Origin of the sequence: Halorubrum sp. Ea8, assembly GCF_002252925.1 — an archaeon.
GTDB lineage: Archaea > Halobacteriota > Halobacteria > Halobacteriales > Haloferacaceae > Halorubrum.
On the sequence record NZ_NHPF01000049.1, the window covers coordinates 1 to 44,148 of the forward strand.

Below are 44,148 nucleotides of genomic sequence, written 5' to 3' on the forward strand. Positions count from 1 at the left end.
TTTCACCGGAAACCCGGTGTGTCACTCCCTTCCTCGACGTGGTACCTCCGACTCGACCGAACCCACCAGTCGTCGATGTGACAACGCTCCCGAGACCGCGTCGTCGCGAACTCCTTCGAGTCCTCGTCGGTGAAGTCGAGAGGGCCGAGGGCTCGGCGACCAGAAGGANNGTCTCGTGGGCTCGGCGACCAGAAGGATCAACGACTAGAGCGCCCAGCAGTCAGAGCGCTCAGCGATCAGAACGCTCAACGGTCGGAGGAATCGGCGCCGTCCGCCCCTGCCGGCCCGGAAGCCCGAGTACCGAGGTCGGGGTGAAGCAGCGCGAGGTCGGGATCCATCCCACCGAGCGTCGATACCTCATAGGCGATGCGGTACGACTGGGTGAGAACCTGCACCGGCAACAGAAGCACGAGCAGGAGCGCAGACCCGGCGAGCACCGCGAGCCCGATTGCCGCCGCCCCGGCTGCGGTTCCAACCAGCGCGCCAAGTCCACCGAGAGCGACGGCCACGAGGAGGAGCACGAGGCCGGCGACCGTGGCCACGAGCGCGAAGGCGAACACGGCCGCGATCCCCGCGACGACCGAAAGCCCCAGCGAGACGACGAAGTGGACGAGAAGATAGACCACCAGTTCCGTCCACTCGGCGCGCAGCGTTGTCCAGAACCGACTCCATCCCCCGAGAACCCCGGTCTCCTCGACGATCATGGTCGGCACGACGAACTCGTAGGTGAAGCGAAGCGCGAGTACGGCGACTGCGACGAACGCGGCGCCGAGAACTCCCAGAACGACGGCCGTACCGACCGATAGCGACCCGAGCGTTCCGGCTACCGCGTCGACCGGCTCCCACCCGATCGGAGCGTCCCCAGCGACCGTAACGAACGCCGCGAGCGCGACGGGCGCCGCCGCTGCGATGCTCAGCGTCGCGGTAAACAGAAACAGCCCGATCGATTGGCGGAGCCGTGCGAGGAACGGCCGCCAGATCCGGACCTCGTTCGTGCGGATGGCGTCGTAGAAGACCAGCCGCAGTGACAGCGAGACGACCGAGACCGCGACGATCAGCAGGCCGATTCCGACCGCGACGACTGCGAGCGTCCCCGGATCGATCGACCCTACGGACCGCTCGATAGTCGCGGGGTTCGGACCGACGCCGCCGACGCCCGAATCCATCCCCCGAGGCGGCGCCACGTCGGTGTCGGAGACGAATGAAACCGGAACGTTCGCGCTCGCGCCGCTTCCGCCCATCAAGAGTACGAGGAGGGCGAGTTTCGCCCAGCGAACCAGGCTGAACGGGAACAGGAACCGACGCGTGGCGTCGACCGCGTCGTCGAGGGCGGCGACGGCGTGCCAACTCATGGCCGACAGTTCTCACGGATCGCTTATATAACGTGTTGCGAACCCTCGCCGAAGTGCCGCCGAAGCCCGGCCGGAACGCATGCGGAACGCCGCCGAGGCGTCGCCGACCACAGCCCTTTACGCCGGACGGTCCGAGGCTCCGAGTATGAAAGTCCGCGGCGAGCGAGAGTGCCAGGGGTGCGGCGCTCGGTGGTCGTACTACGAGACGGGAAGCGTCGAGTGCCCGGACTGCGGGAGCCTCCGAAGCGTCGGCGTCGACGACCGCACGGCCCACACTGACGCCCCCGCGTCCCTCGACCTCAGCCCACATCGTGCCCGGTTCGGAGACGCGAGCGGGACCCTGCCCGCGGAGGGGGTCGACGACCTCAAGTCGGACCTCCGCGAGTACGTCCGCAAGCGCGGGTTCGTTCGCGGCGGAGAGCTGCTCCCGCTCGACACCGTCTACCTCGCGGCCCGAGAGCTCCTGGAGGCGGTCGACTGCTACGACCGGCTCCGCGATCCGACCGACGCTGGCCGCGAGTACCTCCTCGATCTGCTGGCCGGAGCCGACGACGGCGACCGCCCCGCGACGGCGGACGTCCCCGAGCGACTGCGCGAGGCACGCGGGATGGCGGCGGCTCGCGCGGTCGACGAGTACCGGAGCGACCTCCTCGCGTTCCTCGACGAACTCGACGCCGATGGCGAAACGGACGACGCAGCCGTCGACGCCACCGAGGTCGAAACCGCCCCTGAGGTCGAAGCCGACTCCGAAATAATGAGCGACGAGGAAGCGCCCGCGCCGACGGTAACGGTCGCCGGCGACGACCCGCAGTCCCGGATCGCACCGGCCAGAGAGGTCCTCGGGCGCCTCCGCGACAGAGCGAAACGCGTCGAGGCGCTCAACGGCGACGTCCCCGCCGCGGACGCCGACGCGCTCGTCGACGCCGCCGACGCGCTCGGCGAGTACGTTCGGGTCGGGGACGCCGCGGCGCTCGAACGGGCTCGGTCGCAACTAGCCGACCGAGAGACCTGACGCGCCGAACAGAGAGACCCGACGCGCCGAACAGAGAGACCCGACACGCCGAACAGAGAGACCCGACGCGCCGAACAGAGAGACCCGACACGCCGAACAGAGAGATCCGACGCGCCGAACACGTCGAAATCACGCGTGATACTCGCGGGGGCACATTCAACCGCCGCCCCATCGACTGCCGCTTATGACGCGGTTCGACGTCCACGACCACCGCCACGCGCTGAAACAGCTCAAGGACACGGGATCGACGCGACTCTGGAAGAATCGAAAGGACGTCCCGTGCCCGGTCTGTGACGCCCCGTTCGACCGACTGTTCACGACGCGGGAGATCGGAACGACATTCCCCGAGAACGACGGCGCTCGATTCTGTCTGCTCCGCGACGACCACGCGATCCACCTCTTCCGGCACTGAGCCCTCCGTCTCTCCCGGTACCGGCCCCTCAGTCGCTCGCGACCGGGTCGACATCGGGTTCCGGCTCTTCGATGTAGCGTTCGGTCCACGTTCCTCGGGCGAACCAAGCGACCCCGATCACCGCGCCGAGGATGTTACCGAGTGCCATGCCGACCCAGACCCCCGTCTCGCCCCACCCGACGACGAAGACCAGGTAGCCCACGCTGGCGACGCGGCCGACCCAGAGCGTGAGGATCGAGATCACCATCGCGGTCTTCGTGTTACCGGCGCCGCGGAACGCGCCGAGGATCACCTGCGAGACGCCGATGAAGGCGAACTCGACCGAACGGATCCGAACGTACTCGCCGGCGTAGCCGACCGTCGCGGGCGCGTCCGGCACGTCGCCGAGGAAGGCGCCAACGATCGGTTCGGTGAACGCCACCGCGACGACCGCGACGAGGAACATCACGCCCGCACCGGTCCCGGCGGCGAGCTTGACCGACCGCGCGGCGCGATCAGCCCGGTCCGCACCGAGGTTCTGCCCCACCATCGTGTCGATCGCGCGCCCGAGCCCCATCGCGGGGAGGAACACGAGCGAGATGAGTCGGTTCCCGAGCCCGTAGGCCGCCACCACCGGCGGCGAGAACGTGACCACCATCGCCGTGAGGGTGATCATCGCGAGCGCGCTGGTCGTCTGCTCGACGCTGGAGGGGAGCCCGAGCCGGAAGATGTCGCGGATGAACCCCAGGTCGGGGACGAGGTGGCTCACCGTGACTGCGGGGCCCAGTCCGGTGCCGAACAGCAGCCAGATACCGATCGCGGTGGCGACTCCCCGAGAGAAGATCGTCGCTATCGCGGCTCCTTCGATCCCGTACCCGGTGAATCCGGTGGCCGCGAACAGCGTGGCCTCCAGCGCGACCGGGTCGACCGCGCCGACGGCCGGGGCCCCCGCGAGCCATTCGAACAGCGGGTTGTCCGCGAACCCGAAGATGAGAAATGGGTCGAGAAGGACGTTCAGGACCACGGAGACGAGCATCACCGCCATCGGCGTCCGGGTGTCGCCGTAGCCGCGCATCAGCGCGGAGAAGACGAAGAAGCCGAACATCAGCGGGATGCCGGCGAAGATGACTTCCATGTAGTCGGCCGCGAGGGGGATCACCGTCGCCGCCGTGGCGGGGTCGCTCGGGAGGAGCTCCAGGGCCGGGCGCGTGTAGAAGTACCCCGCGACCCCGATGAACACCGAGAGCACGGAGACCGTGAAGATCGTCTGTCCCGCGACCAGCCCCGCCGACCGGTCGCCGTCTGCTCCCGTGTACTGCGCCACGAGAATGGCGCCCGCGGTGGTGAACCCGCCGGCGACGGCGATAAGCAGGAATATCAGCGGGAACGCGAGGCTGATCGCCCCGACCGCCTCCGCGGAGAGCCGGCCGAGGTAGAGCGTGTCGACCACGTTGTACGTCACCTGCAGCAGCTGGATGACGACGATGGGCCACGCCAGTTGGAACAGCGGCCGCACCAAGCTCCCCCCCGTGATCGATTCCTTGGGGACGCGTTCGTCGCCGTCGCCGGGCCGGTCACCGCCGGGGCTATCACTGCCGCCGGGCCCGCCACCGTCAAGGCCGTCGCTGCCGCCAGAACCGTCGCCATCGGGGTCGTCGCCATTATGAGGGCCGTTTCCGTCGACCCCTGGAGGGGAATCCGGTCGGTCCTCGGAGGGCTCGTCGCTCACTGATTTATAAGTGAACGGCTCGGTCAATCAGGCTTCCGATTCCGGCGGTCCGCGTGGTGCAGTGGTCTCAGACGCCGTCGCCGCCCGTCGGCCGATCGCCTTCCGTGCTGTCGCTGACGGCTTTCTCACTGTCCGACCGGTCGTCTTCGAGGTCGTCGGCCGGGGAGTCGCCGTCAACTGTGCGGCCGCCCCGCGTGCCGTCGTCGACGGGGTTGTCACCCGCCCGCTCGCCGGCCGGGCGCCCGTCCTCCGGACCCCCCACCCGCGCGACGCCGGAGGTGTCGTCGAAGACGAGATGGCGGTGCGGGTACGCCATCTCGACGTCGGCGTCGGTGAGGCGCTCGCGAATCCGGGTGTTCACGTCCGACTGCACCTTCGCGAGCTTGTACGGCTTCTTCACCCAGTACCGGAGCCGGAGCAGGATCCCGTCGTCGCCGAACTCGTGGAGTCGGCAGTCCGGGCTGGCGACGTACCGCGCGACGCCGACGCGAATGTCCGGGCCGCCGTTGATGACGGCGTCGCAGTCTCGAGCCGCCCGCTCGATGAGCCGTCGAGCTTGTGGGATGTCGCTCTCGTAGGTGACGAGCACGTCGATGGACCGCCGCGTGCGCTCGTCCTCCGCCGAGAAGTTGGTCACGTCGCGCTCGCGCATCGCCCCGTTGGGAACGACGAGGAACGTGTTGTCGAGGGTGAATATCTTGGTGTACCGGATCGTGATGTCCTCGACGAACCCCGTGGTCCCGTTCTCCAGCTCGATCATGTCGCCGATCTCGAACGGCTGGTCCGCGAGGATGAACACGCCGTTGATGAAGTTCCCGACGAGCGGAGCGAGGATGATACCGATCACGGCCGAGAACACCGCCGTCCCGACGAGCAGGTCGGTGAACTGGAAGCCGGCCGCTCGGAGCCCGAACAACAGCGCGATGGCGATCGTCCCGACGCGGACACCGCGGACGATCGTCTGGGCGACGCTCTGTCTCGACACCCGCCGAGCCACCGGGCGGCCGATGAGCCGAACGAGGAACTTCGAGACGAGCACCCCCAGTCCGACCGAGAGGAGCACCAACGCCAGCCCCGAACCGGGGAGCGACGCCAAGCGGGAAACGACGTTCGTCACCGGGTCGAGGACCCGCCCCAGCATCGGACCGAGGAGCGTCCCCGATATCGACGCCGCGCCCGCGGGCTGTGCCATAGCAAGTCCGCCGTCGCCCACCGGAAAAAGGGTTTCTCCCTTCCTGCGGATTCGGGACGGCGTCGGAGAGACAAAGTCGGGACGGCGTCGGGGAGACAAAGTCGGGACAGTGTTCAGGAACTTGAGGTCGCGGACCGGGAAACCACTATCATCCCGCCGAGCGAACCCGGCACCATGTCCGAGACCCCGCCCGCGAACCCGTCGTTCAGCGTCGCGCACGATTCCGCGCCGAGCGACGTTCTCGTCGCCGGCTTCTCGTCGTTCGGCCTCGCCGGACTGACCGCCGTGGACTACCTCGTCAACGACCTCGACCTCGAGGAAACCGGACACGTCCGGATCGAGGGACTGCCGTCGATCACCCCGTTCGCGAAGGGGCGACCGCGCCATCCGATCCGACTGTACTCCGCGGACGACGTCGACGTCACCGTGCTCGTGGCCGAGCAGTTCGTTCCGCCCGCGCTCGGGAAACTACTCTCGACGGCGGTCCTCGACTGGACCGAGGGCGCCGGAGTCTCGGAGATCACGGTGTTGGCCGGGGTGCCGATCCCGCACGGTCCGGACGCTCACCGCACCTTCTACGTCGCGACGGACGACTACCGCGAGGCGCGCCTCGCGGACGAGACGGTCCCGCCGATGGAGGCGGGCTTCCTCGACGGGACGAACGCCTCGCTGCTCGAACGAGGGATGGACTCGTCGCTCGGCGTCGGCGTGCTCATCACGCCCGTCCACGCGCAGGCCCCGGACGTGGAGGCCACGGTGCGGCTCGTGGATACGGTGAACCAAACCTACGACCTCGGAGTCGACTCCGGGCCGCTGACCTCGTTCGCGGAGGAGGTCCGCAACCACTACGAGGGCCTCGCCGAGCGGATGGAAGAGCGCGAGCCGGAAGGAGGGTACGACCGGATGTACATGTAAATCGCCTCGGAGTCAAGTGGTTCGAGAGACTTTGTCTCTCGTCATCACGGAAATCTGCGATTTCCGTACGACCCCGAGGCTTTCGCGTGGACTCCCGTTCTATGCCTCAGCCGAGGCGGGGGGTATGTACTCCCCACTCACGTTCAGCGTCCCGCGATTCAAGCGCACATCTACGGGTGCGCCTCCATCGTCTGCATTTTGCCGACGACGGAGATACTGTAAACCGATGTTCTTCGAGGCGTTGTAGTCGGCATGGTTCTCGTACCCGCACTGCTGACACCTGAACGTCTCACCCGACCGATTGTCCGGGTGGGTAAACCCACATGTCGAACATCGCTTCGACGTATTGCGTGGGTCAACCTGTACGACTTCGACGCCGTGGTCTTTGGCTTTGTATTCGACGTACTCGGAGAGGCGTCGGAACGCCCAGATGTGTTGCCACGTCGCTTTCGAGACGTTCTCCCGAATGTGGGTTAACTCCTCGAACACGACGTGCGAACAATCGTGTTCGACGGCCTCCCCGATAAGCTCGTTCGCCACCGTATGGAGGTGTATCTCGAACCGTCCGTACTCTTTCTGTCCGACGCTCTCGACGTTCTCGTGGGCGTGTCGAGAACCGCACTGCTGTAGTGATGTACGGCGTTTCTCGTACTCCCGACGCCAGTGGTTGAACTCGTCTGCCGACCAGAATCTCCCCGTCGAAGCAACGGCGAGGTTGTTCACGCCTAAATCCACACCAAGGACTGTTCTGTGCTTGGACTCGGATTCGGGCGACTCCTCGTCTGCTTCGACTTTCCGCATTGAGGCGTGGAGATACCAGTCACCATCGCGATACTGCAAGTGCGCCATCCGAAACTCGAAATCCTCGTCGGAGACGTACTTGGTCGGCGGTGTCTCCGAGTCGTCGGGCAGGATGTAATCGCACTCGACGCGCCCGTCTACGGTCGAAAGAGAAACATGGTCGCGGTGGAACGTCGCACTTCGTTTGTCGTAGACTGCGCTGTCTGACGAGAAGTACGGTTGCGACGTGGTTTCGTCGCGTTTGAGGCGTTCGACGCCGCTTTTGACGGCCTCGACTGCTCTGCGAATCCCTTTCTGGACGAGGTTGGCGGTGAGGTCGGTTTCGTCGCGGAGTCGGTCGTAGAGGGCTTGTTCGGCTTTAGCTTTTGAGGTGACGTGGTATCCGTCGTCGCCGTGCCAGCACCATTCGCTGGCGGTGTTGGCGCAGTGTTTGAACTGCTCGACTGTCTCTCGAAGGGAGTCGCCAGTTCCTTCGGGAGTGTCCAGTTTGATGACGGCAGTACGACGGTATTCCACCGTGATTTCACACATGCGGCTGGTGTTATTTATATGTCTGGGAGTCGGGTTGCCATCGTACCGTGGTTTGTGTCATCGGTTGTCGACTTCCTCCCCGACCTCAAGGGTCGGGGCATCCGCCTTGTCATTCTGTGAAAGCGCCGGCCTCGTCGTCTCCGCCCCTGTCGACTTCGTCGTCTCGAAGGATCCCGCTCTGAAAACGCGTGCAACTCGACTCATAGTAAAAACCTATATCGGAGGGGCGTATCGTACTCGATATGACCGACGACCTCCGCGACACCCTCGACCACGTCGGGGACCGGTTCAACCTCGGCGAGTACGAGATCGACGCCTACCTCGCGGTGTTGGAGCACGGCGAACTGACGGCGAGCGACATCGCCGACCGGACGGACATCCCGCAGCCGCGCGTGTACGACACGGTCCGGAGCCTCTCGGACCGCGGGCTCGTGGAGCTCCGCGAGTCGCGTCCGATGAAGATCGTCGCCGTCGACCCGGAAGACGCGTTCGGCGACCTCCGGTCGTCGTTCGCGGAGATGGTCGACGAACTCGAGGCGAGGTACACCGCTCCGACCCGGGAGACCGAGGCCGTCTCCCTCGTGAAGTCGCGCTCGACGATACTCCGGTACCTGGAGGAGATAATCGCCGGCGCGGAGTTCGAGCTCGCCGTCTCGCTGACCCCCGGTCTGCTTCGCCGCTTCCGCGACGAACTCGCGGCGAAGGTGGCCGACGGCGTCAGCGTCGAACTCCTCGTCACTCCCGCCTCGAAGGCGCCGGACCCGGACGAGTTCGACTACCTCGAAGTGTCGACCATCGCACGGGCGCGACGCGGGATCACCACGCCCATCCTCGCGGTCGCCGACGGTGAGTACTCCGTTTACGCCACGCAGGACGCGCTCCGCGACGACCGCGAGCGCTACGGGGTCATCTTCAACCGCTCAGCGCTCGGGTTCCTCGTCTCCGGCTTCTTCGGTACCGTGCTGTGGACGACGGCGGAGACTCTCGCCACCGACGGCGCGGCGCGCCCGTTCCCGCGCCGCTACGCGTCGATCCGCCGCGCCGTCAAGGACGTCAGGGAGTTCGGCGGCGAGGGGTTCTACGCCACCGTCGAGGGACGCGACATCGAGACCGGCGAGGCGGTCACCGTCAGCGGCCGCGTCGTCGACCTCGCGTTCGAGGAGTCCGAGGAGGTCGCCTCGCTGGTCGTCGAGACGACGTCCGGACGCGTCGAAATCGGGGGACGGGTTGCGTCTCTCGAAGACGTGGAGGGGCAGGAGATCGTCATCGGTCGCGGCGAGCCGCCGGCGCTGTAGGGCGGGATTCCTTTTTAACTCTCAGTCCGCGCAGTCGGTCCGATTTATTAATGATCCCGACGCCCGATCCGTATGGAGTACACGACGCTCGGTGACACGGGAACGACCGTCAGCGAACTGGCGCTCGGCTGTATGAGCTTCGGGAGCGAGCACGAGTGGATGCTCGACGAGGAGGAGGGCCGCGAGCTCGTCGAGCGCGCGATCGAGCTCGGGGTCACGTTCTTCGACACCGCGAACGTCTACTCGACCGGCGAGAGCGAGGCGATCCTCGGCGACGTCCTCGCGGAGTACGACCGCGACCGGTTCGTCGTCGCGACGAAGGTGTACGGCGAGATGGACGAGTCGAACCCGAACTCGGGCGGGCTCTCGCGGAAGGCGATCGAACAGGAGCTACAGCACAGCCTCGACCGGCTCGGGATGGACACGATAGATCTGTATCAGATCCACCGCTGGGACGACGACACGCCGATCGAGGAGACGCTGGCGACGCTCGACGACGCCGTCCGGCGCGGCGACGTGCGGTACGTCGGCGCCTCCTCGATGTGGGCCCACCAGTTCGCCGAGGCGCTCCACACGAGCGAGCGCGAGGGGTACGAACGCTTCGCCACGATGCAGAACCTCTACAACCTCGCGTACCGCGAGGAGGAGCGCGAGATGGTTCCCCTCTGCGAGAGGGAGGGGATCGGCATGATCCCGTGGAGCCCGGTCGGCGCCGGCTACCTCGCGCGGCCCTTCGAGCGCGACGACGCCACGCTCCGCGGAGAGCACGAGACCGAACTCGGGCGGCCGTACCGCGAGGGCGGCGGCGAGGAGATCAACCGGCGCGTCCAGGAGTTGGCCGACGAGAAGGGCGTGGAGATGGCGCAGATCGCGCTTCGGTGGGTGGCCGGCAAGGACATCGTCGACGCGCCGATCGTCGGCACGTCGAGCGTCGAACACCTAGAGGACGCGGTCGAGGCCCTCGACATCGACCTCTCCGGGTCGGACGTCGAGTGGCTGGAGGAGCCGTACGAGCCCGTCCGGGTCTCCGGCCACGAGTAGTTCGCGGCCGGAGTGGACTCCCGGCCGACGTCGAACGCCGATCCGCGGACCGCACCCCTGTGTCGGCGTAACACACTTAAGAGCCGACTCTGTACTGTCACTCAGTGGCATCCCGACAGGGCGGAGCGGGAGACGCGGAGTCATCCCGTTCCGGATCGACGGAGCGTCGGACTGCGTCCACGACCGCGCCGGCGGGGTCACGCCGGCGGGCGGGGAGGTCGGACCCCCTTCCCTTCGACCCCGAGACGGGCGACTATCGACGGCAGTGCTCGCCGTCTGCGCGCCGGTCCTCCGTCGCGCGAACCGCGGAGGATCCGCCGGTCCGCGACCCCGGTCTCTACGCCCTCACCGATCACTTCCGCGACCGGCTGGAACAGCCGGGTCGCTACGTGTCGACCCGCACCGTGAGCGACGCGATCCGCCGCGGTCAGCTCCGCTGGAACCGGACCGACGGCTGGCGGTTCGCCCTCGTCGACGGGGGCATCCGGTTCGTCGTCGTCGTCGGCGACACGGAGACGAACTCTCCCGTCGTCGTCACCGGTTGGACCGAGGTGGCCAACCGCGAGGCGGCCCTCGACGCCCGCCGGTGGGACCCCGTGGACGTCGACACCATCGCCGTGCGGGCGGCGCTCAGCGAGTCGGCGTCGACGCCGATCCCCGACCGAATCCGCCCCCGGACCGTGACCCGACCGTTCGTGGTGGGCGATCACCGCCTGAAGACCGAGCCGGGCGAGCCGTACGTCCGGTGCGACGACTGCGGCTGCCGGTTCCGCTCGAAGGACGCGATCACCTCCCGGGGCTGTCACGGGCGCTCCGGTCGATAAGGCCGCGCCCCGTCCGTCCGCCTCCTCGCTCCGAGCCGCGGACGCTACCCATTTCAGCGTCGCGGCCGAACTGTCGTCAATGACCGACGACCCCGAGGGGTCCGGCGCCGAGGACGGTTCCGCGGCCGCCGCCGACGTCTCGCTCGACCGCTTCCACGAGGCCCTCGAGGCCGAGGAGCGACCGATCGCGACCGCCAGCGAGGTCGCTCGTCGGCTCGGCACGACGCAGTCGGCCGCCCGCGACGCGCTGGCCGCGCTCGTCGACCGCGGCGACGTGGACCGGCTCGACGTCGAGAGCGACCCGGTCGTCTTCTACCCGACCGACTGGGGGCGGCTGGCGAGCCGCGAGCGCGTCGTCGCGTTTCCGAACCGCCGCGAGATCGTCGTCGACCGCCCGACGCAGTACACCCGCGCGCGGCTCTCGCAGTTCGCGTACCTCGTCGACACCACCGGGACGGAACCCGGCACCCGCGGGTACCTCTACCGGATCCGGCAGGAGGACGTGTGGGCCGCGCCGTTCGACGACGCCGACGCCCTCGTCGCGAGCCTCCGGTCGGTGCTCCCGCGTCGGTACGACCACCTCGAGGAGTGGATCCGCGACCAGTGGCGCCGTGCGCACCGGTTCCGCTTATACACCCACGAGGACGACTACGTCGTCTTGGCGGCCGCCTCCGAGAGCCTGATGGGCAACGTCGCGGACCAGCACCTCGACGACGACCACCTCCGCGCGCCGATCTCCGAGACGGAGGCGTGGGTGAACGAGGACGCCGTCGCCGAGGTCAAACGCGCCCTCTACGACGCGGGCTACCCGGTCGAGGACGACCGCGACCTCGACGTGGGCGACCCGGTCGATATCGATCTCACCACCGACCTCCGGCCGTATCAGGAGACGTGGGTCGAGACGTTCCTCGAGCGTCGCTCCGGGGTGTACGTCGGCCCGCCGGGCTCCGGAAAGACCGTGGCCGCCATCGCGACCATCGCGGCCGTCGGCGGCGAGACGCTCATCCTGGTCCCCTCCCGCGAGCTCGCCGGCCAGTGGCGCGAGGAGCTGCTCGAACACTCGACGATAGACCCCGCCGACGTCGGACTGTACCACGGCGGGCAGAAGGAGATCCGGCCGATCACGATCGCGACCTACCAGATCGCTGGCATGGACCGCCACCGCTCCCTGTTCGACTCCCGGAAGTGGGGACTGATCTGCTTCGACGAGTGCCACCACGTTACCGCGCCGGTGTACAGCCGCACGGCGGAGCTCCAGAGCAAACACCGCCTCGGGCTCTCGGCTACTCCGGTCCGCGAGACCGGGAGCGAGGAGGAGATCTACACCCTGATCGGCCAGCCGATCGGCGCCGACTGGGACGCCCTCTTCGAGGCGGGGTTCGTCCAGGAGCCCGAGGTGGAGATCCGGTACGTCCCGTGGCGCGACGAGCTGGCGCAGAACGAGTACGCCAGCGCCGACGGTCGAGAGCGCCGCCGGGTCGCCGCGGAGAACCCCGCGAAGATCGAGGAGATCCGGTACCTGCTGGCCGCCCACCGAGACAAGAAGGCGCTCGTCTTCATCGAGTTCCTCGATCAGGGCGAGGCGATCGGGGACGCGCTCGGCGTGCCGTTCATCAGCGGCGAGACGCCGCACCGCGAGCGCACGGAGCTGTTCCGACGGTTCCGGGAAGAGGGCGGGGACGGCGACGAGCCCGGGGCGGACGGGGACGACCTCGACACTCTCGTCGTCTCCCGCGTCGGCGACGAGGGGATCGACCTCCCGAACGCCGAGGTCGCGATCGTCGCCAGCGGGCTCGGCGGCTCCCGCCGGCAGGGCTCCCAGCGCGCCGGCCGGACGATGCGCCCCTCCGGCTCCGCGCTCGTCTACGTGCTCGCCACTCGCGGTTCCAGCGAAGAGGAGTTCGCGCAGCGCCAGATGCGACACCTCGCGCGCAAGGGCGTGCGAGTGCGCGAGACGAACGTGGCGGAGTAGTCCGTGGCGGAGTCGTCCGTGGCGGCGTAGCCGCCGGTCGCGGAACGGTCGGAGACGGAACCGCCGACTCGCCGGCCCCGGCGGGGAACGCCGAGCACGGACGGGCCTATCTCGGTTCAGGCCGTCAGAGCGAGTCCGCCAGGCGCTCGGCCGCCTCCTCGATACTGTCCTCGTTCTCGATGAACCGGACCGGCGCGTTCTGGTCGCGCGCGTACTGGAGCGCGGCGGAGCGGTTGAGGTCCTGTTCGAAGGAGATCTTGCGCTCGGTCACCGCGTGCGAGTCGCGGTCGCCCGTCCGCCGGCGGTCGAGGATGGTCTCCGGACTCGCTTCCACGAGGACGAACGCGCTCGGCGAGACGTCGTGGAGCACCTCCGAGGGGAGCCCCTGGACGTAGCCGGCCTTCGTTTCGACCGCCAAGTGCGTCGAGAGGAGGACGTCCGCCTCCGCCGCCTCGTCGGCGACGAACTCGCCCGCGCGGCGCTGGAGCCGGCGCGTCTGCGACTGTGAGAGATCGCCCAGTTTCGCCCGTTCGGTCGTGAGCCCCATCGCGGCCGCCTGTTCGAGCATCACGTCGCCGAAGTTGATCAGCTTGTACCCGTCTCCGAGCCCGCGTCGGACGGCCTGACAGACGCTCGAGAGCCCGACGCCGTTGACTCCGGACACCAGCGTAACCGCCATCAGAAGCTCACCTCGGTGTCCTCGTCCTGCGGCATGGCGCCGCGGTCGTCGTAGTACCGGCGTCCGATAAACTGCGCCCCGACGAGCGACATCATCGTGTCGTAGAGGTCGTCTGCCGAGTGGAACTCCTCCATGTCGGACCGCTCGATCACCGCTCGGATCGTCGTGGCCTCTCCGTCCGGAGGCGACAGCTCCGTGCTCCCCACCGTCTCTAGCACCGCCTTCCGTGAGGCCGGAAACTGTAGCTTCCGTGCGAACAGATCGCGAGTCTCTGGTAAGCGCATACATATCACATGACACTGTGTGGTAAAGTAGCTACGCGTGTGGTCCCGTCCGAGGGATCGCCGCGGCCGGCGCAACGCCGCTCGGAGCAGTGCGCTCTGATCGCATCGCACGGAGCGATAGGCTCTGATCGCACCGCACGGAGCGATACGCTCAGCGCAGCGCCCTTCGGAGGGTCGCTGCCCCGCGCTCGATCGACGCGATCGGATCGGCGGGGTCGTCGTGCTCGTAGACGAGCCACTCGACGTCGGCGTTCCGCGCGCCTGCGACGACCGCGTCGAGGTCCACGTCGCCCTCGCCGAGCGCGACCGACTCGCCGCGATCGGCGTCGACGTCGGTGACGTGGACGTGCGTGATCCGGCCGGCGTGTCGGTCGATCAGCTCGGCGGGGTCCGCCCCGCCGACGAGCGCCCAGCCGGCGTCGATCTCTAACTCGACCCGATCGTCGGTCCGGTCGATCAGTCGCTCGATAGCGGGGTCGCCGTCGAGGCTCGCGAACTCCTGGTCGTGGTTGTGGTACGCGAGCCGGACGCGCTGGGCGTCGAGGGCCGCCGCGAGGTCGTTCAGCCGCGTCGCGACCGCTTCGACCGCGGCCGCGCTCTCGAAGTGCGTCGGGTCGAGCCACGGGACGACGAGCGTGTCGACGCCGAGCCGGTCGTAGCGGTCGACGGTCTCGTCGAAGTCGTCTTCCAACGCCTCGATCGGGACGTGCGCGGAGGCGGCCTCCAGACCGTTCCGGTCGAGCGCCGCGAGCACCGCCTCGATCGGCGACTCGCCAACCCGGTAGGCGAACTCCACTCCGTCGTAGCCGGCCCCGCCCACGCGGTCGAGCAGCTCCGGGAGCGGAGCGTCGATCGAGCGCAGCGTGTACAGCTGGACCGCGATATCGATCATAGCTGTCGTTTCTCGGCCACCGATGTGTTGATTCGGATATCCCGCGGCCGCGACGCCGCCGACCGGCCGGCGGCCCCCGATGCCGCCGAAGGTTTGAACACGCGCTCCGTCGACCTCGCGGTATGGAGACTACCGACTCCCCGGGCGGTACGATCGCCGACGGGGTCGACGCGCCGACCGTCGCCGAAGCGGTCGTCGACCACATGCTCGACCGCGGGGTCGACGTCGCCTTCGGGATCCCCGGAAAGCAGACGCTCCCGCTCAACCGGGCGCTCGCCGACCGCGACGCGCGGTTCGTGGTCGCGCGCCACGAGACGGCCGTCACCCACCAGGCGTGGGGGTACGCCGAGACGAGCGAGCCCGGGGCGATGGCGGCCACGGTGGTCGTCCCCGGGCCGGGAGATATGAACGCGATGAACGGGCTGAAGAACGCCCTGAACGACTGCGTCCCCCTCCTCCACCTCGCCGTCGAGACGGAGCGCGAGGTGCGCGGCGGCGACGGGATCCACGAGACGCCGCCCGAGACGTACGACACGGTCGTCAAGGAGAACGTCCTCGTGGACTCGCCGGCGGGCGCCGTCCCCGCCGTCGCCGACGCGATTCGCGTCGCTCGCGAACACCCGCAGGGGCCGGTTCGTGTCGGGATCCCGAAGGACGTCCTCGCGAGCCGGACGCCGCAGCCCGCGGTCGGAGAGCGGTCGCCGAGCGCGCCGCCGGCCCCGCCCGCCGACGCCGTCGACCGCGCCGCGGAACTGCTCGCGGGGGCCGACGCCCCGGCGATCCTCGCGGGCGGCGGCGTGCGACGGGCCGGCGCGAGCGACGCGCTCCGGTCCGTCGCGGAGGCGCTCGACGCGCCGGTCGCGACCACGTACAAGGGGAAGGGAACGCTGCCGGAGACGCACGCGCTCTCCGCCGGCGTCCTCTGCGGCGGGTCGAGCACCGACCTCCGGGAACTGCTCGGCGCGGCCGACGTCGGGCTCGTCGTCGGGTCCGACCTCGACGCGGTCGCGACCGCCTCGTGGTCGGTCTCGATGCCGGACCGGCTCGTCCACGTCACCCTCGACGGAGACGACGTCGGATTCGGCTACGAGACGGAACTCGGGGTCGTCGCCGACGCGGACGCGTTCCTTCGTGCGCTCGACGATCGTCTCGACCAGGGCCGGGAGGCGGACCCCTCGCCGCCGGTCTCGTCGTCGCCGGCCTCGTCGTCGCCGGCGGCGGACGGGGCCGAACTCGACGGCGCCGAGCGGGCCGGTGCGGTCAGGTCGGCCGACGAGGAGCGGTTCGCGACGCTCGCCGACGGGCGGGCCCCCGACGACCCGCTCCGGTCCGTCGAAGTCCTCCGGGAGGTCCGGGAGGCGCTCCCGGACGAAACCGTCGTCACGGCGGACGCGGGCGGGTTCCGGCTCTGGACGCTCGTCTCATTCCCGGCGTCGGGGCCTCGATCGTACGTCAACCCGGGGTCGTGGGCGACGATGGGCACCGGGCTCCCGTCGGCGATCGGCGCGAGGCTCGCCAACCCCGACCGCGACGCCGTCGCGCTCACCGGGGACGGCGGACTCATGATGTGCGTTCACGAGCTACACACGCTCGCCGCCGAGGACCTCGACGTGACGGTGGTCGCGCTCAACAACGACGACTACGCGATCATCAGCGAGGAGGCGTCGCGCTCGTACGACTTTCCCGAAAGCGCCTACGGGTGGGCGGACGCGGGCCTCGACCTGGTCGCCGTCGCGTCCGGGATGGGCGTCCCCGCGGAGCGGGTGGCCGACCTCGACGCGGTCGGGGACGCGGTCGACGCGGCCCGGCGCCGCGACGGCCCCGCGCTGGTCGAGGTCGTGACTGACGCGGCGGAGCCGCAGGCGAGCGAGTGGATGACGCGGGACCGCCCGGTCGACGAGGAGCGATAGCCGAAGGGACGCGAACGGCCGCCAGTCCCGTCGATGGTCCCCGTCAGAACGTTTCACGCCTCGCGTTTCGGGTATCTGAAGCGAGATATATACGGGCGGGACGGCGACGGTCCGCATGCGCAATCCGTGGGTCCACGACGACGTGCCGGAGGCGGCCGGCTCCGGGTACGGCGGGCGAGTGCAGCTGCTCGGTGCGGTCGTCTGGGGGGCGCTCCTGTGCGGCGTCGGCGGGACCGCGCTCCTCGTCGGGACCGGGACGGTCGAACCGGCGCTCGCGGCGTCGCTGCGGTCGGCCGTCACCTACGTTCTCGCCGGGGCGGCGTCGGTGCTCCTGTTGCCCCTCGTCTTGCGGCTTCTCGCCGTCTCGCGGCTGCTCGCTGCGGTCGCCTTCCTCGCCGGCGCGTGGCTGGTCGGGGGGTTCGTCTGGAGCCGCGAGTCCGAGCGTATCCTCGGGACCCTCCCGGGCGAGGGAGGTCTCGGCCCGGGCGCGGAGTCGTTCGGTGGTCTGTTCGAACTGGCGGAGACGCTCTTCGCGCTCCTCTGAACCGCCCGCGCCCCGGACCGCCGGCGATCGCGACCGGGTGAGTCGGAGCGTGAACCTTAACAACATTCGTTGTGAATTCGGCGTATGACTCACGCGAACGACGTCGCCGTCGGCATCGTCGGCCTCGGCGGGATCGGGAAGCACCACGCGACGAAGCTGACGGAACGCGGCGCGAACCTCGTCGGCGGCATGGACATCGACGCCGACGCCCGGCGGCGGTTCCACGAGGAGTTCGACGTCCACGCGTACGAGAGCGAGACGGACCTGTACGAGGACTGCGACGCCGTCCTGATCACGACGCCGAACCGCTTCCACGAGGAGTACGCCGTCTCGGCGCTGAAGGCCGGCCTCGACGTGCTCTTGGAGAAGCCGCTCGCACACACGGTCGAGAGCGCCGAGCGCATCGCCGCGGCCGCCCGCGACGCCGAGGGGTTCTGCATGGTCGGGTTCAACAACCGGTTCGCGGAGCCCGTCCAGGTGATCAAAGGCTACCAGGACGAGGGGCGGTTCGGCGAGACGACCCACGTCGAGGCGAACTACGTCCGCCGCCGGGGAGTCCCCGGCCGCGGCTCGTGGTTCACGTCGGGCGACGTCGCCGGGGGCGGCGCGCTCATCGACATCGGCGTCCACGCCGTCGACCTGGCGCTGTACTTCCTCGACCACCCGGAGGTCGTCGAGGTGTCGGGCGAGACGCGCTCCGAGTTCGGGAGCCGGGACGACTACGCGTTCGTCCACATGTGGGGCGACGACAACGGCGCCGAGGGGTTCGACGTCGAGGACTCGGCGTCGGCGTTCATCCGCGACGCCGACGGCAACACGGTGTCGCTGGAGGTCGCGTGGGCGACGAACCGACCGACGAACGACGAGTTCGTGATCCGCGGGACGGAGGCGGGCGCGACGTTCGACCGCGGCAGCGACGAGCTCACGATCCACGAGGCGCGCTCCTTCGACGGCGACAGCCACCACTTCTCCGACACCGAGGTCGAGACCCGCGAGGGCGACAGCCACGGGGCCGAGCAGGCGGCGTTCCTCGAAGCGGTCGCCGCGGGCGAGGCGCCCGCGATCAACACGATCGACGAGGCGCTCTCCGTCCAGCGCGTCATCGACGCAATCTACCGATCCTCGGAGCGCGGCGAGGCCGTCCGGCTGGACTGAGGCCGGCCCGGTCCCGCCCTCGGCCCGAGTCCCCGCCGTCTCCGGCTCCCGCTATCCGAACCTATTCGGTCCTCCGGTTCCTCCTCGGAAGCAATCCGTGACACGCGACGCCGGCCCGACCCCGCCCTCCGAACGCATCGTCAGCCTCGACGCGCTCAGAGGGTTCGCCCTGCTCGGAATCCTGCTCATCAACGTCTGGGTGTTCGCGATGCCGGAGGCGTCGCTGTTGAACCCCACCGTGTACGCCGATTCCACCGTCTACGGCGACTTCACAGGCGCGAACTACTGGGCGTGGTTCGCCGGCCACGTGTTCGCGCAGTCGAAGCTCATCACGCTGTTCTCGGCGCTGTTCGGCGCCGGGGTCCTGCTGTTCGTCGGGAGCAAAGAGGAGAAGGGACAGGACGCGGTCCGGCTCCACTACCGGCGGACCGCGGTGCTCATCGCGGTCGGACTCGCGCACGCGTACCTGCTGTGGTACGGCGACATCCTCGTCGCCTACGGCTTCACCGGGCTGTTCCTGATCACGGTCCGCGACATGGACGCGAAACGGCTGGCGGCGCTCGGCGGGCTCTTCCTGCTGTTCGTTCCCGTCACGGAGCTGTTCGCCGCGGTCAGCATCGGCGGCGACGCGATCGCGTCTCAGTGGGCGCCGAGCGAGGCCGCCCTGCGCCAGGAGGTGGCGACCTACCGGAGCGGCTGGCTCGAACAGATGGACCACCGCGTCTCCGCCTCCTTCCAGCGACAGACGTCCGGCTTCATCGGGTCCAGCTTCTGGCGCGTCGGCGGCGTGATGCTGCTCGGAATGGCGCTGTACCGCTGGGGCGTGCTCACCGGCGAGCGCTCGGCGCGGTTTTATAAGCGGCTCGTCGCCGGCGGGGTCGTCGGCGTCGCGGTCGTCGTCGCCGGCGTCGCCTACATCGAGGCGAACGACTGGAGCGCGGGCGCGGCGCTGTACTGGCGTCAGTTCAACTACTGGGGGAGCCTCCTCGTCGCCGGGGGGTACGTCGGGCTCGTCATGCTGTACGCGAAGCGGCGGCCCGACGGTCCGGTGACGAGGACCTTCGCCGCGGTCGGCCGGACCGCGTTCACCAACTACCTCCTCCAGACGGTGCTCGCGACCTCGATCTTCTACGGCCACGGCCTCGGCCTGTTCGGCTCCGTGAACCGCGTCGAACAGTACGGGATCGTCCTCGCCATCTGGGTCGTGCAGGTGGTGCTGTCGGTGGCGTGGCTCAACTACTACCGATACGGCCCCGTGGAGTGGGTCTGGCGGACGCTGACGTACGGGGAGCGGCAGCCGCTGAAGAATCCGAACTAATCGAATTTCGCTGGCCGTCATTTTCCCGGTTCGATCGTAGTCTGTGTATATGTCGTTGCCGTCGTTGGCACGACGAACCCCTCCGGCGGCTCGGTTATAAATAATCGAACACGCGTCGACGGTGAAGGCATCCAAGGCTCCAGCCGTGAGGCGCGCCCCGCACCGCAACCGCAGCCTCACGCCTCCCCAGCCTCGCCGCTGGCACCCTCCGCTTCGCTTCGGGAGCCAGCGACTCCCTCGCGCGCGCTCTCGCCGGCGGCTACGCCGCCGGCTGTCAGAGGGACCTTCGGTCCCTCGCTACTCGCGGCCTCCGGCCGCTCAAAAAGCACGCGCCACCGCACGCTTATTAAAATAAGCCGTCAGTCACGACACGTCGACGACTCGGTTCGACAGCGTCCCGACGCCCTCGTAGGTGATCTCGACGCGCTCGCCCGGTTCGACGAGCCCGGGGTTCGCCGGGCTCCCGAAGGCGACGCAGTCGCCGGGCTCGAAGGTGAACCGCTCCGAGAGGTACGAGACGATCTCGTGGGGACCGAACAGCATCAGCTCGGTGTTCGCGTCCTGACGCTGCTCCCCGCCGACCGTCGTCGAGATGTCGAGGCTCGTCGGGTCGACGTCGGTCTCGATCCACGGGCCGAGGGGCGCTGAGCCGTCGAACGCCTTCCGCGCGGTCCGCCCCTGCTGGTCGAGCGCGTCGACGTCGTTCATCACCGTGTAGCCGCGGACGACCTCGGGAACGTCCTCGGGGGCGACATCCCGGCAGCGCTCGTCGATGACGGCGACCAGCTCGCCGGCGTACGTCAGCTCGTCGGTCCACTCGGGGTACGCGATCGACTCGCCGTGCGCGAGCAGGCTCGCCGGCGGTTTGATGAAGAAGTCGGGCTCCTCGGGGCGCTCGTACTCCATCTGATCGAGTGTCTCGACGTAGTTCCGCCCGACGCAGTAGAGCGCGCTCGGGTCGCAGGGCGGGAGGAGCCGCCCGTCGCGACCGACCTCGTACCGGCCGTCGTCGGCGACGATCGTCCCGTCCTCGTAGCGTCCGGAGACCGGTCCGTCCGGCGTGAGCAGGCGTGCGAGTCGCATGCCGCCACGTCCACGCGGGGGCGTCGAAAAGGCGTCGGTCGCGGTCGGGAGGAGTCTGGCGCGCTTGGTCGCGGTCAGTCGTCGTCGGTCGCGGTCCCGATCACCACGCCAGACCGGATCTCCAGCGCGGTCTCGTACTCCTCGCGCCGCGTCCGACCCGAGCCCGCCCGCTCGACAGCCGTCTCGTGGGCGCGGGCGACGGCGTCGCGCTCGCGGTCAGTGAGTCCCAGCCGCTCCCCCACGCTCTCCCAGTGGTCGGGCTCCACAAGGAACGTCTCGCGGTCAGGCTCGGTCGCGATGCGCTCGTATCGCCGCCTGTACTCGGCGATCCGCGGACCTAGGTCCGCCTGCACGCGGGCGAGGAGGGAGGGGAGCCGCTCGGCGGGGACGCTGGCGAGCGCCGCCGCCTTGACCAGCGCGGTCCCGTCGATCGGGTAGTCGCCGTTCGGCGACGTCGACCCCGTCCCGGGTGACTCCTCGTCGCCGGCCATCAGCCTCCGGCCCGCATCGCCTTCTGACGGTACTTCGGGAGGAGCTCGGCCAGCGCGTCCGGGTCGCCGACGAACTCGGCGGTCACTTCGGTGAGTCGAATCGCAGCCGCGGCCGTCACCGTCTCGGCGCTGAGCGCGACGCGCCACCCGTCGCCGTCCACGCGGGTCGCCTCGGCCGGGTCGTCCGTGCCCACGAGCGTCCCGCCGAGGTTGACGAGGTAGTGGGCCGCGAGCCGCCGGGAAATCCCGCGGTACGCGACCGTCTCGCGCTCCCAGCCCTCCTCCGCGGGCGGGGGACCGTCGACGGGCTCGGTCCCGCCGCTCGCCTCGCCGTCGGGGGTCATGCGCCGCCCGCGACCGGCGGGAACACCGAGAGCCGGTCGCCGTCCTCCAACGCCGTCTCCAGCCCGTCGAGGTGAAGCACCTCGCGGCCGTTCTTGAGCACGTTGATCTGGGGCGCGAGGCCGCCGTCGACGACCAGGCGACCGTTCATCCCCTCGTACTCCGCTTCTAGCTCCCGCAACACGTCTCCGACGCTCGACCCGTCGGCGAACTCCGCCTCGACGATTTTCCCGCCGGCGGCCTCGCGAAACGTCGCGAAGAACCGCAGTTCCAGTTCCATATGCGCGTAATCGGTCCGGACCGACATAAAACGGTCCCGAGAAGCGGGGAGGAACCACACCGCTCGTGCGATGTGGTACCATAGCTTTAGGTTCCACCGGTCCGTCCGATCACTCGGAAATGTCAAGCAAGGCGTACGATTACGCGGTCGTCGGCGCCGGGTCGGCGGGCTGCGTGGTCGCGCGGCGGCTAGTTGAGCGGGGGAACGACGTGATTTTACTCGAAGCGGGGGCACCCGACGAGAACCACGAGGAGCGGATCAACACACCGGTCCGCTTTCCGGAGCTGTTCAAGTCCGAGGCCGACTGGGAGTACTACACGGAGCCGCAGCCGGAGATGAACGACCGCCGGCTGTACCATCCCCGCGGGAAGACCCTCGGGGGGTCGAGCTCGCTGAACGCGATGATCTACAACCGGGGCGTTCCCTGGGACTACGACAACTGGGCGTCGATGGGGAACGACGGCTGGAGCCACGACGAGATGCTCGACGCGTTCAAACGGAGCGAGGACTTCGTCGGCACCGGAGACGAGGAGTTCCACGGGACGGGGGGACCGCTGACCGTCGACGACCTGTCCGACCCGCACCCGGCCTCCGAGGCGTTCGTAGGCGCGGCCGAGGAGTGCGGCATCGAGCGGAACGCCGACATCAACGGGCGACGGCAGACCGGTGCGGGACTGTACCACGTGACGCAGCGGGACGGGAAGCGGTGCAGCAGCGCCGCGGCGTTCATCAAACCGGTACTGGACCGCGCCGGGCTGACCGTCGAGACCCGCGCACACGTCACCGGTATCCGGTTCGACGACGCGAACCGCGCCGAGGGCGTCGACTACCGACGCGACGGCGAGACGCACGAGGTCGACGTCGCGGAGGAGGTGGTGCTCAGCGCGGGGGCGTACGACACGCCGCAGCTACTGATGTGCTCCGGCGTGGGGCCGGCAGAGCACCTTCGCGACCACGACGTCGACGTGGTCGCCGACCGACCGGGCGTCGGCCGTAACCTCCAGGACCACCTGTTCAGCTTCGTCGTGTACGATCGGACCGACGACGAGCCGCCGGCGCCGACGTCGAACATCGGGGAGGGCGCCGGGTACACCTACGTCGACGACGACGAGCCGGCGCCGGACCTCCAGTTCCACTTCTGTCCGACGTACTACATGAACCACGGCTTCGACAACCCCGACGGGCTCGGGTTCTCGATCGGCGCGACGCAAGTGCGGCCCGAGAGCCGGGGGCGGGTCGAGCTCGCCTCCGACGATCCCACCGATGACCCCGTCGTCGATCCGCGGTACCTCTCGGCCGAGCCGGACCTCGAGGTCCTCCGCGAGGGCGTCAAGCGGGCCCGTGAGATCGCTCGGGCCGACGCCCTCGACCCGTATCGCGGCGCGGAGGTCTGGCCGGGCGAGGACGTCGAGACAGACGCGGAGATCGAGGAACACGTGCGCGAGACCGCTCACACGGTGTACCACCCGGTCGGGACGTGTCGGATGGGGGACGACGAGTCGGCGGTCGTCGACGATCGGCTCCGTGTGCACGGCGTGGACGGCGTCCGGGTCGCCGACACGTCGGTGATGCCGACGATTCCGAGCGGCAACACCAACGCGCCCGCGATCGCCGTCGGCGAGCGGGCGGCGTCGCTGCTCGAGGCCTGACCGGCCGGTTCGCCCGGCGGGACCGCGTTCGGAAGGGGACTACAGGTCCGAGAGCCGGATCCCGTCCTCGACGAGCCGGAAGTTCCGCTCGCGACCCAGCTCGTCGCCGAGCCACTCGTGTTCGTACAGCTGTCCGATCAGTTCCACGTAGAGGTTCCGCCACGCGATGGCGTAGATCGGGGACTGCCCCCACGCGCGCAGTTCCGGGACGAACTCGTGGTACGCGCTCGCCTGCGTCTCCATTCGCTCGACCGCGTCGGCGACGACCTCGGCCGCCTCCGCGGGCTCGGCGCCCTCGATCTCCTCGTTGATCCGCGACTGAATGCCGGCGATGGCGCGACGCATGTCCTGTTCGGCGGTCTCGTCCTCCTCGGGGAGCGACTCGACGACCCCTCGCGGCACGCCGAGCTCTATCTCTGGCATACCGAATCGTCCGGCGGCGACGCTCAAAAAACCCGCTCACCGATCCGCCGCTCGACGGGGGCCTCCACGAGCCACCGACCGGTGAGCGTCCCGACCCGATCACGCGCGGCCGCCGGGTCGGTCGATACCGACTCGTCTCCCCGCTGCGGCCCGTAGGCGCCGAACCCGGCGTGATTGACCCCGTCGAGCTCGATCACCCGTGCGTCGCCGGGCAGGTTCGACCGGCTCTCGCGCTCGCGGTCCGCGTCGATCACCCCGTCGGCGCCCCCGAGCACCGAGAGGACCCGCAGCCCGCTCTCTGAGACGTCGCTGTCGCAGTAGGCGGCGTGGAGGACGAGCCCGTCGAGGTCGACGGCGTTGGCCGCCGCGTACCGACAGGCCATCGCGCCGCCGAGCGAGTGGCCGCCGACGTACCACGACTCGACCGCCGGGAGCGCCGCCCGCGCGTCGCCGGCCCGGTTCGGTCCGAGCACCGCGAGGTTCAGCGGCACGTCGACGATCACGACGGCGACGTCTCGCCCCGCGACCGTCGCCGCGGCGGTCGGGACGTAACTCTCCGGGTTCACGCGCGCGCCGGGATAGTAGGCGAGTCCGACCGTCTCCGCGGTCACCGGCCCGCTCCGAACGACCGTCAGCCCGTCGAGCCGCTCGACGGTGACGGCCGACGAGGACTCGACCGCGTTCACCGCCGCCTCCTCCGGGCCCGCGCCGACCGCGAAGTAGAGCCCGGCACCGGTCGCGAGAACCGCCGCACCCAGCGCGATCACCGCGACGGCGACGGCGACGGTGCGGCGGGCGGGGAGCCGACCCGTGTCGTCTCCCTCGGGGCTCACGGGGTCGGCGCGGCCTTCTGGAGGGCCGTCTCCGCGATGTTGCCGCCGTAGTCGGCCGACCGGAGGACGGAGTCGACGACGAGCCCGAGCAGCTGCGCGCGGGCCGGGTCCAGGTCGCGGAGGAGTTCGTCGATCGCGCGCACCCGTTCGTCGATCGCCCTGACGCCCGTGCGAGCGTCGTTCGCCAGCCGCGTCGCCTCGTCGCTGTCGTCGGCGAACAGCGCGTCCATCGCGGTGTCGATCACCTCGACCGCGTCGCCGTGGAGGTCGTTGACCGCCTCGACGACCTCGTCGGGAAGCGGCTCGTCGATGCTGAGCGTCAGGTGGCCGATCTTCGTCGCGTGGTCGCCGATCCGCTCCAGCTGGCGGGCGCTGGAGTGGTAGTCGAAACACTCCTCGCGCGGGAGGCCGAGCTCTTCGGCCGCCTTCGGCGTGCGAAGCGTCGCGCGGAAGATCCGGGAGACGACGAGCCAGAGCCGGTCGAGGTCGTCGTCGCGGCCGATCACGTCGCGGGCGAGGTCGTGGTCGAGATCGGAGAGCGCGGCGAGCGCGTCCTCCAGCATCGACAGCGATATCAGCCGCATCCGGGTGACGGCGTTGTGGATCGACAGCTCCGAGGAGTCGAGCAGGTCCTGGATGACGACCCGGTCGCGCGTCTCCTCTAACACCTCCAGGCCGACGAGGCTCTGGACCGCCTCGCGGATGGCGGAGCGCTGCTCAGTGGAGATCCCGGCGCCCTCCAGTTCGATCACGTCGAACCCGCTGACGTACATCGTCGTCACCGCCCGGGTGAGCGCCTGCCCCGAGAGGTCGGTGACGTCGAGCGTCCCGCGGGTGCGCTCCTCCTCCGACCGCGGCGTGAGGAACAGCGAGTCGCCGTCGGGGAAGAACTCGATCTCGGTGCCGGCCTCCACGCCGTTTTCCGTCGCCCACGTCTTCGGGATCGAGACCGTGTACGTCGAGCCGCCGGTGACCTGCACCTTCCTCGTTTCCATGTATACAGATCGCACACGATATCCCTTAAGTTTATTCAAAATATATACTCCTACCGCGTCTCGGATAGACGACGCAAGTCGCATCTCAGCGGTCATAATTCGGATGGAAGCCGCGAGCAAGCCCTAACTGTCAGTCATAATATAATAATTATATATCCCTATATATTTCGGGTCGCGGGCCGAGCGGGCCGCTCGGCACGTCGACGTTCGAGGGTGAACACCGGGGTTGAGGTTCCGGGACGCAGAATACTGAGTCATGCCAGTCGCGACTGTCGGCGAGACGGCGTCCCACGAGGTACAGGTCACGGACGAGGCGATCGACGCGTTCGCCGAGCTCTCCGGCGACGACAACCCGATCCACCTCGACGACGCCTACGCCGCGGAGTCGATGTTCGGCGGACGCGTCGCGCACGGAATGTTGTCGGCCGCGGCGGTCTCGGCGGCGCTCGCGTCGCTCCCGGGCGACATCGTCTATCTCGAGCAGGAGCTGTCGTTCAACGCGCCCGTCCGTCCGGGCGAGACGCTCAGGGCCGCCGTCGAGGTCGTCGAGGACCTCGGCGGCGACCGACTGCGGGTGCGGACGGAGGCGTTCGTGGACGCGCGCGAGGAGCGCGTCCTCGACGGGGAAGCGACGATACTCTCGGTGGCCCACGAGGACGACTGACCGCGCGGACCGACGCCCCGACGCAAAGCGGCCCGCTACCCGTGCCAGCGGAGCACCGTCGCCGCCCACGTGTACCCGGTGCCCGCGGCGAGGAAGCAGACGAGGTCGCCGTCTGCGAGCCGACCGTCGGCCAGCCCCTCCTCGACGGCGAGCGCCTGATCGACGCTCTGGACGTGGCCGTACTCGTCGAGGTAGTAGCCGTCCCGCTCGGGGTCGAGTCCGAGCTCCTCCAGCACCCGGTCGTGGAAGGACCGCTTCATGTGCGTGAGGGCGACGAAGTCGAGGTCGGTCCGCTCGAACCCCGACCGCGACAGCGCCTCGTCGGCGACGGAGCGGAACGCCGGCAGCGAGACCGGGCCCAGTCGCTCCTTCATCCCGTCGGGGTCGGGGACCTGCAGCGCGTGGAGCCCCTCGCGCACCGTCGCCTCGCTCGGCGGGCGCTTCGACCCGCCAGCGGGCATCACGACGTCGTCGGCGAAGGAGCCGTCCGTCTCGGCCGCGCTCTCGTGGACCGTCGCGCGGGCGCGGTCGCCGGGGTCGGCCTCGACGACGAACGCGCTCGCGCCGCTCCCGAAGTTGAACATGAACGACGCGTCCTCGTCCTCGTAGTCGACGAGGTCCTCCTCCCGGCTCGCCGAGACGAGCAGCGCGGTGTCGGTCTCCTCGACCGCGAGCTGAGCGGCCGCCTGCCGGAGCGCTATCGGGGCGCCGGCACAGAGCGTGTAGCTCTCGGTGGCGTAGGCGTTCTCGGCGCCCAACGCCTCGGCTATCGCGGCCGCGGCCGACCACACCACGTGGTCTTTGAACTCCGAGCCGTGGTAGAGGAGGAGGTCGACCGCGGTCGGGTCGACGTCGGCGTCCGCGAGCGCCTCGCGGGCCGCCTGCTCGGCCATGTCCGTCGCGTGGTCCCCGTCTCGCGGGCAGACGTGCTTCTCGGTCACGCCCATCTTCTCGACGACGACCTCCTCGGGGATCCCGCTGATCTCGGCGATCTCCGCGCCGGTGATCGTGTCGGGCGGCACGTACGTTCCGAGGCCGGTGATTCCGACCGTCATCGGCGGTACCTCCGTAGCCGCTCCGGCAGGCGCTTGCCGACGGTCCCCCCGAGCCGGTCGCGCACCGTGCCGAGGATCCCGTTGGGGACGAACAGCACGAAGAGCACGAAAACGATCCCGAGGTACAGCGGCGCTCGTCCGGCCAGAGCGGTGTTGACGAACAGCTCGACGCTGAGCCCGAAGACGTCGGTCTCGAGGACGGTCGCCGGGACCCCTTCACGGATGTAGGTCGCGAGACCGCCGCTCTCGGTCGAGAGCACGTCCTCTAGCCACTGGTGGAACGCCGTGCCGAACAGCGGTCCCGCCAGCGTGCCGAACCCGCCGATGATCGTCGTGATCAGCGCGTCGGCGGTGACGAGGAAGAAGTAGGAGTTGTCCGGCGACACCGACCGGGCGTAGGCGGCGAAGATCCCGCCGGCGACCGCCCCGAAGAAGCCGCTGATCGCGAACGCGGCCAGTTTGAACCGGTAGGTCGGATAGCCGACGGCGCGGGCGCGCTCCTCGTTCTCGCGGATGGCGACCATCACCCGCCCGAACGGCGAGTGGAGGATCCGCTGCATCGCGAAGTACGAGGCTAAGACGACGGCGCCCAGCGCGTAGTAGGAGACCACCGTCGCGGAGACGTCGATCCCCAGGCCGAGTAGATTCTCGACGCTGGTGCCGGTGAGCCGTCCGACCCGGAGGCTCAGCGCGTCGACGTACGGGACGCCGATCGCGAGCCCGTCGCCCCCGATCGTCGCCCCCTCTTGGGGGTTCGTGGAGACGTACCCCCACGAGCGGATCAGCTCGTAGATCACCTGCGCGAACCCGAGCGTGATCATCGCGAAGTACACCCCCGTGAGCCGGAACGAGACCGAGCCGATGACCAGCGCCAGCAGCGCCGCGAGCAGCGCGCCGAGCAGCAGCGTGATCATGAACGGCGTCCCGCCCGGGATCCCGGGGATCTGCCCGTTCGCCGCGAGCACGACGAAGTACGCCCCGGTGCCGTAGAACGCGGCGTGGCCGAACGAGAGGTAGCCCGTGTAGCCGCTGACGAAGTCGAAGCTCATCGCGAACAGCCCCATGTACAACACGGCGATCATGAACGTGATCCCCGGGAGGAACGCCGCCGTCTCGGCCGCCAGCGGCGACGACTCCAGCGCGCCGTTGACCGGCGGGTACAGGAAGAAGACGAGGACGACGGCGGCGTGGACCGCGTGGTCCCGGGCGTAGTCGGCGAGGGTCACGGCGCGGTCGACATCGCTGACTTCCGCGTCGTCGTGCCCGGCGTCGCCCCCCGCGTCGTCGGCGGAGGAGTCGGGGTCGCTAATGGCCGCCCACCTCCTCGACGCCGTAGAGGCCCTGCGGCCTGACGATCAGCATGCCGACTAACAGCAAGAAGATCGTCACCTCGGAGAGGCCGGAGAAGGTGACGACGCCGGTCGTGAACAGCCACGTCGTCACCGAGTCCGCGATGCCAACGATCCCCGCGGCGACGACGGTGCCGCGGAAGCTCCCGAGCCCGCCGATGATCACGACGACGAACGCGTACAGGAGCACGTCGATGCTCAGCAGGACGCTCGGCCCCCAGATCGGGTCCCACATCAGCAGGACCCCGCCGACCGCGGCGAGGCCCGTCCCGACGCCGAAGACGACGGTGAACGCCCGGCGGACGTCGATCCCGAGCGCCTGCACCATCTCGGTGTCCTCGCTCCCGGCCCGGATGTATAATCCGTACAGCGTCCGGGTGAGGAACAACCAGACGGCGACGAGGACGACGCCGCCGATCAGCACCTCGAACAGGTAGAGCCGCCGCACTGCGATCCCGAGGAAGTCGGTCCGTCCCAGCAGCACGTCCGGCGCGGTACCCATCGGCGCCTGCCACTGCGGGTCCGGCTGGATGCCCCGCAGCGTCAACACGATCCGCGCGACCTCCTCGATGATCAGCGAGACGCCGAACGTCAGCAGGATCTGGTAGGTCGGCGTGCGGTCGTAGATCGGTCGGATCAGCTTCAGCTCGATGAGACTGCCCGCCGCGGTGGTGACGGCGAAGACGATCGCCATCGCGGCGAAGAAGACGCCGATCGTCGCGAGCGTCCCCGTCCCGGAGCCGACGACCAGAACGAGCACGAGCCCGCCGAGGTACGCGCCGACCATCGTGACGGCGCCGTGGGCGAAGTTGAGCACGCCCATCAGCCCGAACACGAGTGTGAGCCCCACCGCGATGGTGAAGTAGACGGCGGCCTTGCCGAGCCCCTCGACGAGGACGCGGACCGCGGTCCGGAGCCCGTCGGCGGCGCCGCCCGTCGCGAGCAGCGGGGCCGGGTCCGCGACGCCGAGGGAGAGCGCGGTCGCGCTCATGCGGTGAGGTACCTCCGGATGCGCTCGTCCTCGCTCGTGACGCCGTCGGTGTCGCCCTCCTCGACGACGACGCCGTGGTCGACGAGGTAAAACCGGTCGGCCAGGTCCATCGCGAGCCGGAAGTTCTGCTCGACGAGTACCATCGTCGTGTCCGCGGAGGCCGCGCGGAGCGCCTCGACGACGTCGCTCACGATCTGCGGCGCGAGCCCCTCGCTGGGCTCGTCGACGAGCAGCAGGTCGTTGTCGCCGAGCATCCCGCGGGCGATCGCGAGCATCTGCTGTTGGCCGCCGCTGAGGTCGCCGGCCTCCTTGTCGGCGAACCGCTCAAGGGCCGGGAAGAGGTCGTACGCCTCCCCTATCCGGGCGTCCGGGTCGGCCGCGGCGTGGGCGGCGACGCGGAGGTTCTCCGCGACGGTCAGGTGCGCGAACACCCGCCGGTCCTCCGGCACCCACCCCATTCCGCCGCCGGCGATCTCGTGGGGCTCGCGGCCGGTGACGTCCTCGCCTTTGAATCGGACCGTCCCGCGCCGCGGCGGCGTCAGCCCGAGCGCGGTCCGTAGCGTCGTCGTCTTGCCGACCCCGTTGCGACCGACGAGCGCGACGATCTCGTCGTCTTCGACGGTCAGGTCGAGCCCCTGCAGGATGTGGCTCTCGCCGTAGTACGTGTGGACGCCCTCGAACTCCAACACGCTCACCGGCCGCCACCTCCGCGGTTCGGCGTTCGCCCAGACGCTCGGACCCGTTCGGCCGGCGGGGCTCGCCCTGTCGGCCGGTCGACGCGACGACCGCCGTCGGTCGCCGCCGCGGAGCCGTCGCCGTCGGCCCCGCCGCTCTGCTCCTCGCCGGTGGCGTCGCCCTCGCGGCCGTAGCCGCCGAGATACGCCTCCCTGACGGCCGGGTCGTTCCGGACCGACTCGGGCGGGCCGTCGGCGATGAGCTCGCCGCGGTGGAGCACCGCGATGCGGTCGGAGATGCCCATCACCACGTCCATGTTGTGTTCGATCAGCATCACGGAGTGGTCGGCGGCGACGTCCTCGATCAGCGCGACCACGTCGTCGACCCCCTCGCTGGAGACCCCGGCGGTCGGCTCGTCGAGCAGGAGCAGGTCCGGGTCGCCGGCGAGCGCGACGCCGACCTCCAGGCTCCGTTTCTCGCCGTGACTGAGGTTCTCCGCGACGGCGTCGGCCGCTCCATCGAGTCCGATCCGGTCGAGGATTTGGTGGGCCTCCTCGTAATGCGCGTCGAACGACCGAACGTTGCGCCAGAGCTTCCAGGCGTCGCCGCCCCGCGCCGCCTGCGCCGCGATCCGGACGTTTTCCAGCACCGTGAGCGTCGGGAAGAGGTTCGTGATCTGGTACGACCGGTGGATCCCGGCCAGCGCCGTCTCGTGAGGCGAGGCGTCCGTTATGTCGCGGGTGCCGACCCCGCCGTCTCCGCCCTCGCCGGCCTGGCCGGCCTGGCCGCCCTCGCCGGCTCCCGCGCCCGGTGCGAACCGGATCGCGCCGTCGGACGGCTCCAACACTCCAGTGAGGAGGTTGAAGAACGTCGTCTTCCCGGCGCCGTTCGGGCCGATGAGCGAGCAGAGCTCGCCGGACTCCAGCGCGAAGTCGACCCCGTCGACCGCCGTGATCCCGCCGAACCGCTTCGTCAGCCCGTCGGTTTCGAGCAGCATCACAGCGAGCAGCTGGCGTCCTCCTCGGGGACCATGACGTCCTCGGCGTCGAGCCGTTCGAGCGGCTCGCCGGGCATGATGGGCGCGTCCCACGTCTCGGCGAACTCGTCGCTCGTGGGGACCGGCCAGGCGACGGTCATCTGGGAGGCGCCCTGGTTGTTGTGGCCCTGGAAGCTGTAGCCGTCGGCGCCCTTCGGCGTGTCGGCGACGGTCATCCCGCGCAGCGCCTCCGCGACGTCGGCGCCGTCCGTCGACCCGGACTCCGTGACGGCCTGCGAGAGGGCGGAGGCGGCGGTGAACGTCCCCGAGCTGAACAGGTCGGGGACGATGTCGTACGCGTCGACGTGCATCTGTCGGAACTCCTCGTTGATCGGGTTCTCGTACTGGTTCCAGTGGTACCGGCTGGTGAACGGACCGAGCCCGGCGTCCTTGATGTCCTGCTCGGTGAAGCCCTCGCCGAGCGCCGACTCGATCGTGCCGCCGATGAGCTGGGTCGTCAGCAGCGCCGCGAACCCGCCGAACACCTGCACGTCGAACGAGATCGCCGAGGTGAGGAACTGCGGCAGCGTCGACGCCGTGAACCCGCCGACGACGCCGGACGCGCCGTTCGAGACGGCCTCCTCGAAGAGCCCGTCGAACTCGGAGTAGCCGACCTCGACGAACCGCGGCTCCAGCACCTCGACGCCCTGGCTCTCGAGGACCGCGGTGTAGTTCTCCGCGACGCTCTGTCCGAAGGCGTTGTCGGACGCGAACACCGCGACCGTGTCGATGTCGAAGTTCTCGGCGACGTACGTGCCGCCCGCACGCGCGTCCATCGCGGTGTGCTCGCTCGCGCGGAACGCCAGCGGGTGACAGAACTCGTCGCTCACCGTGATGCCCGCGTCGGCCGCGGGGCCGATGAGGTACGGCACCTCGGACTCGTCGACGACGGTGTCGATCAGGCGCCGCGCGCTGTCCGAGGACGTGCCCCCGAAGAGGACGTCGACGTCCTCGTCGAGCACGAGGTTCGTCGCGACGTTCTGTGCGGTGTCGGGGCTGAACTGGGTGTCCTCGACGATGATCTCGTAGGTCGGGCCGTCGTCCGTCTCCAGCGTGTAGGTGCCCGGCGTGAGCTCCTCGATCGGATCGACGTCGTGTTTGTACGCCAGCCCGGAGTAGAATCCCATGAGGCTGATCTGGCCGTAGTACTGGAGGTCACCGGAGGTCGGCTGCAGCGCCCCGATCCGGAGCGTCTCCCCGGAGAGGTCTCCGCCGTCGCCTCCGTCCTCTCCGTCGCCGGATCCCCCGTCTTCGCCGTCGCCGGAGCCGCCGTCGCCGCCGTCGCCGCTCCCGCCGTCGCTCCCGTCGCCGCCGTTTCCGGAGCAGCCGGCGAGTCCTGCGAGTCCGACTCCGCCGACCGCGGCGCCAGTTCGTCGAAGATACGACCGTCGCGTGGTTACGTCTCGCATACGCATACCGACGAGACACACCGGCAAAAGGGGCCGAGTTAAGATGTTAACAAGCGACGCGAAACCGCGAGGGATCCGGCGAAAACGCTCGCTCACGCGGAGAATCAAGGGGCCGGGCGAGTCACGGACTCAGTCGACCGCAGTCGCCCGGCTCAGTTCATCCGGTCGAGCGCCTGCACGACGCTACGGAGCAGTTTCTTCTCGCCGCGGCGCATGTTCTTCGAGACCGCCGCCGTCGACACGTCGAACTCGTCGGCGAGCGTCGAGAGGGTCGCCTCTCGCGGCGACTCGAAGTAGCCGGCGTCCGCCGCCGTCTCGATGGTCTCGCGCTCGACGTCGGTGAGGTCGCGGCAGGCCTCCAACATCGTGGAGGCCGCGTTCGCGTTGCGCATGGTGTCGAACAGCGACTCCATCGACAGCTCCGAGCGGTCCTCGACCACGAACTCGTTGCCCTTCTCCAAGTCGTGTAGCGCCGCCTCCGTGGTCTCGTCGTCGTCGAAGCCGACCTGCCACTGCTCGGAGCCGTCGGCGATCCGGAACGGGCCCGTGATGTAGCCGCCGTGGTCGGTGATCGTCGACATCGCGTTCGTCTCCTCGATGACCGTCCGGATGATCGCGGTGTCGTCCCGCTTCGAGAACAGGCGGTACTCGGCCATGTTCTCGTGGTCGCGGAGCCTCTGCAGGCCCTCGCTCAGCTCGTAGCGGTCGGACGACTCGACGAGCAGTCGGGTCTCCAGCTGTTCGGCCGCCGTGTCGAGCTGCCAATGCATCGCGGAGAACCCGACGTCGTGGTCCGCGGAGGTGTCGATGAACGGGCAGTCGAACTGCTCCATATCCATCGTGACGTCGATCATGGCCTCCCCTTATCTCCCACATATATAACGGTTGTTCCTGTGGGACGCCCGCCACGTCGTGAGACGGTCGAAAACGGCGGGATAGCGCCCGACAGCTCGTTCCCGGCACGCTCGGCTCGGCCGCGTCGGACCGTCACTCCCCGAACCGCTCCTCGATCGCCGCCCGGTCGATCTTCGACGGGCCCGACGTCGGCATCTCCTCGACGAACGCGAGCCCCTTCGGCACCGCGTACCGGGCGACGCGGGAGGCGAGGTGCGAGCGCAGGTCGTCGAGCGTCAGCGACTCGTCGCCCACGACCACCGCCTTCCCGACGGTCCCCCACTCCTCGCTCGGAATCCCGATCACGACGGCCTCCTCGATCTCGGGGTGATCCGTGAGCGCGTCCTCGACTCGCGGCGGGTAGACGTTCTCCCCGCCGGAGACGAACATGTTCTTCTTGCGACCCTCGATGTGGTAGTAGCCGTCCGCGTCGACGCGGGCCAGATCGCCCGTCGAGACCCAGTCGCCGAACGTCTCGGCCGTCTCCTCGTCGTCGTTCCAGTAGCGGTCCGCCGCCGCGGGGCCGGCCAATTCAAGCTCGCCGACGGTCCCGTCCGGGACCGGGCCGTCCTCGTCGACCACGCGCGCGTCGACCGCGAGCGCGGGCACGCCGACGCTGGCGGTCTTCTCCGGCGGGAAGCCGTCGGGCATCGCGAAGTTGTTCGGGCCGCACTCCGTGAGCCCGTACCCCTGCGATATCTCCACGCCGCGGTCGCGCCACGCGTCGATGACGCTCTCGCGGCACGGCCCGCCCCCGCTCTTGACGAACCGCAGGGAGGAGAGATCGGTGTCGGCCCACTCGTCGTGGCGCGCCATCATCCGGAGCACCGCGGGGACCGCGACGAGCGTCGTCGCGCGTTCGCGCTCGACGTCGGCGAGGACGCGGCCGGGATCGACCTCGGGGCTCAACAGGATCCGCGCCCCCATCTGGAGGAAGGGGACGGTGAGCACGTTCCACCCGCCGGTGTGGAACATCGGGAACACCATCGGCGTCACGTCGTCCTCACGGAGCCCCCACGCCGTGATCGTGTTGAACGCGTTCCAGCGGATCGCGCCGTGGCTGATCACCGTCTCCTTCGGCGTGCCCGTCGAACCGCCGGTGTGGAGGAAGAGGTGCGGGTCGGCGAGCGAGACGGCGGCGGTCTCGACCGGCGAACCGTCGTCGGGGAGGTCAGCCCCGAGCGTGCGCCACGCGTTGTCCGCGTCGGTCGCGATCGCGCGCACCGGGGGCTCGACGTCGGCGCGCTCCAAGGCGTCGACCACGTCGCCCTCGAACGGCGTCTCGGCCGCGAGGAGCGCGGGGTCGACGTCGCCGAGGACCGCCGCGAGTTCGCGCTCCGCGAGCCGGTGGGAGAGTGGGGCCAACACCGCCCCGACCTTCGCCGTCGCGAAGAACAGGTCGAGCAGCTCCACGCGATTCCGCGAGACGACGGCCACGCGGTCGCCCTTCCCGACGCCGACCTCGCGGAGGAACCGCGCGGTGCGGTTGGCGCGCTCGTCGAGGTCGGCGTACGTGTACTCCTCGCCCGCGGCCGTGTCCGTGACGGCGACGCGGTCGGGCGAGAGTCGCGCTCGGCGCGCCGACAGCGACCCCACCCACTCGTACGCCCGGTCGCCGTGCGGGTGCGGCCGGGGGTCGTCGGCTCCCTCCCCGCCACTCCGCGGATCGTTCCCGGCCATCTCAGGCGACCCCGTCGAGGAACGACCGGATCCTGTCGTCGACGGCGTCCCGCTCCTCGATGAAGAAGAGGTGGGGCCCGCCCTCGATCCGTTCGACCGTCGCGTGCCGGATGAGTTCGGCCAGACGGTCCGCGTTCTCGACCGGGAGCACCCGGTCGGCGGTGCCGTGGACCACCAGCGTCGGGACCGACAGCTCGCCGAGCCGGTCGGACGCGTCGAACGCGGCGACCGCGGCGGCCTGCGCCTCCCGGCCCGCGGGCGTCGCGTCGCCCGACAGCCGCCAGTCGACGATCCGATCGACGAGCTCCGGCTCGCGCTCGTAGAACCCGTCGCTCACCGCGGGCTCCATCAGGTACCGGATCCGCTCCCGCGGGTCCGCGTCCTCGGGCGCGGAGAAGATGTGATCTTGAACCTCGGGCGGCGTCTCGGCCGCGCCCTCGCCGCCTGGCGAGGTGCAAAGCAGGGTCAGCGAGGCGACCCGCTCGTCGGTCAGCGCGAGCTCCTGCGCGATCATGCCGCCCATCGAGGCGCCGCAGACGTGCACCCGGTCGACGCCGCGGTCGTCGAGCACGGCCCGCGCGTCGGCCGCCATCTCGGCGATCGCGTACGGCCCCTCCGGGACGTCGGAGTCGCCGGTCCCGCGGTTGTCGGGACGGAGCACCTCGTACCCGTCCGCGAGGTCCTCGGTCAGCCACCGCCACATCCAGCGACCGTACCCCAGCCCCTCTAAGAGGAGGACCGTCGCGCCGTCGCTCGTCCCGTCGACGGCGTAATTTATCGCGACGCCGTCGCGTGTCGCTCTCGGCATACCAGTACAGACGGGGTCACGCCGCATCAACCCGCACGTTAACGTTTCAACCACCCCACCGGTGTCAAGCGGACTCAACGCGCCGACCGCTCTCGACGGCGGGGCGGAATCCGGGGACGAAGCCCCTGTCGAGGCGTCCCACAGTGACGGGAGTTGAGAAGAGTTAAATCGGATGCGGCACAAGCGGAAATCGCGCTCGGTTGGTGTAGTCCGGCCAATCATGTTGGCCTTTCGACGGATGCGGCGCATCGGTGCGCCGGTTCGGAAGTCAGCCGACGACCAGGGTTCAAATCCCTGACCGAGCACTTCTCGCGAAACCGCTCCGGCAGCGACGGGTCCGTTCGGCCACCGCCGCTCCGAAGGGGAAGAATCACCACGCTCGCCGACGAGTCCCCGATATGAGCGACCACCCCGAAGGCGACGACCCGCGCTTCGAGACCCGCGCGATCCACGCGGGACAGGAGCCCGACCCCGAGACCGGCGCGCTGATGACGCCGATCCACGCGAACTCCACGTACGAGCAGGACGGACCGGGCGACCACCGCGGCTACGAGTACAGCCGGACCGGGAACCCGACGCGGACCGACTTGGAGGCGAACCTCGCGTCGCTGGAGTCGGGGAGCCACGCGCGCTGCTTCTCCTCGGGCATGGGCGCGATCAACACCGTCCTGAACCTGCTGTCGGCGGGCGACCACGTCGTCGCCGGCGACGACGTGTACGGCGGCACCCACCGCATCCTCACGCAGGTGTACGACGAGTACGACGTCGACACCACCTTCGTCGACACCACCGACCACGACGCCGTGCGGGACGCGGTACGGGAGGAGACGGAGCTAGTGTGGGTCGAGACGCCGACGAACCCCCTGATGAACGTCAACGACATCGGCGCGCTCGCGGACATCGCCCACGCCAACGACGCGCTCTGTGCGGTCGACAACACGTTCGCGACCCCGTACCTCCAGCGTCCGCTCGAACACGGCGCCGACGTCGTCTGCCAGTCGCTGACGAAGTACCTCGGCGGCCACTCCGACACGATCGGCGGCGCGCTCATCGTCGACGACGAGGGACTCGACGAGCGACTCGGCTTCTACCAGAACTCGGTGGGCGCGACCCCCGGCCCGTTCGACTGCTTCCTCGTGCTCCGCGGGACGAAGACGCTCCCGGTGCGGATGGACCGCCACTGCGAGAACGCCGCGGCGCTCGCGGAGTGGCTCGAGTCCCACGACGACGTGAGCCGGGTCTACTACCCCGGCCTGGAGAGCCACCCGGACCACGAGCTCGCCGCAGAGCAGATGGACGCGTTCGGCGGCATGCTCTCCTTCGAGTTCGACGGGAGCCTCGATCAGGCGTCGACCGTCGTGAGCGAGACCGAGGTGTTCACCCTCGCGGAGTCGCTCGGCGGGGTCGAGAGCCTCATCGAGCAGCCGGCCGCGATGACCCACGCCGCGATCCCGCGCGAGGAGCGTCTCGCGGCGGGGCTCACGGACGGGCTCATCCGCGTCTCCGTCGGCCTCGAACACGTCGACGACATGGAGGCGGACCTGCAGGCCGCGTTCGACGCGGCCCTGGAGTAACCGAACTCCGCCGCGACCGCGCCCCACAACGGCCTCGCCCCACAACGGCCTCGCCCCGCACCGGCCACCTTCCGGACCGGCCACCTTCCGGACCGGCCGCCGCGCGCCCCGAATCCGGCACCCTTCGCCGCACGGGCACCCTTTATAACGGTCGCGCCGAGTGGCGTCGCCATGAGCGATCCAGACGTCCTCGTGCTGCGACAGACGATCCACGGATCGGACGCGTCGGACCTCGTCGCGTCGCTCCGCGAGCGACTCCCCGACCGCGAGATCGCGCTGGCCCGGACGCCGGCGGAGGAGCGCGAGCTGATCGCGACCGCCCGCGCCGCGGTGGGGCTCCACATCGACGAGGAGCTGTTGGCGGCCGCCGAGGAGCTCGAACTGTTCGCCTGCGTGTTCGCCGGGACCGGGCACCTCCCGCGCGAGGCGCTCGCGGACCGCGGCGTCGCCGTGACGAACGCCTCCGGCGTCCACGGCCCGAACATCGCCGAGTACGTCGTCGGGTCGATGATCACGCACGCCCGCCGGTGGCCGCGCGCGCACCGCCAGCAGGCGGACCGCGAGTGGCGCACCTACGAGACGACCGAGGTGTACGGCTCGACGGTCGCCGTCGTCGGGCTCGGCGCCATCGGGCAGACGGTCCTCGAACGGCTGGCGTCGTTCGACGTCGAGGCGGTCGGCGTCCGGTACTCGCCCGAGAAGGGTGGCCCGGCCGACGCGGTGTACGGCTTCGACGAGTTCCACGAGGCGATCGCCGACGCCGAGTACGTGGTGCTCGCGTGCCCGCTCACCGAGACGACGCGGGGGATCGTCGACGCGGAGGCGCTCAAAACGATGCGCTCCGACGCCGTCCTTATAAACGTGGCGCGCGGGCCGATCGTCGACACCGACGCCTTGGTCTCCTCGCTCAGGAACAGCCGGATTAGAGGGGCCGCCCTCGACGTGACCGACCCCGAACCCCTCCCGGAGGACCACCCGCTGTGGGGGCTCGGGAACGCCACGATCACCCCGCACAACGCCGGCCACACGCCGCACTACTACGACCGCGTCGCCGACATCCTCGCCGGCAACCTCACCCGGCTCGATGACGGCGAGGAGCTTGAGAATCGGGTAGTATAAGATACTCGGACGGCGGACCGCGGCGTCGACATCGGGGACCGCGGCGTCGACATCGGGGACCGCGGCGTCGACATCGGGGACCGCGGCGTCGACATCGGGGACCGCGGCGCCGGTCTACTCGTCGACGGCGACCTGCTCGATCTCGACCGTGTCGCGGGGCTCGTCGCGTCGGTCGGTCGGGACGGCGCCGATCTCTTCGACGACGTCCATCCCGTCGATGACCTGGCCGAAGACGGCGTGCTTGCCGTCGAGGTGCGGGGTCGCGTCAAGCGTGATGAAGAACTGCGAGCCGTTCGTGTTCGGGCCGGAGTTCGCCATCGAGAAGATCCCCGGACCGTCGTGGGTGAGGTCGTCGTGGAACTCGTCGTCGAACTGGTAGCCGGGGCCGCCGCGGCCGTTCTCCTGCGGGTCGCCGCCCTGGATCATGAAGTCCTCGATGACGCGGTGGAAGACGTTCCCCTCGTACAGCGAGTCGCCGCGGACCTCGCCGCTCTCGGGGTCTTCCCACGTGTCGGTGTCGCGCGCGGGGTCGGCGTCCGCGGCGGGGTCGTGACGCGCCAGTCCGAGGAAGTTCTCGACCGTCTTCGGGGCGCGGTCGGCGAACAGCTCGACGACGACGTCGCCGTGGTTCGTCTGGAGCGTCACCTGCGGGTTGTCGGGGTTGGAAACCTCTCGTGCCATGTCGCCGTGAAGGGACGCGCGTCGGAAAACCCTACCCATCCCCGCCGCCGCGTCCCCGACCGCGAACACCGCGTTTATAAACGGACGTCGCCGACGCGTCGACATGGGTTCGACCACCGTCCTGACCGCCGCCGCGCTTCTCGTCGGGGTGACGGTCGGCGCGCTGTTCGCGTTCCTCCGCGTCCCGATTCCCGCCCCGCCGGAGTTACCGGGCGTGATGGCGATCGTCGGGATCTATCTCGGCTTCAAACTCGTCGGCTACGTCGGTGTGGGCTTCGACCTGCTCGACGCGCTCGGGCTGTAACGGTCCGCCCTCACCCGTCGCCTCGGCCGCCTCCACCCGTCGCCTCGGCCGCCTCCACCCGTCGCCTCGGCCGCCTCCACCCGCCGATCCGTCCCGCTCGCGGGTCGACTGCGCCGCTCGCTCGAACGGCCGGTATCGTTTTGCACCCGGCCCGAGCAGTGCCGGGTATGTACGACGACATCCTCCTCCCGGTCGCGCCGGGCGGCGAGTCGAACGACGCCGTCCCGCACGCCGCCAGCCTCGCCGAGCGCTACGACGCCACCGTCCACGTCGTCTCCGCGGTCGACACGCTGGCGCAGACGCTCGGCGGGCCGCAGGCCGGAGCGTTCGCCGAACGGATCGAGGACGCCGCGCGAAAGCGCGTCGAGACGGTGACCGCGGAGCTCGATGACGCGGGGGTCGACGTCGTCGGCGACGTCAGGCAGGGCGAGCCGATCGACATCATCGAGGCCGCCATCGAGGACACCGGCGCCGACATCGTCGTGATGCCGAGCCACACTCGCAGCGGCCTCCGGCGAGTCCTCCTCGGAAGCGTCACCGAGAAGATAGTCCGGGTCTCTTCCGTTCCCGTCGTCACCGTGCCGATGGCCGTGGACGGCGACGACGCGACGACGGGCGAGGATGCGACGACGGGCGAGGATGCGACGACGGGCGACGCCGACGGGGGCGACGACCGGTCCGCAGACGGGACGTGACCGCCGCCGCGACGACTCGCGCGTTCCGGGTCGCGTACGACGGCCGCGAGTACGCCGGCTTCCAGCGCCAGCCCCACGCGACGACCGTCGAAGGCACCCTCCTCCGGGCGCTCGCGGAACACGGACTGCTCGATCGCGGGGACGGGCCGACGCACGCGACGCCGCCGGGCTACGCCGCGGCGGGCCGCACCGACGCCGGGGTCTCCGCGGTCGCGCAGACGGTCGCGTTCGAGGCGCCGACGTGGCTCACGCCGCGGGCGTTCAACGGGCACCTCCCGGGATCGGTGCGCGTCTGGGCGGCCGCGGACGTCCGGGACGGGTTCCACGCGACGCACGACGCGGTCCGGCGGACGTACCGGTACCACCTCTACGCGCCCGCGGCGGGTGCCTCCTCGCCGGCCCCCGACGGCGCCGTGGACGACGGACGCGTCCGCGACGCCCTCGATCGGCTCTCGGGCCGCCACGACTTCCACAACCTGACGAGCGACGACACGGGGACCGTCCGGAGCCTGACCGCGACCGCGTCCCGGGACGGCGACCTGCTCGTGGTCGAAGTCGCCGCCGACGGCTTCCCGCGCGCGCTGGTCCGCCGGCTCGTCGCCGCGGTCCGGGCGGTCGGACGGGGCCACACCGAGCCGTCGCGGATCGACCGCCTGCTCGACGCGGAGCCGGTGCCGGGGGAACTCGGCGTCGGCCCCGCGCCGCCCGAGCCGCTGGTGCTGTGGGACGTCGCGTACGACGGGGTCGCCTTCGACGTCGACCGGGAGGCCGCCGAGAGCGCCCGCGTCGCCTTCGGAGAGCGGTACCAGACGGCCCGTCACGCCGCCGCCGCGACGGGGGCGATCCGGGACCGGATCGCGTCGGGGGACCGCGTCGAGTCCGCGGAGCGCCGCGACGGCGACGCCTCTTAGTCGGCCGCGCTCACCTCGGCGGCGTCGGCGGACGGGGTCTCCATCCCGTCGACGCGCAGGAGGAGGGTGTTGCCGTCGACGTTCGTGGCGTCGACGGTCCCCGAGAGGCGCAGCCCGGCGGCCGGCGTCGGACCGACGGTGACGTGATCGCCGGCCTCGAAGGGACCGACCGGACCGCGGATCACCAACTCAGCGCGGCAGAGTTCGGGATTGGCGACGCTGGAGAGGTCGATCTCCTCGACGTTCACGCCCTCTACCGGGTCGCCGTCGACGGCGACCGGCGTGGTCTCGGCGTCGTCCATCCGCTCGACGCCGAGAGTCTCGTAGGCGCCGTCGGTGGGGACGTACCCGCCGTCGGGCCCCGGGACGCCCTCGACCAGCCGGAGGTCCCGAAGGCTCTGCATCCGGTTCCGGACCGTGCCGGCTTTGCGATCGATCGACTCGGCGATGTCACCCCCGGAGACCGGGAGATCGGCGTTTTCCGCGAGGTTCACGAGCGCGGTCAAGACGCGTTTCTGACTCGTCGTGAGCTGTATCGTCGACATACACGAATCCAACAAATTGATATGGATAAACGTTTGCTTCTACGCACCTTATATTCTTGATACAGTAATTGAGCGCCGAGTAATCCCACAAACATATGTTATTAGTGCCAAAATGCATAGAGAACAGAACTCCTGCTACTCCATATGAGACACAATCTGCGTATCAGCTATCTTTCGCTGTATGACTCCGAATTTCTTTATCAGTATTCCGTATTTACACTGGTATCTGAGATAATTCTCACAATACCTTATATAGTTGGCACCGTGGATATTTACCCGTCCGTTCGGAAGCGGGAGCCGAACATGAATCGTCGAACCGACGGTCGACCGCGGTCGGGTCCCCGCCGAGCCGCGGTCCCGGACCGCGCCACGCCGTGGAACCGCGGAGCGACGACGGGGACGACCGGAGGCCCGAACGATGAGTGATCGGGGGTCTCCCGCCTTCGAGGGCGACTCGTTAGACGGGCGCGCCGCGAGTTCGGTCCGGTCGGACGCTCGCGACGAGACGGCTGCGACCGACGGACCGCACGCCGGCGAGTCCGTTCCCGACGACGTCACCGGCGACGGGGACCGTCGCCTCCGCGACCCCGGTGACGAGCGCGAGCGGGTCCGCTCGTTCCTGGAGTCGCGGGTCGCGGCCGCCCGTGCCGAGGGGGTCGTGGTCAACATGAGCGGCGGGCTCGACTCCACGGTGACCGCGGCGCTGGCCGTCGAGGCGCTCGGCGCCGACCGCGTGTACGGGCTGATACTCCCGTGTAACAAGGTCGGCGCGCACCACGCTCGCGACGCCGAGGCACTGGCCGAGGCGCTCGGGATCGATCACGACACGGTCCACCTCCATTCGCTGTTCGCGCAGTTCGGGGCGGTCGCGCCCGACCGCTTCGATCTCCACGACGAACCGGTCCTGTCCGGCAACGCCGTCGCTCGGCTCCGGATGACGCTCGCGTACCTCGCCGCGAACGCGACGGACCGCCTCGTCTGCGGGACGGCCAACCGGAGCGAGCTGCTGCTCGGCTACTTCACGAAACACGGCGACGGCGGTGCGGACGTGCACCCGATCGGGCACCTGTACAAGACCGAGGTCCGCGCCCTCGCGTCCGAGCTCGACGTCCCCGAGTTCGTCGTCGAGAAGCCGCCGACCGCGGGATTCCTCCCCGGACAGCGCGACGCCGACGATCTGGGCGCCCCGTACGAGGTCATCGACCGCGTGCTCCGGCTCGGCGTCGACCGCGGGCTCGGCGCCGCGGCGATCGCGGAGCGGCTGTCGGACGGCGAGGAGGACGACGTTGACGTCGACGAGGAGGGGGGCGTCGACGTCGACGAGGAGACCGTCGCCGACCTTCTCGACCGACACCGGGCCACGGCTCACAAGCGCACGACGCCGACCGTGCCGACCGGGCGCGGGCCGTAGCCCCCTCCGTCACTCCCTCCGTACCGCACGACTGACGCGCGCTACTCCCAGCCGTCGGGCCAGAGGTCGGCCGCGCGCATCCCCGTCTCGAAGTCGGCGTCGCGGAACTCGGCGACGAGTTCCTCGCGGTCGAGCCGGGGCACGTCGCGCTCGGCGGCCGCGAACTCGCAGACGAGCAGCGCCGTCAGCATCGCGTGCTCCCGGACGTTCCGGTCGTCGACCTTGTCTCGCGTGTCCGCGTGCGTGTGACCCCAGCCGCGGCCGCGGTCGCCGGAGTCGCTGTGAAGCTGGAGCGCCGGCACCCCGCGGCGGACGAACGGCCACTGGTCGGAGAACGGGTGCGGCTCCGCGTCCACCGCGATCGGCTGGCGGGTCGCCGTCGACACCGACCTCGCGACCGACGCGGCCGCGTCG

The 44,148-nt window shown here is 69.7% G+C and carries 45 protein-coding genes and 1 tRNA gene; 20 read left to right on the forward strand and 26 right to left on the reverse strand.

The window, feature by feature from the left end; translation table 11 throughout:
• Positions 1-245: 245 nt before the first annotated feature.
• Positions 246-1,352, reverse strand: a complete 1,107-nt coding sequence (locus tag DJ74_RS04055; RefSeq protein ID WP_094526439.1) for a hypothetical protein — start codon at positions 1,350-1,352, stop codon at positions 246-248.
• Between the two features lie 145 nt (positions 1,353-1,497).
• Here DJ74_RS04055 and DJ74_RS04060 point away from each other — a divergent pair, with 145 nt between their 5' ends.
• Both DJ74_RS04060 and DJ74_RS04065 read left to right on the forward strand, forming a co-directional pair.
• Entirely contained in the window at positions 1,498-2,364 is an 867-nt protein-coding gene (locus tag DJ74_RS04060; protein ID WP_094526440.1) for a hypothetical protein, read from the forward strand.
• A gap of 184 nt (positions 2,365-2,548) precedes the next feature.
• Positions 2,549-2,776 (forward strand): flagella cluster protein, encoded by a 228-nt coding sequence (locus tag DJ74_RS04065; RefSeq protein ID WP_094525295.1) that lies wholly within the window; start codon positions 2,549-2,551, stop codon positions 2,774-2,776.
• A gap of 28 nt (positions 2,777-2,804) precedes the next feature.
• Here the strand turns inward: DJ74_RS04065 and DJ74_RS04070 are convergent, their stop codons facing one another.
• Positions 2,805-4,484 carry an MATE family efflux transporter gene (locus DJ74_RS04070; RefSeq protein WP_094526441.1) on the reverse strand — a complete coding sequence of 560 codons (1,680 nt, stop codon included), beginning with the start codon at positions 4,482-4,484 and terminating at the stop codon, positions 2,805-2,807.
• Positions 4,485-4,551: 67 nt separating this feature from the next.
• Positions 4,552-5,676: a mechanosensitive ion channel family protein gene (locus DJ74_RS04075; protein WP_094526442.1), complete on the reverse strand. Its 1,125-nt coding sequence runs from the start codon at positions 5,674-5,676 to the stop codon at positions 4,552-4,554.
• 174 nt (positions 5,677-5,850) lie between these two features.
• Here DJ74_RS04075 and DJ74_RS04080 point away from each other — a divergent pair, with 174 nt between their 5' ends.
• On the forward strand, positions 5,851-6,591 hold the full coding sequence (locus DJ74_RS04080; RefSeq protein ID WP_094526443.1) for a proteasome assembly chaperone family protein: 741 nt from the start codon (positions 5,851-5,853) through the stop codon (positions 6,589-6,591).
• Positions 6,592-6,690: 99 nt separating this feature from the next.
• Here DJ74_RS04080 and DJ74_RS04085 read toward each other — a convergent pair whose 3' ends face one another.
• Complete coding sequence (locus DJ74_RS04085; protein ID WP_094526468.1) at positions 6,691-7,908, reverse strand: RNA-guided endonuclease TnpB family protein; 1,218 nt, start codon at positions 7,906-7,908, stop codon at positions 6,691-6,693.
• 257 nt (positions 7,909-8,165) lie between these two features.
• On the opposite strand from DJ74_RS04085, the gene trmB reads away from it, so the two are divergent.
• The 4 genes from trmB (at position 8,166) to DJ74_RS04105 (ending at position 13,055) form a co-directional block, all read left to right on the forward strand.
• Positions 8,166-9,218 (forward strand): HTH-type sugar sensing transcriptional regulator TrmB, encoded by a 1,053-nt coding sequence (gene trmB / locus DJ74_RS04090; RefSeq protein ID WP_094524851.1) that lies wholly within the window; start codon positions 8,166-8,168, stop codon positions 9,216-9,218.
• Between the two features lie 72 nt (positions 9,219-9,290).
• Positions 9,291-10,259, forward strand: a complete 969-nt coding sequence (locus DJ74_RS04095; RefSeq protein WP_094526444.1) for an aldo/keto reductase — start codon at positions 9,291-9,293, stop codon at positions 10,257-10,259.
• A 104-nt stretch (positions 10,260-10,363) separates the two neighbouring features.
• Positions 10,364-11,083 carry a hypothetical protein gene (locus DJ74_RS04100; RefSeq protein ID WP_094522918.1) on the forward strand — a complete coding sequence of 240 codons (720 nt, stop codon included), beginning with the start codon at positions 10,364-10,366 and terminating at the stop codon, positions 11,081-11,083.
• A gap of 79 nt (positions 11,084-11,162) precedes the next feature.
• Positions 11,163-13,055: a DEAD/DEAH box helicase family protein gene (locus DJ74_RS04105; protein WP_249269128.1), complete on the forward strand. Its 1,893-nt coding sequence runs from the start codon at positions 11,163-11,165 to the stop codon at positions 13,053-13,055.
• 124 nt (positions 13,056-13,179) lie between these two features.
• Here DJ74_RS04105 and DJ74_RS04110 read toward each other — a convergent pair whose 3' ends face one another.
• The 3 genes from DJ74_RS04110 to DJ74_RS04120 all read right to left on the reverse strand — a co-directional run bounded on the left by DJ74_RS04110 (position 13,180) and on the right by DJ74_RS04120 (position 14,910).
• The gene (locus tag DJ74_RS04110; protein ID WP_094526445.1) at positions 13,180-13,734 is read right to left on the reverse strand and encodes an adenylate kinase; all 555 of its coding nucleotides are present in this window, start codon (positions 13,732-13,734) and stop codon (positions 13,180-13,182) included.
• Positions 13,734-14,018 (reverse strand): hypothetical protein, encoded by a 285-nt coding sequence (locus DJ74_RS04115; protein ID WP_094522914.1) that lies wholly within the window; start codon positions 14,016-14,018, stop codon positions 13,734-13,736. Before DJ74_RS04115 ends, DJ74_RS04110 begins: the two co-directional genes overlap by 1 nt.
• 151 nt (positions 14,019-14,169) lie before the next feature.
• Positions 14,170-14,910 carry a sugar phosphate isomerase/epimerase gene (locus tag DJ74_RS04120; RefSeq protein ID WP_094526446.1) on the reverse strand — a complete coding sequence of 247 codons (741 nt, stop codon included), beginning with the start codon at positions 14,908-14,910 and terminating at the stop codon, positions 14,170-14,172.
• A 122-nt stretch (positions 14,911-15,032) separates the two neighbouring features.
• Between DJ74_RS04120 and DJ74_RS04125 the strand changes: the two genes are divergently transcribed.
• The 4 genes from DJ74_RS04125 to DJ74_RS04140 all read left to right on the forward strand — a co-directional run bounded on the left by DJ74_RS04125 (position 15,033) and on the right by DJ74_RS04140 (position 19,837).
• Positions 15,033-16,820 (forward strand): thiamine pyrophosphate-binding protein, encoded by a 1,788-nt coding sequence (locus tag DJ74_RS04125; protein WP_094526447.1) that lies wholly within the window; start codon positions 15,033-15,035, stop codon positions 16,818-16,820.
• A gap of 115 nt (positions 16,821-16,935) precedes the next feature.
• Complete coding sequence (locus DJ74_RS04130) at positions 16,936-17,364, forward strand: hypothetical protein (protein WP_094526448.1); 429 nt, start codon at positions 16,936-16,938, stop codon at positions 17,362-17,364.
• Positions 17,365-17,448: 84 nt separating this feature from the next.
• Positions 17,449-18,519, forward strand: coding sequence for a Gfo/Idh/MocA family protein (locus DJ74_RS04135; protein WP_094526449.1), 1,071 nt, complete (start codon positions 17,449-17,451; stop codon positions 18,517-18,519).
• Positions 18,520-18,616: 97 nt separating this feature from the next.
• Positions 18,617-19,837, forward strand: coding sequence for a DUF418 domain-containing protein (locus tag DJ74_RS04140; protein ID WP_094524136.1), 1,221 nt, complete (start codon positions 18,617-18,619; stop codon positions 19,835-19,837).
• A 363-nt stretch (positions 19,838-20,200) separates the two neighbouring features.
• Here the strand turns inward: DJ74_RS04140 and DJ74_RS04145 are convergent, their stop codons facing one another.
• From DJ74_RS04145 to DJ74_RS04160, 4 genes are all read right to left on the reverse strand, one after another.
• Entirely contained in the window at positions 20,201-20,920 is a 720-nt protein-coding gene (locus tag DJ74_RS04145) for a fumarylacetoacetate hydrolase family protein (RefSeq protein ID WP_094526450.1), read from the reverse strand.
• 74 nt (positions 20,921-20,994) lie between these two features.
• On the reverse strand, positions 20,995-21,411 hold the full coding sequence (locus DJ74_RS04150; RefSeq protein ID WP_094526451.1) for a hypothetical protein: 417 nt from the start codon (positions 21,409-21,411) through the stop codon (positions 20,995-20,997).
• Positions 21,411-21,755 carry a hypothetical protein gene (locus DJ74_RS04155; protein WP_094524139.1) on the reverse strand — a complete coding sequence of 115 codons (345 nt, stop codon included), beginning with the start codon at positions 21,753-21,755 and terminating at the stop codon, positions 21,411-21,413. The genes DJ74_RS04150 and DJ74_RS04155 overlap by 1 nt, the downstream gene beginning before the upstream one ends.
• The gene (locus DJ74_RS04160; protein WP_094524140.1) at positions 21,752-22,033 is read right to left on the reverse strand and encodes a ubiquitin-like small modifier protein 1; all 282 of its coding nucleotides are present in this window, start codon (positions 22,031-22,033) and stop codon (positions 21,752-21,754) included. The genes DJ74_RS04155 and DJ74_RS04160 overlap by 4 nt, the downstream gene beginning before the upstream one ends.
• A 119-nt stretch (positions 22,034-22,152) precedes the next feature.
• Here DJ74_RS04160 and DJ74_RS04165 point away from each other — a divergent pair, with 119 nt between their 5' ends.
• Complete coding sequence (locus DJ74_RS04165) at positions 22,153-23,682, forward strand: GMC family oxidoreductase (RefSeq protein ID WP_094526452.1); 1,530 nt, start codon at positions 22,153-22,155, stop codon at positions 23,680-23,682.
• Between the two features lie 39 nt (positions 23,683-23,721).
• Here the strand turns inward: DJ74_RS04165 and DJ74_RS04170 are convergent, their stop codons facing one another.
• From DJ74_RS04170 to DJ74_RS04180, 3 genes are read right to left on the reverse strand one after another with little or no spacing between them, the layout of a single operon-like run.
• Positions 23,722-24,105 (reverse strand): hypothetical protein, encoded by a 384-nt coding sequence (locus DJ74_RS04170; protein WP_094526453.1) that lies wholly within the window; start codon positions 24,103-24,105, stop codon positions 23,722-23,724.
• A 23-nt stretch (positions 24,106-24,128) separates the two neighbouring features.
• Positions 24,129-24,938 carry an alpha/beta hydrolase gene (locus DJ74_RS04175; RefSeq protein ID WP_094526454.1) on the reverse strand — a complete coding sequence of 270 codons (810 nt, stop codon included), beginning with the start codon at positions 24,936-24,938 and terminating at the stop codon, positions 24,129-24,131.
• Entirely contained in the window at positions 24,935-25,933 is a 999-nt protein-coding gene (locus DJ74_RS04180; RefSeq protein WP_094526455.1) for a phosphate uptake regulator PhoU, read from the reverse strand. The genes DJ74_RS04175 and DJ74_RS04180 overlap by 4 nt, the downstream gene beginning before the upstream one ends.
• A gap of 256 nt (positions 25,934-26,189) precedes the next feature.
• Between DJ74_RS04180 and DJ74_RS04185 the strand changes: the two genes are divergently transcribed.
• Positions 26,190-26,597 (forward strand): MaoC/PaaZ C-terminal domain-containing protein, encoded by a 408-nt coding sequence (locus DJ74_RS04185; RefSeq protein WP_094526456.1) that lies wholly within the window; start codon positions 26,190-26,192, stop codon positions 26,595-26,597.
• A 35-nt stretch (positions 26,598-26,632) separates the two neighbouring features.
• On the opposite strand, the gene DJ74_RS04190 is transcribed toward DJ74_RS04185, so the two are convergent.
• The 9 genes from DJ74_RS04190 to DJ74_RS04230 all read right to left on the reverse strand — a co-directional run bounded on the left by DJ74_RS04190 (position 26,633) and on the right by DJ74_RS04230 (position 36,494).
• Complete coding sequence (locus DJ74_RS04190) at positions 26,633-27,652, reverse strand: 3-oxoacyl-ACP synthase (protein ID WP_094526457.1); 1,020 nt, start codon at positions 27,650-27,652, stop codon at positions 26,633-26,635.
• Positions 27,649-28,878: a branched-chain amino acid ABC transporter permease gene (locus tag DJ74_RS04195; protein ID WP_094526458.1), complete on the reverse strand. Its 1,230-nt coding sequence runs from the start codon at positions 28,876-28,878 to the stop codon at positions 27,649-27,651. Before DJ74_RS04195 ends, DJ74_RS04190 begins: the two co-directional genes overlap by 4 nt.
• Before the next feature lie 79 nt (positions 28,879-28,957).
• The gene (locus DJ74_RS04200) at positions 28,958-29,992 is read right to left on the reverse strand and encodes a branched-chain amino acid ABC transporter permease (RefSeq protein ID WP_094524147.1); all 1,035 of its coding nucleotides are present in this window, start codon (positions 29,990-29,992) and stop codon (positions 28,958-28,960) included.
• Positions 29,989-30,687, reverse strand: coding sequence for an ABC transporter ATP-binding protein (locus tag DJ74_RS04205; RefSeq protein WP_094524148.1), 699 nt, complete (start codon positions 30,685-30,687; stop codon positions 29,989-29,991). Before DJ74_RS04205 ends, DJ74_RS04200 begins: the two co-directional genes overlap by 4 nt.
• On the reverse strand, positions 30,684-31,664 hold the full coding sequence (locus tag DJ74_RS04210) for an ABC transporter ATP-binding protein (protein ID WP_094526459.1): 981 nt from the start codon (positions 31,662-31,664) through the stop codon (positions 30,684-30,686). The genes DJ74_RS04205 and DJ74_RS04210 overlap by 4 nt, the downstream gene beginning before the upstream one ends.
• The gene (locus tag DJ74_RS04215) at positions 31,664-33,112 is read right to left on the reverse strand and encodes an ABC transporter substrate-binding protein (RefSeq protein ID WP_094526460.1); all 1,449 of its coding nucleotides are present in this window, start codon (positions 33,110-33,112) and stop codon (positions 31,664-31,666) included. Before DJ74_RS04215 ends, DJ74_RS04210 begins: the two co-directional genes overlap by 1 nt.
• Positions 33,113-33,264: 152 nt before the next feature.
• Positions 33,265-33,966: a helix-turn-helix domain-containing protein gene (locus tag DJ74_RS04220; protein WP_094524151.1), complete on the reverse strand. Its 702-nt coding sequence runs from the start codon at positions 33,964-33,966 to the stop codon at positions 33,265-33,267.
• A 133-nt stretch (positions 33,967-34,099) separates the two neighbouring features.
• Positions 34,100-35,686, reverse strand: a complete 1,587-nt coding sequence (locus DJ74_RS04225; RefSeq protein WP_094524152.1) for an AMP-binding protein — start codon at positions 35,684-35,686, stop codon at positions 34,100-34,102.
• A gap of 1 nt (position 35,687) precedes the next feature.
• On the reverse strand, positions 35,688-36,494 hold the full coding sequence (locus DJ74_RS04230; protein WP_094526461.1) for an alpha/beta fold hydrolase: 807 nt from the start codon (positions 36,492-36,494) through the stop codon (positions 35,688-35,690).
• Positions 36,495-36,688: 194 nt separating this feature from the next.
• On the opposite strand from DJ74_RS04230, the gene DJ74_RS04235 reads away from it, so the two are divergent.
• From DJ74_RS04235 to DJ74_RS04245, 3 genes are all read left to right on the forward strand, one after another.
• Positions 36,689-36,799 (forward strand) — tRNA-Glu (locus DJ74_RS04235).
• A 93-nt stretch (positions 36,800-36,892) separates the two neighbouring features.
• Entirely contained in the window at positions 36,893-38,068 is a 1,176-nt protein-coding gene (locus tag DJ74_RS04240; protein WP_094526462.1) for a cystathionine gamma-synthase, read from the forward strand.
• 171 nt (positions 38,069-38,239) lie between these two features.
• Positions 38,240-39,187, forward strand: coding sequence for a D-2-hydroxyacid dehydrogenase (locus DJ74_RS04245; protein ID WP_094526463.1), 948 nt, complete (start codon positions 38,240-38,242; stop codon positions 39,185-39,187).
• Positions 39,188-39,301: 114 nt separating this feature from the next.
• On the opposite strand, the gene DJ74_RS04250 is transcribed toward DJ74_RS04245, so the two are convergent.
• Complete coding sequence (locus tag DJ74_RS04250) at positions 39,302-39,868, reverse strand: peptidylprolyl isomerase (protein ID WP_094526464.1); 567 nt, start codon at positions 39,866-39,868, stop codon at positions 39,302-39,304.
• A 103-nt stretch (positions 39,869-39,971) separates the two neighbouring features.
• On the opposite strand from DJ74_RS04250, the gene DJ74_RS04255 reads away from it, so the two are divergent.
• The 3 genes from DJ74_RS04255 (at position 39,972) to truA (ending at position 41,778) form a co-directional block, all read left to right on the forward strand.
• Positions 39,972-40,172: a XapX domain-containing protein gene (locus DJ74_RS04255; protein ID WP_094524157.1), complete on the forward strand. Its 201-nt coding sequence runs from the start codon at positions 39,972-39,974 to the stop codon at positions 40,170-40,172.
• 167 nt (positions 40,173-40,339) lie between these two features.
• A complete protein-coding gene (locus tag DJ74_RS04260) occupies positions 40,340-40,867 on the forward strand; it encodes a universal stress protein (RefSeq protein ID WP_094526465.1) in 528 nt (175 codons plus the stop codon).
• On the forward strand, positions 40,864-41,778 hold the full coding sequence (gene truA, locus DJ74_RS04265) for a tRNA pseudouridine(38-40) synthase TruA (RefSeq protein WP_094526466.1): 915 nt from the start codon (positions 40,864-40,866) through the stop codon (positions 41,776-41,778). Before DJ74_RS04260 ends, truA begins: the two co-directional genes overlap by 4 nt.
• Here the strand turns inward: truA and DJ74_RS04270 are convergent.
• Positions 41,775-42,323, reverse strand: coding sequence for an Rrf2 family transcriptional regulator (locus tag DJ74_RS04270; protein ID WP_094522254.1), 549 nt, complete (start codon positions 42,321-42,323; stop codon positions 41,775-41,777). The genes truA and DJ74_RS04270 overlap by 4 nt on opposite strands.
• A gap of 418 nt (positions 42,324-42,741) precedes the next feature.
• On the opposite strand from DJ74_RS04270, the gene nadE reads away from it, so the two are divergent.
• Positions 42,742-43,734: an NAD(+) synthase gene (nadE, locus tag DJ74_RS04275; RefSeq protein WP_094526467.1), complete on the forward strand. Its 993-nt coding sequence runs from the start codon at positions 42,742-42,744 to the stop codon at positions 43,732-43,734.
• Positions 43,735-43,775: 41 nt separating this feature from the next.
• Here nadE and DJ74_RS04280 read toward each other — a convergent pair.
• The coding region (locus DJ74_RS04280; RefSeq protein ID WP_141212667.1) for a M28 family peptidase at positions 43,776-44,148 on the reverse strand (373 nt) is incomplete at its 5' end.

Coding starts and splice junctions, on each gene's coding strand:
- DJ74_RS04055 (WP_094526439.1), bottom strand. CDS start 1,352: ATGAGTTGGCACGCCGTCGCCGCCCTCGACGACGCGGTCGACGCCACG.
- DJ74_RS04060 (WP_094526440.1), top strand. CDS start 1,498: ATGAAAGTCCGCGGCGAGCGAGAGTGCCAGGGGTGCGGCGCTCGGTGG.
- DJ74_RS04065 (WP_094525295.1), top strand. CDS start 2,549: ATGACGCGGTTCGACGTCCACGACCACCGCCACGCGCTGAAACAGCTC.
- DJ74_RS04075 (WP_094526442.1), bottom strand. CDS start 5,676: ATGGCACAGCCCGCGGGCGCGGCGTCGATATCGGGGACGCTCCTCGGT.
- DJ74_RS04080 (WP_094526443.1), top strand. CDS start 5,851: ATGTCCGAGACCCCGCCCGCGAACCCGTCGTTCAGCGTCGCGCACGAT.
- trmB (WP_094524851.1), top strand. CDS start 8,166: ATGACCGACGACCTCCGCGACACCCTCGACCACGTCGGGGACCGGTTC.
- DJ74_RS04095 (WP_094526444.1), top strand. CDS start 9,291: ATGGAGTACACGACGCTCGGTGACACGGGAACGACCGTCAGCGAACTG.
- DJ74_RS04105 (WP_249269128.1), top strand. CDS start 11,163: ATGACCGACGACCCCGAGGGGTCCGGCGCCGAGGACGGTTCCGCGGCC.
- DJ74_RS04110 (WP_094526445.1), bottom strand. CDS start 13,734: ATGGCGGTTACGCTGGTGTCCGGAGTCAACGGCGTCGGGCTCTCGAGC.
- DJ74_RS04115 (WP_094522914.1), bottom strand. CDS start 14,018: ATGCGCTTACCAGAGACTCGCGATCTGTTCGCACGGAAGCTACAGTTT.
- DJ74_RS04120 (WP_094526446.1), bottom strand. CDS start 14,910: ATGATCGATATCGCGGTCCAGCTGTACACGCTGCGCTCGATCGACGCT.
- DJ74_RS04125 (WP_094526447.1), top strand. CDS start 15,033: ATGGAGACTACCGACTCCCCGGGCGGTACGATCGCCGACGGGGTCGAC.
- DJ74_RS04130 (WP_094526448.1), top strand. CDS start 16,936: ATGCGCAATCCGTGGGTCCACGACGACGTGCCGGAGGCGGCCGGCTCC.
- DJ74_RS04135 (WP_094526449.1), top strand. CDS start 17,449: ATGACTCACGCGAACGACGTCGCCGTCGGCATCGTCGGCCTCGGCGGG.
- DJ74_RS04145 (WP_094526450.1), bottom strand. CDS start 20,920: ATGCGACTCGCACGCCTGCTCACGCCGGACGGACCGGTCTCCGGACGC.
- DJ74_RS04150 (WP_094526451.1), bottom strand. CDS start 21,411: ATGGCCGGCGACGAGGAGTCACCCGGGACGGGGTCGACGTCGCCGAAC.
- DJ74_RS04155 (WP_094524139.1), bottom strand. CDS start 21,755: ATGACCCCCGACGGCGAGGCGAGCGGCGGGACCGAGCCCGTCGACGGT.
- DJ74_RS04160 (WP_094524140.1), bottom strand. CDS start 22,033: ATGGAACTGGAACTGCGGTTCTTCGCGACGTTTCGCGAGGCCGCCGGC.
- DJ74_RS04165 (WP_094526452.1), top strand. CDS start 22,153: ATGTCAAGCAAGGCGTACGATTACGCGGTCGTCGGCGCCGGGTCGGCG.
- DJ74_RS04170 (WP_094526453.1), bottom strand. CDS start 24,105: ATGCCAGAGATAGAGCTCGGCGTGCCGCGAGGGGTCGTCGAGTCGCTC.
- DJ74_RS04180 (WP_094526455.1), bottom strand. CDS start 25,933: ATGGAAACGAGGAAGGTGCAGGTCACCGGCGGCTCGACGTACACGGTC.
- DJ74_RS04185 (WP_094526456.1), top strand. CDS start 26,190: ATGCCAGTCGCGACTGTCGGCGAGACGGCGTCCCACGAGGTACAGGTC.
- DJ74_RS04190 (WP_094526457.1), bottom strand. CDS start 27,652: ATGACGGTCGGAATCACCGGCCTCGGAACGTACGTGCCGCCCGACACG.
- DJ74_RS04200 (WP_094524147.1), bottom strand. CDS start 29,992: ATGAGCGCGACCGCGCTCTCCCTCGGCGTCGCGGACCCGGCCCCGCTG.
- DJ74_RS04210 (WP_094526459.1), bottom strand. CDS start 31,664: ATGCTGCTCGAAACCGACGGGCTGACGAAGCGGTTCGGCGGGATCACG.
- DJ74_RS04215 (WP_094526460.1), bottom strand. CDS start 33,112: ATGCGAGACGTAACCACGCGACGGTCGTATCTTCGACGAACTGGCGCC.
- DJ74_RS04220 (WP_094524151.1), bottom strand. CDS start 33,966: ATGATCGACGTCACGATGGATATGGAGCAGTTCGACTGCCCGTTCATC.
- DJ74_RS04225 (WP_094524152.1), bottom strand. CDS start 35,686: ATGGCCGGGAACGATCCGCGGAGTGGCGGGGAGGGAGCCGACGACCCC.
- DJ74_RS04230 (WP_094526461.1), bottom strand. CDS start 36,494: ATGCCGAGAGCGACACGCGACGGCGTCGCGATAAATTACGCCGTCGAC.
- DJ74_RS04240 (WP_094526462.1), top strand. CDS start 36,893: ATGAGCGACCACCCCGAAGGCGACGACCCGCGCTTCGAGACCCGCGCG.
- DJ74_RS04245 (WP_094526463.1), top strand. CDS start 38,240: ATGAGCGATCCAGACGTCCTCGTGCTGCGACAGACGATCCACGGATCG.
- DJ74_RS04250 (WP_094526464.1), bottom strand. CDS start 39,868: ATGGCACGAGAGGTTTCCAACCCCGACAACCCGCAGGTGACGCTCCAG.
- DJ74_RS04255 (WP_094524157.1), top strand. CDS start 39,972: ATGGGTTCGACCACCGTCCTGACCGCCGCCGCGCTTCTCGTCGGGGTG.
- DJ74_RS04260 (WP_094526465.1), top strand. CDS start 40,340: ATGTACGACGACATCCTCCTCCCGGTCGCGCCGGGCGGCGAGTCGAAC.
- DJ74_RS04270 (WP_094522254.1), bottom strand. CDS start 42,323: ATGTCGACGATACAGCTCACGACGAGTCAGAAACGCGTCTTGACCGCG.
- nadE (WP_094526467.1), top strand. CDS start 42,742: ATGAGTGATCGGGGGTCTCCCGCCTTCGAGGGCGACTCGTTAGACGGG.